At 62.2% G+C, this 56373-nt stretch carries 55 protein-coding genes and 1 tRNA gene (2 of these 56 only partly in view); 25 read left to right on the top strand and 31 right to left on the bottom strand.

Features of this window, described 5'->3' with window-relative positions:
* The 5 genes in view from AB8B20_RS20325 to tsaD are tightly spaced (at most 12 nt apart) and all read right to left on the bottom strand, a layout consistent with a single transcriptional unit that may run on beyond the window.
* On the bottom strand, positions 1-63 hold the start of the coding sequence (locus AB8B20_RS20325) for a class I SAM-dependent methyltransferase (RefSeq protein WP_439074170.1). 645 nt of this gene lie to the left of the window's left edge; 63 of the gene's 708 nt are visible here — the first part of the coding sequence; its start codon is at positions 61-63; the stop codon falls past the left edge of the window.
* Positions 30-446, bottom strand: a complete 417-nt coding sequence (locus tag AB8B20_RS20320) for an EVE domain-containing protein (RefSeq protein ID WP_439074171.1) — start codon at positions 444-446, stop codon at positions 30-32. Before AB8B20_RS20320 ends, AB8B20_RS20325 begins: the two co-directional genes overlap by 34 nt.
* Positions 447-458: 12 nt before the next feature.
* Positions 459-1010: a L,D-transpeptidase family protein gene (locus AB8B20_RS20315; RefSeq protein WP_439074172.1), complete on the bottom strand. Its 552-nt coding sequence runs from the start codon at positions 1008-1010 to the stop codon at positions 459-461.
* Complete coding sequence (locus AB8B20_RS20310) at positions 1007-1987, bottom strand: NAD(P)H-dependent glycerol-3-phosphate dehydrogenase (RefSeq protein ID WP_439074173.1); 981 nt, start codon at positions 1985-1987, stop codon at positions 1007-1009. Before AB8B20_RS20310 ends, AB8B20_RS20315 begins: the two co-directional genes overlap by 4 nt.
* 10 nt (positions 1988-1997) lie before the next feature.
* Positions 1998-3071 (bottom strand): tRNA (adenosine(37)-N6)-threonylcarbamoyltransferase complex transferase subunit TsaD, encoded by a 1074-nt coding sequence (gene tsaD, locus AB8B20_RS20305; RefSeq protein WP_439074984.1) that lies wholly within the window; start codon positions 3069-3071, stop codon positions 1998-2000.
* 145 nt (positions 3072-3216) lie between these two features.
* On the opposite strand from tsaD, the gene AB8B20_RS20300 reads away from it, so the two are divergent.
* The 4 genes from AB8B20_RS20300 (at position 3217) to AB8B20_RS20285 (ending at position 7134) form a co-directional block, all read left to right on the top strand.
* Positions 3217-3963, top strand: a complete 747-nt coding sequence (locus tag AB8B20_RS20300) for a uroporphyrinogen-III synthase (RefSeq protein ID WP_439074174.1) — start codon at positions 3217-3219, stop codon at positions 3961-3963.
* Positions 3964-4019: 56 nt separating this feature from the next.
* Entirely contained in the window at positions 4020-5183 is a 1164-nt protein-coding gene (locus AB8B20_RS20295) for a COG4223 family protein (protein WP_439074175.1), read from the top strand.
* Between the two features lie 7 nt (positions 5184-5190).
* On the top strand, positions 5191-6903 hold the full coding sequence (locus tag AB8B20_RS20290) for a heme biosynthesis protein HemY (protein ID WP_439074176.1): 1713 nt from the start codon (positions 5191-5193) through the stop codon (positions 6901-6903).
* Between the two features lie 155 nt (positions 6904-7058).
* Positions 7059-7134, top strand: a tRNA-Thr gene (locus AB8B20_RS20285).
* 56 nt (positions 7135-7190) lie between these two features.
* On the opposite strand, the gene AB8B20_RS20280 is transcribed toward AB8B20_RS20285, so the two are convergent.
* From AB8B20_RS20280 to AB8B20_RS20255, 6 genes are read right to left on the bottom strand one after another with little or no spacing between them, the layout of a single operon-like run.
* Positions 7191-8006, bottom strand: coding sequence for an ABC transporter ATP-binding protein (locus tag AB8B20_RS20280; protein ID WP_439074177.1), 816 nt, complete (start codon positions 8004-8006; stop codon positions 7191-7193).
* Entirely contained in the window at positions 8003-8803 is an 801-nt protein-coding gene (rutD, locus tag AB8B20_RS20275) for a pyrimidine utilization protein D (protein ID WP_439074178.1), read from the bottom strand. The genes AB8B20_RS20280 and rutD overlap by 4 nt, the downstream gene beginning before the upstream one ends.
* A 31-nt stretch (positions 8804-8834) precedes the next feature.
* The gene (locus tag AB8B20_RS20270) at positions 8835-9626 is read right to left on the bottom strand and encodes an ABC transporter permease (protein ID WP_089263216.1); all 792 of its coding nucleotides are present in this window, start codon (positions 9624-9626) and stop codon (positions 8835-8837) included.
* A gap of 1 nt (position 9627) precedes the next feature.
* A complete protein-coding gene (gene rutC / locus AB8B20_RS20265; protein ID WP_093757765.1) occupies positions 9628-10014 on the bottom strand; it encodes a pyrimidine utilization protein C in 387 nt (128 codons plus the stop codon).
* 7 nt (positions 10015-10021) lie between these two features.
* Positions 10022-10750, bottom strand: a complete 729-nt coding sequence (gene rutB, locus AB8B20_RS20260; RefSeq protein WP_089263220.1) for a pyrimidine utilization protein B — start codon at positions 10748-10750, stop codon at positions 10022-10024.
* A complete protein-coding gene (locus tag AB8B20_RS20255; protein ID WP_439074179.1) occupies positions 10750-11763 on the bottom strand; it encodes an ABC transporter substrate-binding protein in 1014 nt (337 codons plus the stop codon). The genes rutB and AB8B20_RS20255 overlap by 1 nt, the downstream gene beginning before the upstream one ends.
* Before the next feature lie 82 nt (positions 11764-11845).
* Between AB8B20_RS20255 and AB8B20_RS20250 the strand changes: the two genes are divergently transcribed.
* The 10 genes from AB8B20_RS20250 to AB8B20_RS20205 all read left to right on the top strand — a co-directional run bounded on the left by AB8B20_RS20250 (position 11846) and on the right by AB8B20_RS20205 (position 21368).
* Positions 11846-12820: a LysR family transcriptional regulator gene (locus AB8B20_RS20250; protein ID WP_175369300.1), complete on the top strand. Its 975-nt coding sequence runs from the start codon at positions 11846-11848 to the stop codon at positions 12818-12820.
* Between the two features lie 77 nt (positions 12821-12897).
* Positions 12898-14190 (top strand): glutamate-5-semialdehyde dehydrogenase, encoded by a 1293-nt coding sequence (locus AB8B20_RS20245; protein ID WP_439074180.1) that lies wholly within the window; start codon positions 12898-12900, stop codon positions 14188-14190.
* Positions 14191-14220: 30 nt separating this feature from the next.
* Entirely contained in the window at positions 14221-14850 is a 630-nt protein-coding gene (locus AB8B20_RS20240; protein ID WP_439074181.1) for a nicotinate-nucleotide adenylyltransferase, read from the top strand.
* A gap of 306 nt (positions 14851-15156) precedes the next feature.
* Positions 15157-15570: a ribosome silencing factor gene (rsfS, locus tag AB8B20_RS20235; protein WP_068730459.1), complete on the top strand. Its 414-nt coding sequence runs from the start codon at positions 15157-15159 to the stop codon at positions 15568-15570.
* 46 nt (positions 15571-15616) lie between these two features.
* Complete coding sequence (rlmH, locus tag AB8B20_RS20230) at positions 15617-16099, top strand: 23S rRNA (pseudouridine(1915)-N(3))-methyltransferase RlmH (protein WP_439074182.1); 483 nt, start codon at positions 15617-15619, stop codon at positions 16097-16099.
* 126 nt (positions 16100-16225) lie between these two features.
* A complete protein-coding gene (locus AB8B20_RS20225) occupies positions 16226-17530 on the top strand; it encodes a murein hydrolase activator EnvC family protein (RefSeq protein WP_439074183.1) in 1305 nt (434 codons plus the stop codon).
* A complete protein-coding gene (locus tag AB8B20_RS20220; RefSeq protein WP_120287632.1) occupies positions 17527-18903 on the top strand; it encodes a S41 family peptidase in 1377 nt (458 codons plus the stop codon). Before AB8B20_RS20225 ends, AB8B20_RS20220 begins: the two co-directional genes overlap by 4 nt.
* A 146-nt stretch (positions 18904-19049) precedes the next feature.
* On the top strand, positions 19050-20258 hold the full coding sequence (locus AB8B20_RS20215) for a divergent polysaccharide deacetylase family protein (protein WP_439074184.1): 1209 nt from the start codon (positions 19050-19052) through the stop codon (positions 20256-20258).
* 104 nt (positions 20259-20362) lie between these two features.
* Complete coding sequence (locus AB8B20_RS20210; RefSeq protein ID WP_439074185.1) at positions 20363-20866, top strand: RNA pyrophosphohydrolase; 504 nt, start codon at positions 20363-20365, stop codon at positions 20864-20866.
* A gap of 7 nt (positions 20867-20873) precedes the next feature.
* Positions 20874-21368 (top strand): RNA pyrophosphohydrolase, encoded by a 495-nt coding sequence (locus AB8B20_RS20205; protein WP_439074186.1) that lies wholly within the window; start codon positions 20874-20876, stop codon positions 21366-21368.
* A 43-nt stretch (positions 21369-21411) separates the two neighbouring features.
* Here AB8B20_RS20205 and AB8B20_RS20200 read toward each other — a convergent pair whose 3' ends face one another.
* The 5 genes from AB8B20_RS20200 to AB8B20_RS20180 form a co-directional block, all read right to left on the bottom strand.
* Positions 21412-21819, bottom strand: a complete 408-nt coding sequence (locus AB8B20_RS20200; RefSeq protein ID WP_093757757.1) for a F0F1 ATP synthase subunit epsilon — start codon at positions 21817-21819, stop codon at positions 21412-21414.
* A gap of 120 nt (positions 21820-21939) precedes the next feature.
* Positions 21940-23382 carry a F0F1 ATP synthase subunit beta gene (gene atpD, locus AB8B20_RS20195; protein ID WP_089263243.1) on the bottom strand — a complete coding sequence of 481 codons (1443 nt, stop codon included), beginning with the start codon at positions 23380-23382 and terminating at the stop codon, positions 21940-21942.
* A 76-nt stretch (positions 23383-23458) separates the two neighbouring features.
* Entirely contained in the window at positions 23459-24334 is an 876-nt protein-coding gene (locus tag AB8B20_RS20190; RefSeq protein WP_068730146.1) for a F0F1 ATP synthase subunit gamma, read from the bottom strand.
* A gap of 121 nt (positions 24335-24455) precedes the next feature.
* Positions 24456-25991: a F0F1 ATP synthase subunit alpha gene (gene atpA, locus AB8B20_RS20185; protein WP_068730144.1), complete on the bottom strand. Its 1536-nt coding sequence runs from the start codon at positions 25989-25991 to the stop codon at positions 24456-24458.
* Positions 25991-26551 (bottom strand): F0F1 ATP synthase subunit delta, encoded by a 561-nt coding sequence (locus AB8B20_RS20180; protein ID WP_089263247.1) that lies wholly within the window; start codon positions 26549-26551, stop codon positions 25991-25993. Before AB8B20_RS20180 ends, atpA begins: the two co-directional genes overlap by 1 nt.
* A gap of 694 nt (positions 26552-27245) precedes the next feature.
* Between AB8B20_RS20180 and AB8B20_RS20175 the strand changes: the two genes are divergently transcribed.
* Complete coding sequence (locus AB8B20_RS20175) at positions 27246-27737, top strand: septal ring lytic transglycosylase RlpA family protein (protein ID WP_175369293.1); 492 nt, start codon at positions 27246-27248, stop codon at positions 27735-27737.
* A gap of 192 nt (positions 27738-27929) precedes the next feature.
* Here the strand turns inward: AB8B20_RS20175 and AB8B20_RS20170 are convergent, their stop codons facing one another.
* Positions 27930-30128: a primosomal protein N' gene (locus tag AB8B20_RS20170; RefSeq protein WP_439074187.1), complete on the bottom strand. Its 2199-nt coding sequence runs from the start codon at positions 30126-30128 to the stop codon at positions 27930-27932.
* A gap of 144 nt (positions 30129-30272) precedes the next feature.
* Between AB8B20_RS20170 and AB8B20_RS20165 the strand changes: the two genes are divergently transcribed.
* The 3 genes from AB8B20_RS20165 (at position 30273) to AB8B20_RS20155 (ending at position 32681) form a co-directional block, all read left to right on the top strand.
* Positions 30273-30905 (top strand): carboxymuconolactone decarboxylase family protein, encoded by a 633-nt coding sequence (locus AB8B20_RS20165; protein WP_176454504.1) that lies wholly within the window; start codon positions 30273-30275, stop codon positions 30903-30905.
* Between the two features lie 84 nt (positions 30906-30989).
* Positions 30990-31988: a tyrosine recombinase XerC gene (locus AB8B20_RS20160; protein ID WP_439074188.1), complete on the top strand. Its 999-nt coding sequence runs from the start codon at positions 30990-30992 to the stop codon at positions 31986-31988.
* 102 nt (positions 31989-32090) lie between these two features.
* Positions 32091-32681 (top strand): DUF4337 domain-containing protein, encoded by a 591-nt coding sequence (locus tag AB8B20_RS20155; protein WP_068730131.1) that lies wholly within the window; start codon positions 32091-32093, stop codon positions 32679-32681.
* Positions 32682-32685: 4 nt separating this feature from the next.
* Here the strand turns inward: AB8B20_RS20155 and AB8B20_RS20150 are convergent, their stop codons facing one another.
* The 7 genes from AB8B20_RS20150 to AB8B20_RS20120 all read right to left on the bottom strand — a co-directional run bounded on the left by AB8B20_RS20150 (position 32686) and on the right by AB8B20_RS20120 (position 41667).
* Entirely contained in the window at positions 32686-33579 is an 894-nt protein-coding gene (locus AB8B20_RS20150) for an alpha/beta fold hydrolase (RefSeq protein WP_439074986.1), read from the bottom strand.
* 27 nt (positions 33580-33606) lie between these two features.
* Positions 33607-34137, bottom strand: a complete 531-nt coding sequence (locus AB8B20_RS20145; RefSeq protein ID WP_439074189.1) for a hypothetical protein — start codon at positions 34135-34137, stop codon at positions 33607-33609.
* 38 nt (positions 34138-34175) lie between these two features.
* Positions 34176-35579, bottom strand: coding sequence for a dihydrolipoyl dehydrogenase (gene lpdA, locus AB8B20_RS20140; protein ID WP_439065382.1), 1404 nt, complete (start codon positions 35577-35579; stop codon positions 34176-34178).
* A 45-nt stretch (positions 35580-35624) separates the two neighbouring features.
* Positions 35625-36371, bottom strand: a complete 747-nt coding sequence (locus tag AB8B20_RS20135) for an SDR family oxidoreductase (RefSeq protein WP_439074190.1) — start codon at positions 36369-36371, stop codon at positions 35625-35627.
* 122 nt (positions 36372-36493) lie between these two features.
* Positions 36494-37735, bottom strand: coding sequence for a 2-oxoglutarate dehydrogenase complex dihydrolipoyllysine-residue succinyltransferase (odhB, locus tag AB8B20_RS20130; protein WP_439074191.1), 1242 nt, complete (start codon positions 37733-37735; stop codon positions 36494-36496).
* A gap of 116 nt (positions 37736-37851) precedes the next feature.
* Positions 37852-40809: a 2-oxoglutarate dehydrogenase E1 component gene (locus AB8B20_RS20125; RefSeq protein ID WP_093757752.1), complete on the bottom strand. Its 2958-nt coding sequence runs from the start codon at positions 40807-40809 to the stop codon at positions 37852-37854.
* A gap of 174 nt (positions 40810-40983) precedes the next feature.
* Positions 40984-41667, bottom strand: coding sequence for a TetR/AcrR family transcriptional regulator (locus tag AB8B20_RS20120; protein WP_439074192.1), 684 nt, complete (start codon positions 41665-41667; stop codon positions 40984-40986).
* Positions 41668-41904: 237 nt separating this feature from the next.
* Between AB8B20_RS20120 and AB8B20_RS20115 the strand changes: the two genes are divergently transcribed.
* From AB8B20_RS20115 to AB8B20_RS20105, 3 genes are all read left to right on the top strand, one after another.
* Positions 41905-42447 carry an OsmC family protein gene (locus AB8B20_RS20115; RefSeq protein WP_184512455.1) on the top strand — a complete coding sequence of 181 codons (543 nt, stop codon included), beginning with the start codon at positions 41905-41907 and terminating at the stop codon, positions 42445-42447.
* Positions 42448-42514: 67 nt separating this feature from the next.
* Entirely contained in the window at positions 42515-43654 is a 1140-nt protein-coding gene (locus AB8B20_RS20110; RefSeq protein ID WP_439074193.1) for an acyl-CoA dehydrogenase family protein, read from the top strand.
* A gap of 125 nt (positions 43655-43779) precedes the next feature.
* The gene (locus AB8B20_RS20105) at positions 43780-44658 is read left to right on the top strand and encodes a sulfurtransferase (protein WP_439074194.1); all 879 of its coding nucleotides are present in this window, start codon (positions 43780-43782) and stop codon (positions 44656-44658) included.
* A gap of 130 nt (positions 44659-44788) precedes the next feature.
* Here the strand turns inward: AB8B20_RS20105 and sucD are convergent, their stop codons facing one another.
* The 6 genes from sucD to AB8B20_RS20075 all read right to left on the bottom strand — a co-directional run bounded on the left by sucD (position 44789) and on the right by AB8B20_RS20075 (position 50975).
* The gene (sucD, locus tag AB8B20_RS20100; protein ID WP_093757749.1) at positions 44789-45673 is read right to left on the bottom strand and encodes a succinate--CoA ligase subunit alpha; all 885 of its coding nucleotides are present in this window, start codon (positions 45671-45673) and stop codon (positions 44789-44791) included.
* A gap of 4 nt (positions 45674-45677) precedes the next feature.
* Positions 45678-46874 carry an ADP-forming succinate--CoA ligase subunit beta gene (gene sucC / locus AB8B20_RS20095; protein WP_184512451.1) on the bottom strand — a complete coding sequence of 399 codons (1197 nt, stop codon included), beginning with the start codon at positions 46872-46874 and terminating at the stop codon, positions 45678-45680.
* Between the two features lie 206 nt (positions 46875-47080).
* Positions 47081-48046, bottom strand: coding sequence for a malate dehydrogenase (gene mdh, locus AB8B20_RS20090; protein ID WP_093757748.1), 966 nt, complete (start codon positions 48044-48046; stop codon positions 47081-47083).
* 207 nt (positions 48047-48253) lie between these two features.
* Positions 48254-49438 (bottom strand): cell division protein ZapE, encoded by a 1185-nt coding sequence (gene zapE, locus AB8B20_RS20085; RefSeq protein WP_439074195.1) that lies wholly within the window; start codon positions 49436-49438, stop codon positions 48254-48256.
* A gap of 65 nt (positions 49439-49503) precedes the next feature.
* Positions 49504-50040, bottom strand: a complete 537-nt coding sequence (gene thpR / locus AB8B20_RS20080; RefSeq protein WP_231078692.1) for an RNA 2',3'-cyclic phosphodiesterase — start codon at positions 50038-50040, stop codon at positions 49504-49506.
* A 227-nt stretch (positions 50041-50267) separates the two neighbouring features.
* On the bottom strand, positions 50268-50975 hold the full coding sequence (locus tag AB8B20_RS20075; protein ID WP_439074196.1) for an arylesterase: 708 nt from the start codon (positions 50973-50975) through the stop codon (positions 50268-50270).
* Between AB8B20_RS20075 and AB8B20_RS20070 the strand changes: the two genes are divergently transcribed.
* The 4 genes from AB8B20_RS20070 to AB8B20_RS20055 all read left to right on the top strand — a co-directional run bounded on the left by AB8B20_RS20070 (position 50974) and on the right by AB8B20_RS20055 (position 55998).
* Positions 50974-51714, top strand: a complete 741-nt coding sequence (locus AB8B20_RS20070; protein ID WP_089263284.1) for an ABC transporter ATP-binding protein — start codon at positions 50974-50976, stop codon at positions 51712-51714. The two genes, AB8B20_RS20075 and AB8B20_RS20070, sit on opposite strands and share 2 nt — an antisense overlap.
* A gap of 4 nt (positions 51715-51718) precedes the next feature.
* Complete coding sequence (locus AB8B20_RS20065; protein ID WP_439074197.1) at positions 51719-54289, top strand: ABC transporter permease; 2571 nt, start codon at positions 51719-51721, stop codon at positions 54287-54289.
* A 312-nt stretch (positions 54290-54601) separates the two neighbouring features.
* Positions 54602-55390 carry a Bax inhibitor-1/YccA family protein gene (locus tag AB8B20_RS20060; RefSeq protein ID WP_089263288.1) on the top strand — a complete coding sequence of 263 codons (789 nt, stop codon included), beginning with the start codon at positions 54602-54604 and terminating at the stop codon, positions 55388-55390.
* An 83-nt stretch (positions 55391-55473) separates the two neighbouring features.
* The gene (locus tag AB8B20_RS20055) at positions 55474-55998 is read left to right on the top strand and encodes a GNAT family N-acetyltransferase (protein WP_439060169.1); all 525 of its coding nucleotides are present in this window, start codon (positions 55474-55476) and stop codon (positions 55996-55998) included.
* A gap of 15 nt (positions 55999-56013) precedes the next feature.
* Here the strand turns inward: AB8B20_RS20055 and AB8B20_RS20050 are convergent, their stop codons facing one another.
* On the bottom strand, positions 56014-56373 hold the 3' portion of the coding sequence (locus AB8B20_RS20050; RefSeq protein WP_089263291.1) for a DUF2794 domain-containing protein. It continues 3 nt past the right edge of the window; 360 of the gene's 363 nt are visible here — the last part of the coding sequence; the start codon falls outside the window, past its right edge; it ends in the stop codon at positions 56014-56016.

Here is a 56373-nt window from a genome sequence, read left to right as displayed (position 1 = left end):
GATTGCAAGATTGGCCGCGCCGTCGGCGCTCACAATCCGCCCATTTTGCAGAGCAGCTTCCATTCCTCGGCAGTGATCGGCGGCACCGACAGGCGGGACTGCTTCAGGATCGCGACGTCAGCAAGCTTCGGCTCAGCCTTGATTGCCGCTAGCGACACCGGCTTTGGCAGGTCTTGCACGGCCTTGACGTCGACGCAGACCCAGGGCGTTCCCGGCTCGGCGGTGGGATCGGGATGATGCTCCCTGATGACCTCGGCGATACCCACGATCTCCTTGCCGATATTCGAATGATAGAAGAAGGCGCGGTCGCCCTTCTTCATCTTCATCATGTTCAGCTTGGCGGTGTGGTTACGGATGCCGGTCCATTCGGTGCCCTTGGCACCGGCCTTTTTCTGCTCGTCCCACGACCAGGCGTCGGGCTCCGATTTGATCAGCCAATAGGCCATGCCTGCTATCCTTTATAGTCTGATATCGATGGGCGTCCCCGGTGCGACCCGTGCCCAGATGTCCTCAATTTCGCGATTTGTCACGGCGACGCAACCATCCGTCCAGTCGCGGAGTAGATGGAGCTTGCCGAGCCAGCTCATGCCGTTGCGCAGGCCGTGGATCATAATGTCGCCGCCCGGCGCCACGCCTTGCTGTCGCGCGCTCTCGCTGTCTTCAGTATTCGGATAGGAGACATGGAGCGCAAGGTGAAAGCGGCTGCGGCCGTTCTTGGAATCGATGACGTAGCGTCCTTGGGGCGTGCGCCCGTCCCCTTCACGCGTCTTGTGGCCGGCCGGCGTGGAGCCCAGCGACACCGGATAGGTCGCGAGCACGGTGCCGCCGCGCGATAGCGTCAGCGTACGGGCACTCTTGTCGACGGTGATGAGATCGGCTCGCTCTTCTGCCGCGACCAGTTCGGGAAGTCGGCGATTGAGCTGCAGGAAGTCCCAACCGACGAAAAATGCACCCGCTGACAGCAGGAGCATCGCAGCGGCCAGCACATAGTTCCGAACCGACAGACTCATCCTTCTGCCTTGAATGGCCGTGTCAGCAGGCCATAGATTGCCTGATCGATGGTTGCCTGGCCAGCCAGAATTGCCGCCACGGCTTTTGCCACCGGCATATCGACGCCCTTCGATGTCGCAAGCTCGATCAGCACCGGTGCCGTGAACTCACCTTCGGCAAGTTTGCCAGGCGCCGGCTGCTCACCGCGGCCGAGTGCCACGCCGAGTGAAAAATTGCGCGACTGCGCGCTCGAACAGCTCAGGATCAGGTCGCCCAATCCTGACAGGCCCGACAGCGTCTCGGTGCGCGCGCCGCATGCGATGCCTAGTCGCAGTAATTCGCTGAAGCCGCGCGTTGTGAGTGCTGCAAGGGCCGACGCGCCGAGCTGCTTGCCGGCGACGATACCCGCCGCAATCGCCAGCACGTTCTTCGCCGCGCCGCCGATCTCGACGCCGCGCACATCGGTGGAGTGATAGGGACGGAACGTCGCCGAACCCAGGGCCTGCACGAGTGCGACAGCGATATCCTCGTCGGTGCAAGCGAGCGTCACGGCCGTGGGCAAGCCAGCCGCGACATCGTCAGCGAAATTCGGTCCCGACAGAATGGCAGGGATCGCCTGCGGTGCGACGTCGGCGATGACTTCCGTCATGAATTTGTGGCTGCCGCGCTCGATGCCCTTGGCGCAGGCGACCACCGGAACGCCTGCCGGCAATTGCGGCGCGAGCGCCGTCAATGCCTCGCGCAACTGTTGCGACGGGACGGCGAGCAGAATGATATCGGCGCGTACCGCCAGCGAAAGATCGGCGGTGACGAAGACAGAGTCATCGATGGCAGCGCCGGGCAGTCGCGGATTGGCGCGCGACGACTGCATCAGTTCGGCCGCTATAGCCGAGCGTGCATAAAGCACGGTTTCGCGGCCGGCGCGCGCGGCGACATCGGCCAGCGCCGTGCCGTAAGCACCAGCGCCGATCACCGCCACAGAGTTGAAGTCGGTCATGGTATTTCCGTCAGTAAGCCGCGCGGGATTTGGAATGGCCCGCCGGCGCCTTGGCGTCAGCATCGAGCAGCCAGCGCGCGCGGGGCGGCGCTTCCATCGTGTCGGTGAGTCCCAGCGCAAGGCGCTCTGCGCCGGCCCAGGCGATCATCGCGCCGTTGTCGGTGCAGAGTGCCGGCGGCGGGATGATCAGCGTGGTCTGCGCTTTTGCGGCGACGGCCTGCAGCGCGCCGCGGATCGCCTGGTTGGAGGCGACACCCCCGGCCGCGACCAGCGCGTGCGGCGGGCCGAATTGGTCTTCGAACAATCTGAGGCCGACGCTCAATCGATCCGCCGTCGATTCCAGAGCCGCCGCCTGGAAGCTGGCGCAGAGATCCGCGATGTCCTGCTCTTCCAGCGGGATCAGCCGGCTGGCCTCGTTGCGTACCGCAGTCTTGAGACCGGAGAGCGAAAAATTCGCATCGGGCCGGCCAAGCATCGGCCGCGGAAAGGCAAAGCGCTTGGGATCGCCACCGGCAGCGGCCCGCTCCACTTGCGGCCCGCCGGGATACGGCAGGCCGAGCATCTTGGCGACCTTGTCGAAGGCTTCGCCCATGGCGTCATCGACGGTGGTCCCAAGCCGGACATAATGGCCGACGCCGAGCACCGCGACGATCTGGGTATGACCGCCGGAAACGAGAAACAGGCAATACGGAAACGCCAAGGCAGTGGTCAGCCGCGGCGTCAGCGCATGGGCTTCGAGATGATTCACGGCCACCAGCGGGGTGTCATGCACCATGGCTATGGCTTTTGCGGTGGTGAGACCAACAATGACGCCGCCAATCAGGCCGGGTCCGGCGGCTGCGGCCACACCGCTCAGTTGAGCGAAATTGACGTCGGCGTCCTTCATGGCGCGGCCGACGATGCCGTCAAGCAAGTCGATATGGGCGCGCGCGGCGATCTCGGGCACCACGCCGCCATAGGGCGCATGGTCGTTGATCTGCGAATGGACGATATTGGACAGGATCTTGCCGCTGCCGTCGGGCTGGCGTTCGATAACGGCGGCCGCGGTCTCATCGCAGGTCGTCTCGATTCCCAGCACCAGCATCGGTTGGTCGGTGGTCACTATCGGTCCTTGCTAAATCAGCCAAATCCGGGCTTTTCCTGTCCCCGGCGTAGCATTGCGGGGTTGCAAGGTGCAATCACTCGATGCCCTGCGTGGCATGCGAGACCCCCGAAACCGGACCTCAGATATGGCTATTCTCGTCACTCGCCCGCAGCCGGACACTACCAGCACCGCCGCCGCCTTGCGCGCGCGGGGCTTCGAGGTGCTGGTGGCGCCGATGCTGCGCTTCGAAAAGGTGATGCTGTCCATCGATTCGGATGCGGATTTCGGCGCGGTGATCGTGACGTCGTCCAATGCGCTACGCGCACTCGCCGATCAGCCGGTGCAAGCGACCCTGCTTCACCTGCCGCTGTTCGCGGTCGGTGACCGGACCGCAGAGGCCGCGCGCGATCTCGGCTTTGCCAAGGTCGTGTCCGCCGAAGGTGATGCTGCGGCGCTGCGGGACCTATTGACGGAGAGCAGCAAGAGCAAGCTGTTGAACAAGACCCGCCCGCTCCTTTATCTGGCCGGCGCCGATCTTGCGCGGGATCTCGCTGGCGAACTCGGTGCGCGTGGTTTCACGGTGGTGACACAAACCACCTACCGGATGATGCCGGTGGCCGATCTGCCGGATGATGTTGCTGCGGCCTTCGTGGCCGGCAGGATCGAGGCCGTGCTGCATTATTCGCGGCGGAGCGCGCGGGCATTCTTCCAGGCGGTGGGCTTATCGGGCGTCGAGATCGCTGCCCTCGCAGTTCCACACTATTGCCTTTCAGCTGCGGTCGGTACGATTGCGCATGATGCCGGAGCCAGCCAGGTCGTGGTGGCGCAGACTCCGGACGAAAATGCCCTGTTCGCGGCGCTGGACCGTGCCATCGCGCCATTATCGCGTTAAGACTGCTGTGACCAAATCCCGGTAGGGATCGGGCATGTCACGAGGGAACCGACGCCATGGCCGACGATAATGAGACGGGATCGTCTCCGGATGCCGGTCGGCCCAAGCGGCCGCCGCCAACCATCGAATTGACGGCTGCCGAGGTCACCGAGCGTCCGGCTGCAGCGGAGCCTGCGGTACCGGAAACAGCATCGGAGTCCGTCGATACCGCACCGTCGGACATGCCGCCGTCCGAGCCCGCCGCGGAGGCTGCGGTTGAAAAGCAGGCGCCCGTCTCGCCTGCGCGTGCACCTGTCCTGGTTCCCGCCGCCGTTGGCGCGGTTGCCGGTGCGCTTGTCGCCGGAATTGCATGGTTCGGCCTGAGCGGCATTGCATCGAGCGATAAGGCAGATGTCGATGCGCTGACCTCTCGCATTGCGCAGATCGAAGCGCGCCCGGTCGCTGCGCCGGATACGGGGCTGGCAATGCGGATCGATACGCTCGAGAAATCCATCGCGGGATTGCGCGGCGATCTCACTGCCGCGAAGACGCAATCGGATCGTGTCGTCGCCGACATCAATCAACTCAAATCCGCGCCGCGCACCGCGACTGGCGTGGTCGATCTAGGGCCGATCAACGAGCGGCTTGGGCAGATCGAACGTGCCGCCAGCGAGCTGAAGTCTTCGGCCGCGCAACAGAATGCCAAGCCCGTCGATGATACCGCCTTGCGCCGTGTCGTTGCGGCGTCGTTGCTCGATACGTCGGTGCGTCAAGGTGAGCCCTTTGCGACGGCGCTTGCGGCGGTCAAACCGCTTGCCGGCAATGCCAATCAGCTGAAGCCGCTCGATGCGTTTGCAACGACGGGCGTACCAAACACAGTCGCGCTCAGCCGTGAACTGCTTGCAGTGTTACCGAAGCTCACACCCGCTCCGGCGGACACGCCTGCGGTAGGCGCAGGTTTCATGGATCGTCTGCAGGCCGGTGCGGCCAAGCTGGTGCGCATCGAGCGCACCGATGCTGTCGGCGCAGGTAGCGACAGCGGCGCTGTGTCACGCGCGTCTGCGGCTGCGCGCAGCAACGATATCGCCACGGCCAGGCGTGAGTTGCTGACGCTGTCGCCAGCGGATCGTGCCGTGGTTCAGCCCTGGCTCGATAGAGTCGATATGCGCGATGCAGCGCTGGCGGCTTCACGTCAATTCGCAGCCGACGCGATGGCGGCGCTTTCCAAACCAGCGCCATAGGAATCCGATGTTCCGCATTATTCTGTTTCTTGTGTTGATAGCACTTGCGGCCGCTGGCGCCGCCTGGGTCGCCGATCAGCCCGGCGATGTCGTGATATCCTGGGGCGTCTGGCGCGCTTCGCCGTCGGTGCCGGTGTTTGTGCTGGTGCTCGGCCTGACAATCGTCGCGGTGGTGTTCGCCTGGTCGCTCCTGCGTGGTTTGTGGGGCGCGCCGAAGCGAATGCGCCGTCGCCGACATGAAAAGCGTCAGGCGCGCGGGCGTCAGGCCATCACCCATGGTCTGCTGGCGATCGGGCAGGGCGATGGCCACGCCGCGCGGCGTCATGCCGATATCGCCAAGCGTTTGACGGCTGACGATCCGCTCGCTCTGTTGCTGCATGCCCAGTCCGCCCAGCTCGATGGCGATCGCGCAGGTGCGCATCGTGCGTTTCAAGCGATGGCCGAGCGTGGCGATACGCGATTGTTGGGTCTGCGCGGTCTGTTCATCGAGGCGCAGCGCAGCGACGATCCCGTCGCCGCCGTGACGATTGCCGAAGAAGCGCTGAAACTGTCGCCGGCATCGACATGGGCGTCGCAAGCCGTTCTTGGCTTCCGCTGCGCGCAGAGCGATTGGACCGGCGCGCTGAAAATCCTCGACAACAATTTTGCCTCTGGCCTGATCGATCGCGCGGCGTTTCGTCGGCAGCGCGGCGTGCTGCTCACCGCGCGTGCGCTGGAGCTTGAGACACAAGATCGCGATCTGTCCCGCGACAGCGTGACCGAGGCGATCAAGCTTGCGCCAACTTTGGTGCCGGCCGCCGTTCTCGCCAGCCGATTTCAGAGCGAGGCGCATCAGACCCGTCGGGCAATGAAGATCATCGAGACGGCGTGGCTGGCGCAGCCGCATCCGGATCTCGCCGATGCCTATGCCCATGTGAAGCTCGGCGATTCTGCGCGGCAGCGGCTGGTGCGCGTCGAGACGCTGGCATCGAAGGCGCCAGGCCATATCGAAGGCGCGCTGGCGATCGCCCGCGCCGCCATCGACGCCGCCGAATTCACGCGCGCCCGTGAAGCACTGGCGCCGTTCACGACCGACTCCACCCAGCGCGTTGCGATGCTGATGGCGGAAATCGAACGTACCGAACATGGCGACAGCGGCCGTGCCCGCGCCTGGACATTGCGTGCCGTGCGCGCGTTGCATGATCCGGTCTGGACCGCCGACGGCTATGTGTCCGATCGCTGGCGGCCGGTATCGCCGGTCACCGGACGGATCGATGCGTTCCAGTGGCAGACGCCGTTGGCCGCGCTGCCGTCGGACAGGGCCTCGACGATCGAGACCGAGATTTTGCGCGAGACCGTCTTGGCCCCGCCGCCCGCGGTGCCCAAACCCGTGGTGCCCGTGCCGGTCGAAGTCACACCCTCCGCGCCGGCTCAGGATCTGGCGGCGGAACCTGAAGTATCAGCACAGCCCGAACCGGTGGCCGATGCCGCGCCCGAGCCCGCCGAGGCGCCGCCGCTCCCGAAACCGGCCCCTGCGCCGCCACCGCTGTTCCGCGACCGCAGCGATATCGCCAGCGCAGCGAAGCCCGCCGTGGCTATTCCGGCCGTCATTCCCATCGTCCGGCCCCCGGACGATCCCGGCGTGGACGAGGCCGACGATTATCGCGATGAATTCGCTGAACTGAATGCTGGCCAGCAACAGGGCGGTTGGCGTGGCTTTCTGCGCCGTTGGGGCGGCTAACACCCCTGATTCAGGCCGAAATGGCCGATTTCGGCGGGTGGGTTCGCTCAGCTTTTCGGTCGCCGGAAACGTCTCGGCTTCTTGCAAAGCGGAGCCCCGGGCGATATCAGATGCCCCAGCGTTTTCGGCCGAAAAGCCGAATCGCCGCTTGGTTCGCCGCAATAGCTCAGTTGGTAGAGCACGTCATTCGTAATGACGGGGTCACAGGTTCGAGTCCTGTTTGCGGCACCAATTGCGCTCCGGCGCGATCCGTTTCAGTCGCAACAGTCAGTCGCAGCTTTGGTGCCTTACGCGGCGGTGGCAGGCATTTCCAAGTCGGCCCAGATCTTGGCGAAATAGGCCTGGAAGGCAGCGTCGGTGCGCAGCGCTACGGGATCGCGGCCTGCTTTGGGCAGATCGATGACATGCAGCGCCCGCACGGTCGCCGGGCGTGCGCTGAGCACCAGAACGCGGTCGGCCATGGCGATGGCTTCGCCGATGTCATGGGTGACCAGAATGGCGCTCTTGCCGTTTTCGGCGATGATGCGTGATACGTCGGCCTGCAGCAGCAGCCGGGTCTGGAAATCCAGCGCCGAGAACGGCTCATCCAGCAGGATCACCTGCGGATCGAATGCCAGTGTGCGCATGATGGCCACGCGCTGGCGCATGCCGCCTGACAAGGTTGCGGGCTTGGCATGTTCGAAACCGGCCAGGCCGTAGGCGCGGATCAGTTTCATGGCGATGTCGCGCGACGTCTGCCGCGGCGCGCCGCGCACTTCCAAACCGAGCATCACATTGTCGATGACGGAACGCCACGGCAGCAACAGATCCTTCTGAAGCATGTAGCCGACATGCCCTGCAGCATCGTCGACGCGGATGCCTGCGACCTCCACATGGCCGCGGGTCGGTTTCAGCAAACCGGCGATGACATTGAACAATGTGGACTTGCCGCAGCCGGACGGGCCGACGATCGCCAGCGTCTCGCCCTGCCGCAGCTCGAAGCTGACGTCGCGGATGGCTTCGACATACTGCTTGCCGCTTCCGAATGATGCGCCGACCTGTTCGGCCTTGAGTACGGCGGATGTGGTCGAGGTCGGTGTTGCGAGTTGCGTCATAGCGTTCATGCGTCCACCTCGCTGCAGAAGCCGAGCAGCATGTCATTGAAAACATCGGGTATCACGGCGGTGAAGGCATGGGCGCCCCATTCCACTTCGCGAACGCGCGCGCCCGGAATGGCGGCAGCCAGTTGTTGCGAGAGATAGGCCGGCACCAAGCTGTCGTCCCGCGATGAGGCCAGCAGTGTCGGCGTTGCAATGGTCGCGAGAGCGTCGCCGGGGTCGAAGGCGAGAAACATATCAATGCGCGCGTTCATCGTCGCCGCTGTCGGGAAGTGCGCGAGGATGCGCTCTTCTTCCGCGTCGAGCTGCGCGGCATTGTCGGAAATCCATCGCGGCGGATAGAGAAACAGTGGCTGCGCACGCACATAGGCTTTCGGGCCGGACTGATTCAGGATCTGTTTGCGCACTTCGAAACAGCGCCGCAGGAACGGATCGGCGCGACCCCAGCCGTTCACCACTACCAGGCTGCGCAAGCGCGCGGGGTCGCGCAGGGCAAGTTCAATTCCGACGATGCCGCCGATGGCATGGCCCACCACATGTGCATTGCTGACACCGGCATGGTCGAGCACATGCGCGATGTCGTCGGCCATGCCCGAGATTGATCGTGGCGGCGCGGTGTTATCAGCGCTGCGGCCGGTGCCGACGTGGTCGTAGAGGATGACCTGGTGGCGCTGCGCGAGTGCTGCGACCTGCGGCGCCCAGAACGATCCGCTGCCGCCCATGCCGGCCGACATGAGGATCGCCGTTCCGTGTCCATGAGTTTCGTAATAGATGTCGGCGTCACCGCCGCTTGCATAGGGCATGGGTTGTCTTGCGGGTTCGAGCGATGGAAAGTCAGAAGCGCAGGCGGCGTTCGAGAATGTCGATCGCGCCGTACATCAGTAGCGCCACGGCCATGAGCGCGGCGATGCCGACCCACACGGCGTTCAAATCGTAGAGCACGCCGGCATAATAGATCATGTAGCCGAGGCCCTCTTTCGAGGCGATGTATTCGCCGACGACTGCGCCGATCAGCGCGAAGCCGACATTGAGACGGAAGGCGGACACGATCCACGGCATGGCGCCCGGAATGACGACAGTACGCCAGGTCTTCCATCGGCTGGCACCGAGCGAGCGCATCAACTTGATCAGGTCGCTATCGACTTCCTTGGCGCCCTGTTGCGCGGTGATCACCGCGACGATGAAGGTAATGATGGCGGCGATGGCGATCTTCGACGAGATGCCGATTCCGAACCACACGATAATCAAGGGTGCGAGTGCGATCTTCGGCAAGCCGTTGAGCGCGATGAGATAGGGGCGCAGCACCGCCGCGCTGGTGGGAAACAGCCAGAGCAGCAGCCCGACGGCGCTGCCGGCAATAGTGCCGATCAGGAATCCGGCGATGGCTTCCCAGGCAGTCAGCGCAGCATCGCGCAGGAGTTCTCCGTTGGCGATCAGAATAGAGGCCTTGGCGAAGATGCCGCTTGGCCGTCCGTAGAGATAGACCGCGATCCATTTGAAGCTGATCGCAATTTCCCAGGCAGCAAGTAACAGAGCTAGCAGTGCCACTTGCAGCAGCGCGATCCGCAGGACCGGCGGCATCAGCCGCCGCGCGACATTGGCTTGGGTGGCTTCGATGGTCGTCACATCAAGCTCGCTTGTGTGCGATCGACGCGATCTCGACGAGGCAATCCGGTTTCACCAGTCCGCACTGGATGCAGTAGCGAGCCGGCTTCTCGCCGGGGAAGTATTCGGCATAGACCTTATTGACGGCGCCGTAATTGGCCCAATCGGTTACGAAGATGGAGTTGAAGGTGACATCGGCCATCGTGGCGCCTGCGGCAGTCAGCACGCTCTTGATCGTCTCAAGGATGTGCCGGGTCTGCGCCGCCGCATCGCCGACATGAACGACGTCGTTGTTCTTGTCGAAGGCCAGCGTGCCGGACACATAGATCACGCCGTCGGCCATCATGCCGGGCGAGTAAGGTGCGAGCGGCGGATGAGTGCCGGGCGGAATAATCGCGCGATCTGTCATGGGATCCTCAGGCTTTCGTGGAGGTTTCAGTCTGCGCGAATGCGCGGCGGAAATCGGCCGTGCTGGAAACCCAGCCGAAGAAGGTTTCGATGTTGAAGACAGCCGCCTTCTGGACGTAGTCGGGGCCGGCCTGATGCGTCGCGTCTTCGAGCATCACGCCGAAATATTCGAGATGGAAGCCGTCGCGCAGAGTCGATTCCACGCAAACATTGGTGGCAACTCCGCAGAAGACGAGATTGCGGATGCCGCGCGCGCGCAGGATGCTGTCGAACTGGCTGTTGAAGAAGCCGCTGTAGCGCGGCTTCGGTACCACGATGTCGCCGGGCTGCGGCTGGAGTTCATCGACGAGCGCGTAGTCCCAGCCACCCTTGGCGAGCAGGCTGCCTTGCAATTCCGGGCGCGCGCGCATGGTCTTGAGTGCGTTCGATTTGTGCCAGTTCGGGGAGCCCGGACCGCCGGCCTCGACATAGTCGGCGTCCCAGCCGTTCTGGAAATAGATCACAGTGACGCCGGCCTCGCGCGCGACCTCCAGCGTCTCCTTGACGGCCACGATCGCTGCCTTGGCGCCGGTCACGTCGAAGCCCGCGAGATCCAGATAGCCGTTCGGCGACGCGTAGGCGTTCTGCATGTCGACCACGATGACTGCGGTCTCCTCGACCGCGAGCCGCAACGGCTCGGGGCGTGCGGGCAAGGTGACGTAGCGCCGTTCAGGCGGAAAGCTGGTTGAGACCGACATCACGCCAATCCGAATTCTTTGGTCGCTTTCTCGGCGAAGCGATTGTCGACCATTTGTGCATAGGGAAGCGTCGTTGAGACTGCGCCGCCGCCTTGTTCCAGCAACATCGCGCGATCCCATTCCTCGGCGGAGATGGTGGGGTTTTTCGGGATAGCCGTCTTGCTGCCAAAGAAGTTCTTCGTCGCATTTCCGACCACCGACGGCGAGACTTTCGGAAAGTACTTCTCTGCGACCTCGGTGAAGACAGCATTGTTCTCGTGCATCATCTTCTGCGCCTCGGCGATGGCGTTACAGAAGCCTTGCACCGCCTCCGGGTTGGAGGCGATCACGTCTTCGGTGGCCATGGCCGTCGTGAAACACAGCGGACCAAGCAGATCGGCGAATGATAGCGACGGTACGAGGCCAAACTGTTCGGCGCCGATGCTGATATCCCATTCGAATGCGGTGGCGATGTCGGCACGGCCATCCTTGACGGCTGCGGCCTGGGCGCCCGGTGGCAATTCCAGGAAGGTGACGCCCGCTTCCTTGGGGTCGAACTTGCCGACCGTCTTCATCGCGTAAGTCGGGACCTGGATCGTCGAGGACGGAAATTTCAGCGTCGCGATGGTCTTGCCGCGGAGATCATCGATGGTGGTGATCTTGGTGTCCGGGCGGGTCATTCCCCACATCGATACGCCGCCGACGATCTTGGCGATATTCTTGAGCTTGCCGCCTTCACGCGTGGCGTTGACGGACATGCCAGGGCTGGTGACGCCGATCTGGCCGCGGCCGGACAGCAGGATCGGCACCGGCAGGGCGATGCCGCCCGCGGTCGACAGATCGGTGTCGAGGCCATGTTTGGCGAACAGGCCCTTATCGGCGGCGACATAGAGCGAGGCATACATGCCGAGCCGGATGGCCTCGGACACCAGAACCTTGCGGCCGGCGGCAAAGGCCGGGCCTCCCAGGCCTGCGAACGGTGCCGTTGCGGCGCCGATGAGCGAATATTTGATTAGGTTGCGCCTGTCGATCATGCCTCTGTCCCTCGCCGCCATTGCCGATGTCAGATGGTACGCTGCATAGTTTTTAGCCGCAGCGCGTTTTCGCATAAAATTCTTGCACCCGTTAATTTCATTAACAAGTCGGGAAAAACAGATATATTTATCTGTAATGCTTATGAATATTGACCTCCGGCAACTCCGTGCCTTCGCCGAGGTGGTTCAGGCTGGCAGCTTCAGCCGGGCTGCGCGGAAACTTGGCGTTTCCCAGTCCGCCCTCAGCCAGGCCGTTCGCCAGCTCGAGGACGAGCTGCAGGTCCGGCTGCTGGACCGGACGACGCGCAGCGTTCAACTCAGCAAGGTCGGTGCCGAATTCCTGCCGGGGATCCAGCGCCTGCTGGCGGATCTCGATCACCAAATTCAGGATTTACGCGATCTGCGCGAGCATCGCCGCGGCCATGTTACGGTGGCCTGCGTGCCGTCGGTGGCGTTGCGTCTGATGCCGGTGGTGTTGGCGAACTTCCAGCGCGAATATCCCATGGTGAGCGTGACGCTCAAGGAAGTGTCACGGCATCAGATCATTGCCGGGCTGCGCAGCGGCGACGCCGAGCTCGGCATCGCCAATGTGCCGGGTGAGGATGCGGATCTTGACGCGACGAAGCTGCTGACGGATCGTTTTGCGCTGGTGATGCGGCGGGATCATCAGCTGGCGTCACAAAGCACCGTGAACTGGATGGACGGCGTCGCTGCAGGCATGATCGCAATGGCGACCGGCACCGGGATCCGGTTGGAAATGGAACGCGGTCTGCAGGAACTGGGGCGTAGCAACCCGCTGCATGAGGCCGAACACCCGGCGACCCTGCTCGCCATGGTCGAGGCCGGCGTCGGCGTGGCGCCATTGCCAGGTCTGGCGTTGCCGGCGACGGACCACCCCGTGCTGACCTTCCGCAGGCTGCTTGATCCGGTCATCGAGCGCGATCTGTATCTGATCCGTCGCGTCGGGCGTGACCTGTCGCCGGCCGGTCGCGCGCTTTACCGCGGTATCCAGCTCGTGGCGCAATCGATCCGCGAGCGCACAGCGGCAGGATGGTAGCGAACACGCTTTGACCTTGCTCCCGTGAGTCCCTATTTTGGGGTCGTGAATTCCCATTCCGCCCATTTGAGCCCGCCATGACCGCCTCGCTGAAAGCCATCGACGGATCGGCTGATCTGCCTGTCCTGATGAACGACCTCGCCCGGAGCGCCCGTGCGGCTGCGCGTGCGTTGGCGGTGGCCCCAACGGAACAGAAGAACCGGGCGCTTGCGGCCATGGAGCGCGCGATCCGTGCCGGTGTGCCTGCGATTCTGGCGGCCAATGCCGAGGATGTCGCCGAGGCGCGCGCCAATGGCGCCACATCGGCCTTTATCGATCGGCTGACCCTGACCGAGGCGCGCGTGCACGCGATGGCGGATGGCATCCGCGTCATCCATGACATCGCCGATCCCGTCGGCGCCGTCACCGAGAGCTGGCAGCGGCCGAATGGCATGACCATCGAGCGCGTGCGGGTGCCGCTCGGCGTCGTTGCGGTGATTTTCGAGAGCCGTCCGAATGTCGCGGCGGATGCCGGCGTGCTGTGTCTGAAGTCCGGAAATGCCGTGATCCTGCGCGGCGGCTCGGACAGTTTCCGCTCCTGTCGTGCAATTCATGAATGTCTGGTGCAGGGCCTGCGTGAAGTCGGTCTGCCTGAGGCCGCGATTACGCTTGTGCCGACGCGCGATCGTGCGGCGGTTGGCTTGCTGCTCACCGGCCTCAATGGCGGCGTCGATGTGATCGTGCCGCGCGGCGGCAAGAGCCTGGTCGCGCGTGTCGAGGCCGAAGCGCGGGTGCCGGTATTTGCGCATCTCGAAGGCGTCAATCACACCTATGTCGATCGTACCGCGAAGCTCGATATGGCGAAATCGATCGTGCTGAATGCGAAGATGCGCCGTCCCGGTGTCTGCGGCGCGACGGAAACGCTGCTGATCGACCGCGCGGTGGCAGGTACGCATCTCAAGCCGCTGGTGGAAATGCTGATCGATGCCGGCTGCGAGGTGCGCGGTGACGCTGCCGTGCAGCAGGCCGATGCGCGCGTCAAGCCTGCAACGGACGAGGACTGGGACACCGAATACGAAGATGCGATCATCTCGGCCAGGGTCGTCGATGGTGTCGATGATGCGCTCGCGCATATTCGCGATCACGGCTCGCATCACACCGATGCGATCGTCACCGAGGACGTCGCGGTGGCCACGAAGTTTCTCAACGAAGTGGATTCGGCGATTGTACTGCATAACGCCTCGACGCAGTTTGCCGATGGCGGTGAATTCGGCTTCGGTGCCGAAATCGGAATCGCCACCGGCAAATTCCATGCGCGCGGCCCGGTCGGCGCCGAGCAGCTCACCAGTTTCAAATATCGCATTCACGGCACCGGACAGACCCGGCCGTGATGATGTGCGTTTCGGCGCGTGGAGACTGAATTGGATTTGCATTCAGTCCCGCCGGCGCAGGGCATACCGCCACATAGTCCCGGGATGCGGATCGGTCTGCTTGGCGGATCGTTCAATCCGCCGCATGCCGCGCATCGGGCCATCAGCCTGTTCGCGATGAAACGGCTGCAGCTGGATCGCGTCTGGTGGCTGGTGTCGCCGGGCAATCCGCTGAAGGATCAACGCAATCTGCACGATCTCGCCGAGCGCGCGGCGGCTGCGAAAGCGATGGCCGATCACCCGCGCATCGATATCACCTGTCTCGAGAGTGTCATCGGTACGCGCTATACCGTCGACACCATCAGCTACCTCCGACGTCGATGTTCGCAAGCACGATTTGTCTGGATCATGGGTGCCGACAATCTCGCCCAGTTTCATCGCTGGGAGAGCTGGCAGGTGATTGCCGGAGAGGTTCCCTTTGCGGTCATGGACCGGCCGCCGCAGAGCTTTCAGGGACTGGCGTCGACCGCCGCCCAGGCCCTCGGCCGTTACCGGATACCGGAGCAGGACGCTGGGTCATTGGCCGACCTGAAGCCCCCCGCATGGGTATTTTTGACCGGTTTGAAGCTGAATCTGTCCTCCACCCGGCTGCGGAACCCGGATGGCAGCTGGAAGACGTAATTCCACAACACTCGCCCGATAAGTGCTATAGGGCGGGCGCTGGAATATTGAATCCGGCATTCCCACATGCATACTTGATCTCACCGGGCGTCGGATTCGGCGTCCCAATACAGTGAAAGGAATGGTCCTCTGGCCACTTCTGTATTGTCCAAGACGGGCGCCAAGAAAGCCCCGTCAAAGGTTGCCCCACCCAAGAAGTCCGCTTCGGTAAAGAAGGCTGCCGCGCCTAAAAAGGCTGCCGCAACCGCAAAGCCGAAGGCTGCAGCCAAGACACCCGCTGCTGCAAAAGCTGCACCGAAGGCTGTCATTCCGAAGAAGGTTGCTTCGCCCAAGGCAAAGAAATCAGCTGCGGCGGTGCGCGATAGCGCGACCGAAACGCTCAATCTCGTTCTCGCCCGGCTTGACGACATGAAGGCCGAGGAAACGGTGACCATCGACCTGCGCGGCAAGTCGGCTTTCTCCGATTACATGGTTGTGACCACCGGCCGGTCGAACCGCCATGTCGGCGCGGTGGCCGAAAATGTCGCCAAAGGTCTCAAGGAAGCCGGTCAGAAGAAGCTGCATGTCGAAGGCCTGTCCAATTGCGATTGGGTGCTGATCGATACCGGCGAAGTCATCCTGCATGTCTTCCGGCCTGAAGTTCGCGAATTCTACAATCTGGAACGTTTGTGGACGCAGAGCCCGTCGGATGAACCGCGGATCGATCTGAAGGCTGTTTGAGCCAGCGGGAATTCGGCAACGGCGCGACGCGTGCTAGTCTGCGCCGATGCATCTTCTTGTGATTTCCATCGGCAAGCTCAAGCAGGGTCCGGAACGCGAGCTCGCGGAACGGTACCGTGATCGTTTCGACGATATCGGCCGCAAGCTCGGTTTTCGCGGCCTTGCGATTCATGAAATTTCGGAAAGCCGCGCACGCGATGCGGCGACCCGGATCAATGAGGAAGCAGCGGCGATTTCGGCGCTGATTCCGGAAAAGGCTGTATTAGTAGCGCTCGACGAGCGTGGCAGCAGCGTGGACAGTGTCAGTTTCGCTCGCCATATCGGGAAGTGGCGGGACGAATCGGTGCCGCATAATGTTTTTGTCATCGGCGGGGCGGACGGACTTTCGCCCGAATTGCGGCGCAAAGCCAAACTGAGCATTGCATTCGGCTCGGCGACCTGGCCGCATCAAATGGTTCGCGTCATGCTTCTGGAACAGATTTACCGGGCCGCTACAATTTTAGCTGGCCACCCGTATCACCGCGTTTAGCTCGCTATATTGAGCGTATCGCGTTTGAAAGAAGGCGCTGTCGAAACCACGATGCTGTCACCGCGGTCCATTCCATCTGAACACGACGCCGTTCGCCGCGGGATGTCGAACGCATCGTCGTTATCCATGATGCTGGTATCAGCGACTCTTGCAGGTTTGACGACGACGTCGGTCTGGGCGCAAACCGCTACGCCGATCCAGCAGGTCAATGCGCCGTCGCCCGATATCATTCGCCAGCGCGAGCAGGAGCTTGAAGCGGTCCGCGCGCAGCAGAAGAGCGCTGCGGAGCTGCAGGCGAAATTGAAAGCCGATATCGCGGCGATCGGACAGGATCGCGGCAAGCTCAGTCAGCAGCTCATCGATATTGCCGCCCGCGTCCGCAGCGTCGAAACCCGGATCGACGATGCCGAAGTACGATTGCGGCCGCTGGATGCGCGCGAGCAGAAGATCCGCGGCACGCTGGAATCGCGCCGCGGCGAAATCGTCGAAGTGTTGTCCGCCTTGCAGCGCGCCGGCCGCCGTGCGCCGCCGGCCTTGCTGGTGCGTCCCGAAGACGCGCTGAAGTCGCTGCGCACCGCGATGCTGCTCGGCTCCGTTGTGCCCGAGATGCGCGCGCGCGCCGAGCAACTGGTGGCTGACCTCAGCGAACTCGTGAATTTGCGCAAGGCGATCTCGACCGAGCGCGATCAGCTTGCCGGCGATCGCGACAAGCTGAAGGAAGAACAGACACGCCTCGCGTCCTTTACCGAGGAGCGCCAGAAGCAGCAGTCGGCTGCGGAAAAGGACATGGAAGCGGAAGCCGCGCGCGCGCTGACGTTGTCCCGTCAGGTCGACAGTCTGCAGGGCCTGATCGCGAAGATGGAGCAGGATTCCAAGGCGGCAGCGAAGGCAGCAGCCACAGCCAGTCTGCAGGGCACGCCGGCGGCGCTCAGCAACGGCAAGCCGAATATCGGCGCCTTCAAGGACCCCGGCAGGCTCAGTCCGGCGATCGCCTTTGCGTCGGCAAAGGGCATGCTCGCACTTCCGGTCAACGGGGTTAAAATTCGCAATTTCGGCGGTTCCGACGGTGTGGGTGGCGTCGAAAAGGGCATGTCACTGGCCGCACGGGCGGGTGCGCAGGTCACAACACCGTGTGACGGCTGGGTTGTTTATTCCGGTCCGTTCCGTAGCTATGGACAACTCTTGATCCTCAATGCCGGGGGCGGGTATCATGTCTTGATCGCCGGGATGGAGCGTATTTCGGTGAACATTGGTCAGTTCGTCCTTACCGGGGAACCGATCGCTGTCATGGGATCAACATCCCGGGTAGCATCCGTCCTTGCGGCCAATGCCAGCCAGCCTGTGCTTTATATCGAGTTCCGGAAAGACGGGACTCCCATTGATCCAGGCCCATGGTGGGCCGCTAACGAAGGCGAAAAGGTTCGCGGATGATGCGCAAGACTTCCATAATTCTGCTGAGTGCTGCCACTGGCGCCGCCTTGACGCTCTTCGTGACTCAGCCACGCGCCGTGTTCATGGGCACCAGTGCCCGCGCAGCGACCTCGGATACCTACCGCCAGCTCAACCTGTTCGGCGACGTGTTTGAGCGCGTCCGCAGCGACTATGTCGAGAAGCCCGATGACAGCAAGCTGGTCGAATCGGCGATCTCCGGCATGCTCACCGGTCTCGATCCGCATTCCAGCTACATGGACGCCAAGAGTTTCCGCGACATGCAGGTGCAGACCCGCGGTGAGTTCGGCGGTCTCGGCATCGAAGTCACCATGGAAGACGGCCTGATCAAGGTGGTGTCACCGATCGACGATACCCCGGCATCGAAGGCCGGTATCATGGCCAACGACATCATCACCAGCCTCGATGAAGAAGCCGTGCAGGGTCTCACCCTGAACCAGGCCGTCGAGAAGATGCGTGGCCCGGTCAACACCAAGATCAAGCTGAAGATCATCCGCAAAGGTCAGGACAATCCGCTCGACGTCACCCTCGTACGCGACAACATCCGTGTTCGCTCGGTGCGTGCTCGCGTTGAAAGCGACGATATCGCTTACATCCGCATCACGACCTTCAACGAGCAGACTACCGAAGGCCTGAAGCGCGAGATCGCGGCTCAGACCGCGGCGATCGGTGCTGACAAGGTCAAGGGTTACATCATCGACCTCCGCAACAATCCCGGCGGTCTGCTTGAAGAAGCCGTCACCGTTTCCGACGCGTTCCTCGAGCGTGGCGAGATCGTCTCGACCCGCGGTCGTAACGCTGAAGAAACCCAGCGCCGCACGGCGCATGCTGGCGATCTGACCAAGGGCAAGCCGGTGGTCGTGCTGATCAATGGCGGTTCGGCTTCGGCATCGGAAATCGTCGCTGGCGCGCTGCAGGATCACAAGCGTGCGACCACGATCGGTACGCGCTCGTTTGGTAAGGGCTCGGTGCAGACCATCATCCCGCTCGGCTCCGGCAACGGTGCGCTGCGTCTGACCACGGCGCGTTACTTCACGCCGTCGGGTAAGTCGATCCAGGCCAAGGGTATCGTCCCGGACATCGAAATCGTGCAGGACGTGCCGGATGAGCTGAAGTCCCGCGACATCAAGGGCGAGGCTTCGCTCCGTGGCCATCTGAAGAACGATGGCGACGAGAAGACCGGTTCGCAGTCCTATGTGCCGCCGGATGCCAAGAATGACAAGGCGCTGAAGGCCGCTGCCGATTTGCTCCATGGCATCAAGGTGACGTCGAACGCAATCATCACGCCGCCGCCGGGAGCCGCTGCTGCTGCGGACAAGCCAGCAGACGATAAGGCGGCCGCCAAGCCGAACTGATCGGCGAATACGCATCAATTCTGCGGAAAGGGCGGCCTTCGGGTCGCCCTTTTTGTTGTAATCCTTCCAAAGGGATCCGATGTCCTTCCGGCTGCCGTGGCCACGACCGGGCGTGTTATTGTCCGGTCGGCTGATTCGGGAGATTCATGGCAGTGTCGGCGGACGATCTGAGCGCCCCGCTTGGACAAAAATCGACGCGTAAGCGGCGGTTCCGGCTGCCTTTTTCCGGGACGCAGGCGTTTGCCACGATCCTTGCCCTGCTGCTGCTCGGTTTTCTCGGTGTTGCCATCTTCAATAACAACCCGATGGGCGGCGAGCCGGTAGCGCGCGTAGCGATTAAGGCGCCTGCCGCGACCGATAATGAGAAGGTCGCCGCCAAACCGCCGGTCGAGGTCAAGCACGGTACGCCCGAGACGGCCAAGGCGCCTGAGGCTCCGGGCCAGAAGACCATTACCATCATCGACGGCTCCAGCGGCGCTCGTAAGGACGTCGTGGTGCCCAGCGAGGGCTCGGACAGCGCTGTGGCCGATGCGCCGCCGCCGGTCATGACGGGAATCGATCAGAAACTGTTGGAGAAATCTCGCCACGGTATGGTGCCGATCGCCATCGGCGCGCTGAAGCCCGTGACGGCCTATGCCGCCGGTTCCGAGGCCGAGCGCGCCAGGGCGATGAAGACGCCGAGCATTTCCATCGTCATTGGCGGCCTCGGCGTCGGTGCAGCCAAGACCACCGATGCCATCATGAAGCTGCCGCCGGCCGTGACGCTGGGCTTCACGCCCTATGGTTCGGATCCCGGCAAACTGGTCGAACGTGCCCGTGCGCAGCGCCACGAGGTGCTGCTGCAGCTGCCAATGGAGCCGTTCGACTATCCCGACAACGATCCCGGCCCGCAGACACTGTTGTCCTCGGCGACGGCCGAGCAGAACCTCGATCGCATGATGTGGCATATGAGCCGCTTCCAGGGCTATGTCGGCGTGGCCAATTTCATGGGCGCGCGCTTCATCGCCACGGATACGGCCATGCAGCCGATTGCACGCGAGGCCAGCAAGCGCGGGCTTGCGTTGTTCGACGATGGCTCGACGCCGCGCAGCGTTGCCGCCGCAGCCGCCGAAGGGCAGGGCATGCCCTTCGCACGCTCCGATGTTGCCATCGACGCGGTCCCGACCTCCGCAGACATCGACAAGGCGCTGGCGCGGCTCGAGGGGCTGGCCAAGGAGCGGGGTGTGGCTGTCGGCGTCGCTTCGGCGCTGCCGATCTCGATCGAACGTATCAGCGCCTGGGCGAAAACCCTTGAAAGCCGCGGGGTCATGCTGGTGCCATTGACAACCGCGATGCTGAAATCAAAATCAAGCTAGCGTCTTTGGGCTAGGGTGAATTCGGACGGCCGAATCGCTGCGATTCAGCAAGGTCGAATCGCTGCGTAAAGAGTGCTCGAACGGACGCGAGAGGCATTGACGGAATGGCGCGCTACGAAGACCTGCCCTATCGAACTTGCGTCGGAATGATGCTGATCAACCCGCGAGGGCTCGTCTTTATCGGCCGACGTGCCGGCGGTATCGAGCACGTCGATGACATGCATGTCTGGCAGATGCCGCAGGGCGGCGTCGATCCCGGTGAGGACACCTGGGAGGCCGCAAAGCGCGAGCTCTACGAAGAAACCAGCGTCCAATCGGTCGAGAAGCTCGGCGAAGTGCCGGACTGGTTGATCTATGACATTCCCCGCACGGTGGCCGGGCGGGCCTGGAAGGGTCGCTATCGTGGCCAGCGGCAGAAATGGTTCGCCGTACGCTTCACCGGCGATGACAAGGAAATCAACGTCACGCATCCACCTGGTGGCCACAAGGCCGAGTTCATCAATTGGCGCTGGGAGCCAATGAAGAACCTTCCGGGGCTGATCGTGCCGTTCAAGCGCCCCGTCTATGAGCGGGTGGTGAAGGAATTTGCCGGTCTGGCGGACGGCTAGTACTGGAATGACGGACAACCGGCCCTATCGCCCCAATGTGGGCGTCGCACTGTTCAATGCCGACGGCAAAGTTCTGATCGGCCGCCGTTTCAAGGATGACGGGCCAGAGATCATCCTGCCGGGCCTGGAATGGCAGATGCCTCAGGGTGGTATCGATCCCGACGAAGATCCTCGCGTCGCCGTGATGCGCGAATTATGGGAAGAGACTGGCGTCAGCCATGCCGACTATCTCGGCGAGACCGGCTGGATGACCTACGACTTCATCCCGTTCGAGAACCCCAGCCATCGCTTTGCGCAGTTCCGCGGGCAGCGGCAGAAGTGGTTTGCGCTGAAATTCACCGGGGATGATGCCGAAGTCGATCCGCTGACGCCGCGCAACGGTCAGCCGGCTGAATTCGACGCCTGGCGCTGGGAGCGGCTGGATCGCGTCGCGGATCTCGTGGTGCCGTTCCGGCGGGAGGTCTATCGCGCCGTGGCCGAGAGTTTTGCGAAATTTGTCTGAGGCGAAGCCCTGACGAAACGAAGCGCTACCCGGGCTATAGCGCTTAGTGCATCGCCGTCGAGGTGATGTGCTGCTGGATGACCTTGAAGTGGTCGAGGCGCTCGATGGCACGGTCCAGAGCGGAGCCTTCCTTCTCGGCCAGCTTCTCTTCCATCTCCGCGATGTCCTTGGCGAAAGCTTCGCGGTCCAGCTCGGCGATCGACGTCGCGACGTCAGCAAGAACCGTCAAGCCCTTGTCCGAGACTTCGGCAAGGCCGCCGAGCACAATGATCTTCTCATGCTTGCCACCGTTGGTGACAGTCATGATGCCCGGACGCAACGCAATCACCACAGGTGCGTGGCCGGCCATCACGCCGACATCACCCTCGGCGCCCGGGATATCGACCTGCTCGACTTCGCCTGTGAAAGCGAGCTTTTCCGGTGAGACGAGATCGAAGTGGAACGTGGCCATCGGTAGCTACTCTCTTGGCTGTCACCCGCGAACACGGTCCGCGGTCTATCAGTCAGAATCTGCAGTCGGAACAATTCAATCCGCTGCCGGGCAGAGCCCGACAGCGGCAATCTTCTTTGATCAAGCGGCTTCCGCAGCCAGCTTCTTGCCCTTCTCGACGGCTTCTTCGATCGCACCGACCATGTAGAAGGCGGCTTCCGGCAGATGATCGTACTTGCCTTCGCAGATCGCGCGGAAACCCTTGATGGTGTCGGCGAGCTCGACGAACTTGCCCGGCGAACCCGTGAAGATTTCAGCGACGAAGAACGGCTGCGACAGGAAGCGCTCGATCTTGCGGGCGCGGGCCACGGCCAGCTTGTCCTCTTCCGACAGTTCGTCCATGCCGAGAATGGCGATGATGTCCTGCAGCGACTTGTACTTCTGCAGCACCTGCTGAACCATACGCGCTGTCTCGTAGTGCTCCTGGCCGACGATCAGCGGGGACAGCATGCGCGAGGTGGAGTCGAGCGGATCCACTGCGGGGTAGATGCCCTTTTCCGAAATCGCACGGTTGAGCACGGTCGTCGCGTCCAAATGGGCGAACGAGGTAGCAGGCGCCGGATCGGTCAAGTCGTCGGCCGGAACGTAGATGGCCTGCACCGAGGTGATCGAACCCTTATGCGTGGTGGTGATACGCTCCTGCAGCGCGCCCATGTCAGTCGCGAGCGTTGGCTGATAACCCACCGCCGAAGGAATACGGCCGAGCAGCGCCGACACTTCCGAACCTGCCTGGGTGAAGCGGAAGATGTTGTCGATAAAGAACAGCACGTCCTGGCCCTGATCGCGGAAGTGCTCGGCGACGGTCAGACCGGACAGAGCAACGCGCATGCGGGCGCCCGGAGGCTCGTTCATCTGGCCGAACACGAGAGCGCACTTCGACTTCACGGCCGGATCCGGATTGTGCGGATCGGCGTTCACCTTGGACTCGATGAACTCGTGATAGAGATCGTTACCTTCGCGGGTACGCTCGCCGACGCCGGCGAACACCGAGTTGCCGCCGTGCGCCTTCGCGACGTTGTTGATCAGTTCCTGAATGAGAACCGTCTTGCCGACGCCGGCGCCGCCGAACAGGCCGATCTTGCCGCCCTTGGCGTAAGGCGCAAGCAGATCGACGACCTTGATGCCCGTGACGAGAATTTCAGCCTCGGTGGACTGCTCAGTATACATCGGCGCTTCCTGATGGATAGCGCGGTTACCTTCCGAAGCGATCGGACCGCCTTCATCGATCGGCTCCCCGATCACGTTCATGATACGGCCGAGGGTGCCGACGCCAACTGGAACCTGGATCGGCGAGCCAGTGTCGGTGACTTCCTGACCGCGGACCAGACCTTCGGTGGTGTCCATCGCGATGGTGCGGACGGTCGATTCGCCGAGATGCTGGGCGACTTCGAGAACCAGGCGGTTGCCACCGTTCTTGGTTTCGATCGCGTTCAGAATTGCGGGCAGGTAGCCTTCGAACTGCACGTCGACGACGGCGCCGATGACCTGGGTGATACGTCCGGTCTGGTTGGCGGATGCGGCCATGAAAACTTCTCCATAAACTTCAAGGACTCGGAAGTCCGAAACTTGAACGGCGGCCCATGAGGCCGGAAGGTTGTTGTTAGATCGCCTCGGCGCCGGAGATGATTTCGATCAGCTCCTTCGTAATCATCGCCTGGCGGGTGCGGTTGTAGATCAATGTCTGCTTGCGGATCATGTCGCCGGCGTTGCGCGTAGCGTTGTCCATCGAGCTCATCTGCGCGCCGTAGAACGAAGCGTTGTTCTCCAGCAGAGCGCGGAAGATCTGCACCGCAAGATTGCGCGGCAGCAGGCCGTCGAGGATCTCATCTTCGGCAGGCTCGTAGTCGTAGCTCGGCGTTGGGCCGGCATCGGCTTTAGGCGCCTCGACCACCAGGGGAATGATCTGCTGGGCGGTCGGGATTTGCGCGATCACCGACTTGAAGCGGGAATAGAACAGCGTGCAGACGTCGAATTCGCCAGTGTTGAAGAGTTCGAGAACCTTCTTGGCGATGTCGTTGGCATTGACGAAGCCAAGCTGACGCACCGAACGCAATTCGAGATGACCGACGATCTGCTTGTCGAAATTACGGCGCAGTTGCTCGTAGCCCTTGCGACCAACGCAGAAGAATTTGACCGTCTTGCCCTGGTTCATCAGCGCCAGTGCGCGTTCGCGCGCCAGACGGACGATCGAGGAATTGAAAGCGCCGCACAGGCCACGCTCGCCGGTGCAGACCAGCAGCAGATGAACCTGATCCTTGCCGGTGCCGACGAGCAGCGCCGGGCCGGAGCCTGCCGTTGTAGCGCCGGCAATGCTGGCGATCACGGTATCCATCTTCTCGGCGTAAGGACGTGCAGCTTCGGCAGCGGTCTGCGCACGACGCAGCTTCGACGCTGCGACCATCTGCATCGCCTTGGTGATCTTCTGCGTCGCCTTGGTCGAGGCGATGCGGACGCGCATGTCTTTAAGTGAGGCCATTCTCAGTCCACCCCGGCGATCTGGCCGTTTGGCCGATCGCGAACCTCTCGTTCGAAACGCCCGACCTCGTGCCGGACATCAACGCGAATGGCTGGCAGGAGCCGGCCATTCATTGACAGTATTAAGCAGCGTAGGTCTTCGCGAAGCCTTCGACGACGGCCTTGAGCTGGGCGGCGACGTCATCCTTGAGATCGCGGCTGTCGCGGATCGCGTTGAGGATCTCAACGTTCTTGCCGCGCAGCAGCGACAGAAGACCGTCTTCGAAGCCCCGAACCTTGGCGATCGGCAGAGTGTCAAGATAGCCGTTGGTGCCGGCCCAGATCACGCAAACCTGCTCTTCCATCTTCAGCGGCGAGAACTGCGGCTGCTTCAGGAGTTCGGTCAGACGCGCGCCGCGGTTCAGCAGACGCTGGGTCGACGCGTCGAGGTCGGAGCCGAACTGCGCAAAGGCCGCCATTTCGCGGTACTGCGCGAGCTCACCCTTGATCTTGCCGGCGACCTTCTTCATCGCCTTGGTCTGCGCGGCGGAGCCGACGCGCGACACGGACAGACCGACGTTCACGGCAGGACGGATGCCCTGGAAGAACAGGTCGGTTTCAAGGAAGATCTGACCGTCAGTGATCGAAATCACGTTGGTCGGAATGTAGGCGGACACGTCGTTGGCCTGGGTTTCGATGACCGGCAGCGCCGTCAGCGAACCATTGCCCTGGGAATCATTGAGCTTCGCAGCGCGTTCGAGCAGACGCGAGTGAAGATAGAACACGTCGCCCGGATAGGCTTCGCGGCCTGGCGGACGGCGCAGCAGCAGCGACATCTGGCGGTAAGCAACGGCCTGCTTCGAAAGATCGTCATAGATGATGACGGCGTGCATGCCGTTGTCGCGGAAGAATTCGCCGATCGTGCAGCCGGTGAACGGCGCGATGTACTGCATCGGAGCCGGATCTGAAGCGGTCGCGGCGACGACGACGGAGTATTCCATCGCGCCCTGCTCTTCGAGCACCTTCACGAATTGGGCGACGGTCGAACGCTTCTGACCAACGGCGACGTACACGCAGTACAGCTTCTGGCTCTCGGGAGCGCCAGCAACGTTCAGCGACTTCTGGTTCAGAATGGTGTCGAGCGCGATTGCGGTCTTGCCGGTCTGACGGTCACCGATGATCAGCTCGCGCTGGCCACGGCCGACCGGGATCAGAGCGTCGACCGACTTCAGGCCGGTTGCCATCGGCTCGTTGACCGACTTGCGCGGAATGATGCCCGGTGCCTTGACGTCGACGCGCATACGCTTGTCGGCCTGGATCGGACCCTTGCCATCGATCGGATTGCCGAGCGCGTCGACCACGCGGCCGAGCAGACCCTTGCCAACCGGCGCGTCCACGATCGAACGGGTGCGCTTAACAGTCTGGCCTTCCTTAATTTCGCGGTCAGCGCCGAAAATAACGACACCGACGTTGTCGGTTTCGAGGTTCAGCGCCATACCGCGGGTGCCGTTCTCGAATTCGACCATTTCACCAGCCTGAACATTGTCGAGGCCGTAGACGCGGGCAATGCCGTCGCCGACGGACAACACCTGTCCGACTTCAGAAACTTCAGCTTCCTGGCCGAAATTCTTGATCTGGTCTTTGAGGATCGCGGAAATTTCTGCGGCGCGGATGTCCATCAGCCTGCCTCTTTCATCGAGTGCTTGATCGAGTTGAGTTTGGTGCGAAGCGAGCTGTCCACCATGCGGCTGCCGAGCTTGACGACAAGCCCGCCGATGATGGACGGATCGACTTTCACGTTGAGCGCGACGTCCTTGCCCGTCACTGACTTCAGCGCGGTCTTGAGAGCGTCGAGATTCTTGTCACTGAGCGGCTCGGCGACGGTGACGTCAGCCGTAGCTTCGCCCTTAAACTTGGCGACCAGCGCATTGAAGCCGCGCGCCACGTCACCAATGGCGAAAAGGCGGCGGTTGGCGGTGAGGACCTTGAGGAAGTTGGCGGTGATGCCAGTAATTCCGGCTTTCTCCAGAACCGAAGCGAGGGCCTTGCCCTGAATCTCGGCAGAGAACACCGGGCTGCGAACCAGTCGCGCCAGGTCGGCGCTGTCGGCCAGCATCGCTGCGAATTTGTCGAGATCGGCCTTCACCGCATCGACGGACTTTTCGTCACGCGCCAGCTCAAACAGAGCCGTTGCATAACGACCGGACATTCCCGAAACCGACGGATCTTGTGTTGCCACGAATTGCGCTCTTCAGGCTGTCAAACTCGCAAGGGAATAACTATCGCCTGAATGTGGCGCCTAGCGATCCAAGTCCTTGGAATTCAAGCGGGACTTCGATTTTTAGGTCACAACAAAATGTCGTGACCCGTTCAAATCGCGGCTTTGCTAACATAGCCCGCGCGCTGGTGCAACGCGACGAAAGCGTTTGATGATGCCTTGTCGCAGGCCCTCGCAAAGAATCATTTCAGGGAGATGTGACGCGCCAATCGGGTCGCTGACGGAGTGTTTCATCGTCCATCTCCGAGGCGGAATTTCTTATTCCGCATGACGGTACGCCGTGCCGATTCTTTTGAATCACGCAACGTCGAGTACGGTGAGTCGGCAATTGAAATCGCGGCGGGCAGCGCGGCGTGCGCGTTTCATGTCACCGTTTCGGACTGCCTAACATTTACTTATCGAATGCTATCCATGCACGGCGATCACTTAGCTATTCAGTATAGTTATGTAATATGCAGTATATTTAATAGTTAAAAATTCATTAAAGCGGCTCATCAGGCATGTTCTGTTCCATCACAAGATATTTCATCTGGTCATGGAACGATTGCGTTGCCTATTTTACGCCTCATTACGTCGGCAAACGCTCAGTCAGTGAAATTGGGACGGGGGTCCACTTGCCACATTTGTGGCAATACTGTCTGAGGGACAACAACTTATGCTGCGTTACGGAAAATCGACGCTGGGCGCTATCGCCCGGCCGCGTACGGCAATCGCTGTCATGACTGCCGCTCTTGTTCTCGGGGGAACGGTTTCTGAGGCTTCGGCCAAATCCCGGCACCATCGCCATCACCACAAGCACCATCACGTCGCCAAGGCTTCGCCGTCGCTGTTCGATGCCAATGCGTCGATCGCGCCGACCACCGGCGGCCGCAGCTTCTCGGGTGTTGCGTCCTATTACGGCAATGAGTCCGGCAGCCGCACTGCGTCGGGTCAGCGCTTCAATCAGAATGCGATGACCGCCGCGCATCGTTCGCTGCCGTTCGGCACCAAGCTGCGCGTTACCCATGGCGGTCGCAGCGTTGTCGTCACCGTCAACGATCGCGGCCCGTTCATCCGTGGCCGGGTGCTCGACCTGTCCAAGGGCGCAGCGAGCGCGATCGGTCTGACCGGCCGTGGTGTCGGCCGTGTCGTTGCGGAAGTCATGTAAGCAAGACAAACGCGTCGCGTCCCTGATCTTCCAAGTTCAGTAGCGTTGTGTGTGTATTGAGTAGAGTAAGCGTTGAGTAAAAGAGCCTGCTGTCATTAAAAGACAGCAGGCTTTTTTGTTTGCGTTGTCAGTTCACGCTGTCGTTCATTACGGCTTCGCCCGCAAGAGCAAGCGCCCCCGGAATGACGACGCTCAAAGAAAGCTCTGCGGATCGACATCGACTTCGAGCTTTAGATTGCCTGTAGGCTTTGGGCCGTGCGCCAGCCAGTCGCGGAGATAGTGCGACAGGTCGACATTGCGCGCCGACTTCACCAGCAGTCGAAAGCGATAGCGACCTTTGATCACGGCGAGCGGTGCTTCGGCGGGGCCGAGCACCATGATGCGCTCGTCGATCGGCGCTACGGCGGCGAGCTTGCGCGCATAGCCCTCCGTGGTTGGCCGGTCGCCGCCTGAGATGATCAGGCTCGCCAGTCGGCCGAAGGGTGGATAGCCCGCGCGCTCGCGGGCCTCGATCTCGCTGGCGTAAAACGCTTCGCGGTCGTTTGCGATCAGCGCCTTCATCACCGGATGCTCCGGCTGATGGGTCTGCAGATAGCCGACGCCGCGTCCCTGTTCACGTCCAGCGCGGCCGATGACTTGATTGAGCATCTGATAGGTGCGCTCCGCGGCGCGCGGATCGCCATTGCCGAGGCCCAGATCGGCGTCGATGACGCCAACCAGATTGAGCCGCGGGAAGTTATGGCCCTTAGCCACGAGTTGCGTGCCGATGATGACATCGACACGGCCCTCTGCGATCTCGGCCAGCTCCGTGCGCATCGCATCGATCGACGTAATAAGATCGCTCGACAGCACCATGGTGCGCGCGTCCGGGAACAGGCTCGCCGCTTCCTCCTGCAAGCGCTCGACGCCCGGGCCAACGGCGACCAGCGATTCTTCGGCCTGGCAATGCGGGCATTGATGCGGGCGATGCATCGAGAAACCGCAGTGGTGGCACACCAACCGCTGCCGAAAGCGATGATCGACCAGCCAGGCATCGCAGATCGTGCAGGCAAACCGGTGTCCGCAGCCGCGGCACAGCGTCAGCGGCGCATAGCCGCGGCGATTGAGGAACAGCAGCGCCTGTTCCTTGCGCTCGATGGCGATCTGGATCTTTTCGGCGAGGCGCGGCGCAATGAAGCGGCCGCGCATCGGCCCTTCGCGCCGCAGGTCGATGGCCTCGATATGCGGCATGTGCTGACCGCCGAAGCGTGAGGGCAACGCGATGCGCTGATAGCGCCCCTTGCGCGCGTTGACCTCGGACTCGACCGATGGCGTGGCAGAAGCGAGCACGATGGGGATCTTCGCAATCGATGCGCGCACCACCGCCATGTCACGGGCGTGGTAATGCGCGCCTTCGTCCTGCTTGTAGGCTTGGTCATGTTCCTCATCGACGATGATCAGGCCGAGTTTCGCATAGGGCAGAAACAGCGCCGAGCGGGCGCCGACGATGACATGGGCCTCGCCATTGGCGATCGACGCCCAGTTGCGCGCGCGGGTGCGCGGTGTCAGTTCGGAATGCCACTCCAGCGGTCGCACGCCGAAGCGTTTTGAGAAGCGCTCGAGGAATTGCCCCGTCAGCGCTATTTCGGGCATCAGGATCAGCACCTGTTCGCCGCGCTTGATCACCTCGGCAACCGCCTCGAAATACACCTCGGTCTTGCCGGAGCCGGTGACACCGTCGAGCAGGGCGGCGTGAAAATCTCTCTTGGCGGCGAAGGTCCGCATCGCTTCGGCCGCGACGGCCTGGTCATCTGAAAAGTCCGGTTCGGCGAAGGTGGGATCAGGCGCTGGCGGCGGCAGCGCGCGGGGCATGGCTTCAATAGCAAGCGTGCCTTCATCGACGAGGCCGTCGATTACGCCTGCGCTGACGCCGGCCTCCTTGGCTGCCTCAGACTTCGCGTGCAGCAACCCGTCCGACAGGATCTCGATCAGCCGTGCGCGTGCCGAGGTCATGCGCTTGGGCACTTCGCCGACCAGGCGGACGCCCATGCGCACTCGCTCCGGGCCGAGATGCTCGCCCATCCGCAGCGTCATCTTCATGACCATGCCGCGTGCGGACAGAGTGTAATTCGCCACCCAGTCGACCAGGCTGCGCAATTCCTGCTTCAGCGGGGGGACATCGAATTTCTCGCCAACCTCTTTCAGGCGATTGTGCAGGCGGGGGTCGGGATTGGCATTTTCTGCCCAGACCACGCCGATCACCTCGCGGGCGCCGAGCGGTACGCTGACGACATCGCCGGGCTGCAGGTCGAGGCCACGGGGCACGCGATAGGAATAAGCCTGGTTCAGCGCGACCGGCACCAGCACGTCAACGACGCCAGACGATGTTTTGGTGCGCGCAGCTTCGTCCATCGGCGGAATCAGACTCGAATTGGGGTATCCGCTAACCTAAGCTCGCGGTGCGGTCCGGACCAGTTTCCGCCGGATGGCCGGTCTTATGACCGATCGGCCGCCACGACAATGAAACAAGAACAAGAACCCGCAGGGAGAAACATCATGCGCCACAAGCTCGCCGGGACTCTAGCCTCACTTCTCGTGCTGTCAGTTACCGCCATCCCCGCACGGGCACAGGACCGGATGCCGCCGATCCCGGCCGACAAATACACCGACGCGCAGAAGAAAGCCGCCGAAGAATTCGCCGGCGGCCGTGGCTACGAGGTGCGGGGTCCCTTCGTGCCACTGATTCGGAGTCCGGAAGTGATGCTCCGCGCCAAGGCGATGGGCGATCATCTCAGGTTCAAGAGCGCGCTGGCGCCGCGGCTCAGCGAAATGATCATCCTGATCACCGCACGCGAATGGACCCAGCAATATGAGTGGGTTGCGCATCATGACATCGCGATCAAAGCTGGCCTGCGCAACGACATCGCCGATGCGATTGCCGATGGCCGGCGTCCTGTTGGCATGGCCGAGGACGAAGAGGCCGCCTACGACATGTCGATCGAAATCCAGCGCACCAAACGCGTGAGTGATCCGACCTGGAACAAGGCCGTCGCCAAATTCGGCGAGCAGGGCGTCATCGATCTGCTCGGGATCAATGGCTATTACACCTTCCTGGCCATGGCCATGAATGCAGCGCGAACAGGCCTCCCGGCCGGTGTCGCGGAGCCCCTGAAGCGGTTCCCGGATTGACGATGCCGGCGGTTCACCAAAGTGAAACGAGCAGGGTGTGATAATCTCCGCCCGTTCGCGTACCGCGAACTGCAAGGCATCCCGATGGCCAAGCTTTCCGACAAGAAACCAGCCGAAGCCAAATCAGGTGGGCCGGCGCCGATCGACCTCATCTGTGCGGATGCCGACGTCTCGCTGCAGATGACGCGGTGGCTGTCACATCTCCGCGCCGAGCGGCGGCTGTCGCCAAAGACGCTCGAAGCCTATGCGCGCGACGTCCGGCAGTTTCTGACATTTCTCGCCGAACACTGGGGCGCGCTCGTCTCGCTGCCGCGTTTCGCCAAGCTGGAGACCAGCGATGTCCGTGCCTTCATGGCGGCGCGGCGCGGCGATGATATCGGCGGCCGCTCGCTGATGCGCGCGCTGGCTGGTCTGCGGTCGTTCGGGCGATTTCTGGAGCGTGAAGGCAAAGGCAATGTCGGTGCGCTGTCAGCGATACGCGCGCCCAAAATCGGCAAGAGCCTGCCGAAGCCGTTGCAGATGGTCTCGGCCAAACGCCTGGCCGATGCGGATGAACGGGCCGGCGAAAACCGCGATCCGTGGATCTGGGCGCGCGACGCCGCGGTGATGGCGCTGCTCTACGGGTCCGGCTTGCGTATCTCCGAAGCACTTGGCCTGAAGCGCCGCGACGTGCCGGCAGCCGGCGCGGGCGATGTGCTGATCGTCAACGGCAAGGGTAACAAAACCCGTATGGTGCCGGTGCTGCATAATGTGCTGGAGCTCATCGCCGACTACGCCGCGCAGTGTCCGCATCCGCTCCCTGCCGATGGCCCGATGTTCGTCGGCGCGCGCGGCGGGCCGCTTAGCCCTCGGATCATCCAGCTGACCATGGAGCGGATGCGCGGCGCGCTCGGCCTGCCCGACAGCGCCACGCCGCACGCGCTGCGCCATTCCTTTGCCACCCATCTGCTGACCCGCGGTGGTGACCTGCGCGCGATCCAGGAATTGCTCGGTCATGCCTCGCTGTCGACCACACAGATCTATACCGGCATCGACACCGAGCGGCTGTTCGAGGTCTACAAGACCGCACACCCGCGAGCGTAGGCCAGGCAAGCCCCAGCTGTAGTAGAAGTGTCATGAGCTGCCCCTTGCGAAGTCGCCGCGGTTCGGTCAAATCGACACATCGACCAACCGGAGGGGATTACGATGGGTGCGCACGAAAGTATGGAGCACGCGGAGCATGCCGAGCATGCGTCCGGCTCGAACAAGAATATTGCACTGCTGATTGCCGTGATCGCGCTGTTTCTGGCGTTCTCGGAAACCCTCGGCAAGGGTGCGCAAACCGAATCTATCAGCAAGAACGTCGAGGCATCCAACCTCTGGGCGTTCTTCCAGGCCAAAAGCATCCGCCGCACCGTCGTTCAGGCGACGTCGGACCAGGCCAGGCTCAGCCTCGGCCTGATGGGTGACGATGCCGCCAAGGCCGCACTCTCCAAGCAGATCGACGACTGGAAGAAGACCGCGGATCGTTACCGCTCCGAGCCGGAGACTGGTGAAGGCTCCGAACAACTCGCCGCCCGTGCCAAGGAAGCCGAGCATGCGCGCGACCTAGCAATGGCCCGTTATCATCACTATGAAGTGGCCTCCGCCGCATTCCAGATTGGCATCGTGTTGGCATCGGCCACGATCATCACCGGCATGATCGCGCTGGCCTGGGTATCAGGTGCACTGGCGATTGCCGGCGTCGCCTTCACGGCGATCGGCCTGTTCGCGCCGCATGCGGTTCACCTCATGTAACGACTTAAGCCGAAGCGGTCCGGCATAGCTGCAGGACCGCTTCGGCAAACGCGCGCGGCGCCTCTTGGGGTACATTGTGGCCAACGCCCGCGATGACGCGGCGCTCATAAGGGCCCGTAAAATACTGGCCGTGATTCTCGGAATTCTTTACGGGTCCAATGCCATCGTCAGCCCCGTGCAGAACGATAGTCGGGACATCGATCTTCGGCTGCGCCGCAAGCTGGGTCTCCAGAAAAGCATAATTCGGATCGCCGGCGACGCTGCCGGTACGGTGCATATAAGAGTGCACGACCACATCGACGAAGTCATCGTTGTCGAAGGCCGACGCCGAGCGCTCGAATGTGGCGTCATCGAATGCCCAGCTGGGCGACCACATCTTCCAGAGCAGTTTGGCTAGTGCGTCGCGGTTCTGGATCAGGCCGTTGCGGCCACGTTCGGTATGGAAATAATACTGATACCACTGTCGCGCTTCCTGCTCGGGAGCGGATGGTCGCGCCGCATTCGTCAGGTCCTGGATGTTGTAGCCGGTGCAACTGACGAGGCCGTGCACGCGTTCGGGCCATAGCGCCGAGACGACACAGGCCGCGCGGCCGCCCCAGTCATAGCCTGCGACAACAGCCTTGCCGATACGCAGCGCGTCCATCAGCTCCAGCAGATCCTGTCCGAGCGCAGCCTGTTGCCCCGAGCGGATGGTCGCGCTGGAAAGAAACCGCGTCGGCCCATAGCCGCGCAGATAGGGCACGATGGTGCGGAAGCCGGCGGTGTTGATGATGTCGACCGCGTCGTCATAGCCTCTGATGTCATAGGGAAAACCATGCATCAGCAGGACGGGTAGGCCGTCATTCGGTCCGCTATGTTCATAAGCAATATCGAGAAGGGGAGTTTGGATGCGTGCCAGTTCAGCCAAGTTGCTCTCCCGTTCGGTCTACCGCGCCGAATGCGCCCGATGGCGCAGCCGTTGTACCAGCCGCATCCAACGCGACGATGAATTGGAGCGGAACATCGCTATCGTCGCCTTGATTCTTGCAGTCACAGGCGCGACCAATTCGCCGGCCCGGCGGCGGATGTCGAGAACGAATTCGTAGAGCTTCCGAAACCAGTTCATCTGCAACAGCTTCGGCCGTGTCACATCGAAGATGAACGCGGCGACGCCGACGCCGAGAAACTTGCTGAATACGATAAGCGCGAAAGCGCTGATCCAATACTGATGCATAAGCAGCCAGGCGCCGGCCAGTTTCAACGGAAACAGCAGGATCGCCGGAATAACAAACACGACCAGCGTCAACATTGGCGACAGCCGCGCGATTCTCGCGGCCAGCCATTCCTTGAATGCGCGCAGCGGTATCGCTGCAACGATGCGCGCGACGACCGGTTCGAGATGATCCCACAACCACGCTTCGATCAGGAAGATCAAGGCGAGGAAGAACCATAGCGGCTGCAGCACGCGTCGCATCATGGTGTTCGTCTCCCAGCCGGCGTCGTGCCGGCCGTGACTCACATATGGATAGCGCGCTTGGCTACTGCAAATGCAGCTTCCTTCACCGCCTCGGAGCGGGTCGGATGGGCATGGCAGGTGCGGGCCAGATCTTCGGCGGAACCGCCGAATTCCATCAACACGCAGGCTTCATGGATCATTTCGCCGACTTCGCGGCCGATCATATGCACGCCGAGCACGCGATCGGTCTTCGCATCTGCGAGAATCTTCACGAAACCATCGGTGGTCTGGTTGACCTTGGAGCGGCCATTGGCAGTGAACGGGAACTTGCCGACATTGTAAGCGATACCGGCAGCCTTGAGCTCTTCCTCGGTCTTGCCGACGGCGGCGACTTCCGGCGTGGTGTAGACCACGCCCGGGATCACGTCATAGTTCACATGACCGGCTTGGCCTGCAAGAATCTCGGCGCAGGCAACGCCTTCGTCTTCCGCCTTGTGCGCCAGCATCGGGCCCGCGACGACGTCGCCGATAGCGTAGACGCCCTTCACGTTGCTCGAGAAGTGATGGTCGATCTTGACGCGGCCGCGCTCGTCGAGTTCGACGCCAGCTTCCTTGAGGCCAAGCGCTTCGGTGTAAGCCACGCGGCCGATCGCCACGAGAATCACGTCGGCTTCGATGGATTCGGCAGCGCCGCCCGCGGCTGGCTCGATCTGCGCCTTCAGTTTCTTGCCCGACGTATCGACGCCAGTGACCTTGGCGCCGAGCTTGAAGGTCATGCCCTGCTTCTCAAGCATGCGCTGGAACTGCTTGGCGACTTCGCCATCCATGCCGGGCAGGATACGGTCGAGGAATTCCACGACGGTGACTTCGGCGCCGAGGCGGCGCCACACCGAGCCGAGTTCGAGGCCGATCACGCCGGCGCCGACCACGATCATCTTCTCCGGCACCTTGTCGAGGGACAGCGCGCCGGTCGACGACACGATGCGCTTCTCGTCGATCTCGATGCCCTTCAGTTTGGCGACGTCAGAACCGGTAGCGATGACGATGTTCTTCGTCTCCAGCGTCTGGGCCTTGCCGTCAGCGCCGGTGACTTCGACCTTGCCGGTGCCGAGCACACGGCCGGTGCCCATCACGACGTCGATCTTGTTCTTCTTCATCAGGAATTCGACACCCTTGACGTTGCCGTCGATGCCTTGCTGCTTGAAGTTCATCAGCGCTGGAAGATCGAGTGTCGGGGCGGACACCTTGATGCCCATCTTGGCGAAGGAGTGGCCGGCTTCCTCAAAAAGCTCTGACGAATAGAGCAAAGCCTTCGAGGGCATGCAGCCGATGTTCAGGCAGGTGCCGCCCAGCGTGCTGTTCTTCTCGACGACGGCGACCTTCATGCCGAGCTGCGCCGCGCGAATCGCGCAGACATAACCGCCGGGTCCGGTGCCGATAACAACGAGGTCGTAAGAAGCCATGATGCAGTCCTGTATTGTCTTCAGATGATATGGGGCGTCAGGGCCTCAGCGGCCACCGGACACGTCGAGAATGGTGGATGTAACGTAAGAAGCCTCGTCCGACAGCAACCAGACGATGGCATTGGCAACTTCATCCGCAGTGCCGACGCGCTTCATCGGCACGTTGACGGAAAGACGATGCGCGCGGTCCGGCTCGCCGCCTGAGGCGTGAATATCGGTATCGATCAAACCCGGCCGAATGCCGGCAACGCGAATGCCCTCGGCTGCGACTTCGTGTCCCAATCCGATGGTGAAGGAATCGATCGCGCCTTTCGAGGCGGCATAGTCGACATAAGTGTTCGGCGCCCCCAGTTTGGCGGCTACCGATGACAGATTGACGATGACGCCACCCTTGCCGCCGTGTTTGGTCGACATGCGCTTAACGGCCTCGCGGGCGCAAAGAATGCTGCCGGTGACATTCACCGTCATCATGTTGGCGATGCGTTCGGCAGTCATCTGATCGACGCGGATGGAAGGGCCGACAATGCCAGCATTGTTGACCAGCGCGCCGAGTGGCCCGAACGCGTCAGCCGCCTTGAACAGCGCGAGAATGTCCGCCTCGGAACCGACATCGCATTTTACGGCGACGGCCTTGCCGTTTGTCGCTTCGATCTTCGTAACAACTTCATTCGCAGCGGCTTCGTTGCTGGCATAGCCGATCACGACCTTGAACCCGCGTGCCGCCGCCTTTAGCGCCGTTGCGCGGCCGATACCCCGGCTACCACCAGTGATGATGACGACGCTATCGGTCATGTCCTGCTCCAGCTTCGCTGAGGTGCCAAGACTTCAGGTATCGAGGCTTCGGATATCAAGGCTTCTTGGCCATCAACCGGCAGCGTCGCCGCTACCGGTTGATAATAGTGAATAAGGAGAGGTCAGAGATCCAGAACGAGACGGGCCGGATCTTCCAGGCTTTCCTTGACGCGGACGAGGAAGGTCACGGCTTCCTTGCCGTCGATCACGCGGTGATCGTAGGACACCGCCAGATACATCATCGGGCGGATCTCGATCTTGCCGCCGACCACGACCGGACGTTCCTGGATCTTGTGCATGCCGAGGATGGCCGACTGCGGTGCGTTCAGGATCGGCGTCGACATCAGCGAACCGTAGATGCCGCCATTGGTGATGGTGAATGTGCCGCCCTGCATTTCGTCGATCTTGAGCTGGCCGTCACGGGCGCGCTTGCCGAAATCCGCAATGGTTTTTTCGATGTCGGAGATCGACTTGGTATCGCAGTCGCGCACTACGGGAACGACGAGGCCCTTGTCAGTGCCGACGGCAACGCCGACGTGATAATAGTTCTTGTAGATCAGGTCGGAGCCATCGATCTCGGCGTTCACGGCCGGAATATCCTTCAATGCCTGCACGCAGGCCTTGGTGAAGAAGCCCATGAAGCCGAGCTTGGTGCCGTGCTTCTTCTCGAACACATCTTTGTACTGCGAGCGCAGTGCCATCACGTTGGTCATGTCGACCTCGTTGAAGGTCGTCAGCATCGCTGCGGTGTTCTGCACGTCCTTGAGGCGACGCGCGATGGTCTGACGCAGGCGCGTCATTTTCACGCGCTCTTCGCGGGCAGCATCGTCAGCGGGTGACGGCGCACGTACCTGCACGGCGGCGGCAGACTGATTGATCGGCGTGGGTGCCGACGCAGCCTTTTCGATCGCAGCGAGCATGTCGCCCTTGGTCACGCGGCCATCCTTGCCCGAGCCGGGGACGGTGGCGGCATCGATGCCGCTCTCGGCCGAGATCTTGCGGACCGACGGCGCCAGCGGCGCATCGACGGGTGCAGACTTTTGAGCGGGAGCAGGCGTAGCAGCGGCGGGTGCGGCGGCCGGAGCCGGGGCAGCGGGCTTCGCGGGAGCTGCAGCCGGCTTGGCGCCGGCACCATCGGTGATCTGGCCGAGCAGTGCGCCGACGGCCACGGTCTCGCCGTCCTTGGCAACGATCTCGCCGAGCACGCCGGCGGACGGCGCGGGCACTTCGATTGTGACCTTGTCGGTCTCGAGTTCGACCAACGGCTCGTCAACGGCGACGGCATCGCCGGCCTTCTTGAACCAGCGGCCGATGGTGGCTTCCGTCACGGATTCGCCGAGCGTGGGAACGCGAATTTCAGTCATTGTCTATTTCCTCTTGTGGCGTGGCGACCCGCTCGGTCATTCCTGCCTGAACTTGAAATCGATGGGGATATGCGAACGCCCCGCGGGTGCGGGGCATTCGCCAATAGAATGGAGGCTTAGCCGAGCGCTTCGTCGAGGAAGGCCTTGAGCTGGGCGAGATGCTTGGACATCAGGCCGGTGGCGGTCGCTGCAGATGCGGCGCGGCCGGCGTAACGCGGACGCTTGTGGGTGGCGTTGATCTGGTTGAGCACCCATTCGAGATACGGTTCGATGAAGTGCCAGCCGCCCATGTTGCGCGGCTCTTCCTGACACCAGACGAATTCCGCACCCTTGAAGCGGGTCAACTCCTGCACGAGCGTCTTCAGCGGCACCGGATAGAGCTGCTCGATACGCATCAGGTAGACGTCGTCGATGCCACGCTTCTCGCGCTCCTCGTAGAGGTCGTAATAGACCTTGCCGGAGCACAGAACGACGCGACGGATCTTGTTGTCGGCGGTGAGCTTGATCTTCTCGTCCGGCAGCTTCTCCGCATCGTCGAACAACACGCGATGGAACGAGGTGTCGGCACCGAGTTCGCTCAGCTTCGACACCGCACGCTTGTGGCGCAGCAGCGACTTCGGCGTCATGACGATCAGCGGCTTGCGAATCTCACGCTTCAACTGACGACGCAGCATGTGGAAGTAGTTGGCCGGAGTAGTCGGATAGACCACCTGCATGTTGTCTTCCGCGCACATCTGCAGGAAACGCTCAAGGCGTGCGGAGGAATGCTCCGGGCCCTGGCCTTCATAGCCATGCGGCAGCAGGCAGACGAGGCCCGACATACGCAGCCACTTGCGTTCACCCGAGGAGATGAACTGGTCGAACAGCACCTGTGCGCCGTTGGCGAAGTCGCCGAACTGCGCTTCCCAGATGGTCAGCGCCTTCGGCTCGGCCAGCGAGTAACCGTATTCGAATCCGAGCACGGCTTCTTCGGACAGCAGCGAGTTGATGACCTCGTAGTGACCCTGGTCGGGCTTGAGGTGGTTGAACGGCGTGTAGCGGCTTTCGTCTTCCTGGTCGAACAGCACCGAATGGCGCTGCGAGAAGGTGCCGCGCTCCGAGTCCTGGCCGGACAGCCGGACATGGTGGCCTTCTTCCATCAGAGTACAGAATGCCAGCGCCTCGCCGGTCGCCCAGTCGATGCCTTCGCCACTGTCGATCGCCTTGGCGCGGGTGTCGAGGAAACGCTGCACCGTGCGGTGAACGCGGAAACCATCGGGCACCTTGGTGATCTTGGCGCCGATCTCCTTCAGCGTCTTGACGTCGACGCCGGTCACGCCGCGACGGGGATCTTCCTCCTGGTCGGCATATTTGAAGCCGGCCCACTTGCCGTCGAGCCAGTCAGCCTTGTTCGGCTTGTAGCCGGCGCCGGCTTCGAGCTCGGCATCAAGACGGGCGCGCCAGTCGGCCTTCGCCTTGTCGACTTCGCCTTCGGTCATCACGCCATCGGCGATGATGCGCTTGGCATAGATATCCAGCGTCGACTGATGCGCGCCGATCTTCTTGTACATCACCGGCTGGGTGAACGCCGGCTCGTCGCCTTCGTTATGGCCGTGGCGGCGATAGCAGAACATGTCGATGACGACAGGCTTGTGGAACTTCTGCCGGAACTCGATCGCGATCTTGGCGGCGAACACCACCGCTTCCGGATCGTCGCCGTTCACGTGGAAGATCGGAGCATCGATCATCTTCGCAACGTCGGACGGATAGGGCGACGAACGGGAGTAGCGCGGATAGGTGGTGAAGCCGATCTGGTTGTTGACGATGAAGTGGATCGAACCGCCGGTGCGATAGCCCTTCAGGTCCGACAGCGCGAAGCATTCCGCGACCACGCCCTGACCTGCGAAGGCCGCATCGCCATGCATCAGCAGCGGCAGCACGGAAATACGCTGGTCCGGCGGATCACCATTCTGGTCCTGCTTGGCGCGGACCTTTCCGAGCACCACGGGATCGACGATTTCAAGATGCGACGGGTTCGCCGTCAGCGACAGATGGATATTGTTGTTGTCGAACTCGCGATCCGACGAGGCGCCGAGGTGATACTTGACGTCACCCGAGCCTTCGACCTCGTCCGGATTGGCCGAGCCGCCCTTGAATTCATGGAACAGCGCGCGGTGCGGCTTGCCCATCACCTGGGTCAACACATTCAGGCGACCGCGATGTGGCATGCCGACGACGATGTCACGGACACCGAGGCTGCCGCCGCGCTTGATAATCTGTTCCAGCGCCGGGATCAGTGATTCGCCGCCGTCGAGGCCGAAGCGCTTGGTACCGGTGAACTTGACGTCGCAAAACTTCTCGAAGCCGTCGGCCTCGACCAGCTTCTGGAGGATGGCGCGGCGGCCTTCCGGCGTGAAGCTGATTTCCTTGTCCGGGCCTTCGATGCGTTCCTGGATCCACGCCTTCTGCGCGCGGTTGGAAATGTGCATGAACTCGACGCCGAGGGTCTGGCAGTAGGTGCGCTGCAGGATCGCAACGATCTCACGAAGCGTGCCGTATTCGAGGCCGATGACGTTATCGAGGAAGATCTTGCGGTCGTAGTCGGCATCGGTGAAGCCGTAGGAGCGCGGATCGAGCTCCTCGTGATCCTTCTGGCCTTCGATGCCCAGCGGATCGAGATTGGCGTGGAAATGGCCGCGCATGCGGAAGGCGCGGATCAGCATCAAGGCGCGCACCGAATCGCGGGTCGCCTGATTGATGTCGCCGGTCGGGGCGGCAGCACCGGGCTGCGCGGTCTTGGCGGCGAGCTTGGCACCCATCACCTTCTCGACCTGGGCCCAGTTGCCGTCCATGGCGGAGGTCAGGTCGTCCTTGGGCGTCAGCGGCCAGTTGGCCTTCTCCCAGGAGGGGCCTTCGGCGTTCTTCTGAACGTCGGCGGGCGAGTCCTTCAGGCTCTTGAAGAACTCCTGCCACTCGGCATCGACCGAGGAGGGGTCCTTTTCGTAACGGGCATAGAGTTCGTCGATGTAAGTGGCGTTTGCGCCTTGCAGAAATGAGGAGAGTGCAAAGGCGGCGTTCGCGTCCTGGCGAGACATGATGGCGTCCTGATTTGGTATCGCGCGGAAATTTTAACGAGGGCTGATCCGGTTGCCGGACCATCCTAAAGTCGAGCGAGCTTCTACCCTATTTAATCCGAATGTGCGCCCTGAAAAGCACGAAGAACTGAATATTTCGTCAATTCTTTGTGCGCGAGATTTTGTCCGCTGATTTCAGTCGACGACACTGAGGTCTTCCTTAGCCAAAGCGGCAGCGCCGCCCTGCAGTCCGGCGCGCCGGGTGCGGCGGATTTTGGGCGGTCCGCAGGCCTCGTCGAGCAGGGCATTGGCGGCCATACCGGCGGCGTCCGCGACAGTCGGATCGCGGGTCACCATGGCGGCGACAATGGCGCCGTCCATCAAGAGGCCGATCTGGTGCGCGAGAAAGTCCGGCTTCTTGGCGCCGGCAGCCTCGGCCAGTCCGGAGATGTGCTTGAGAATGACCGATTTGTGCCGGATCGTGATGTCGCGCAGCCGGGTCTCGTCCTTGGAGTGCTCGCCGACTGCATTGATGAAAACACAGCCATAATAGGTCTCTTCGGCAAACCAGCTCTTCAGCGCGGGGAAGATCGAATCCAGTTTTTCACGCGGGGTTTTGGCGCGTTCCACGGCTGCAATGAACCAGCCGCGCCAAGCCTCGCTTTCCGCCTTGAGCACGGCGTCGACGAGATCGTCCTTCGATTTGAAGTTTTTGTAGAGGGTGGTTTTGGCCGTGCCAGCCTCACTGACGATGGCGTCGATGCCAGTGGCATTGATGCCATTCTTGCAGAACAGCCTTGTTGCCGCGTCCATCAGCCGCTCCCGCGGCGTTACCTGCGGAACATTGCTTTCGACAGCCTGCGGCATCGCATCAGTCATGCCCTGTCATATGTCATGGCGCGCGCGCGGCGCAAGCGATCATCGGTTCCTGACCAATATTCGAGCGGGTAAATACGCATTTGCCGCGCTAAGCGGCAGTCTAGCCTCTGCCCTATTTCGCGTCAATTGCGCAACTCGCTGATCCCACGACGATTTTCGCATCGGCTGGCGCTGGCACAGTTTCTGCAAAGCTACAGAACGTTCTGTATCTTTCCATCTTTCCAAGGGAGAAAACCAATGACTGCTGTTGCCGCCAAAACCGCCCTGACCGGCTGCCTCGCGCCGATCGACAAAGGCGGGCTCGAACAGCTGATCGCCAACGGCAAAGCCAATCCCAATGTCATCAAGACGCTGAAGTGCAAGACGGTGGCCGAGGGCAAGTTCCGCCACGCCAACTACATCCGCAATCTGCCGCCCTATATCGTCGATGAGCCACCAGCCCTGCTCGGCGACGACACCGCGCCGAATCCGTCAGAGGCGTCATTGGCGGCGCTTGGCTCCTGCATCGCCGTCGGCCTGCACGCAAATGCCGTGCATCGTGGTTGGACCGTCAACAAACTCGAACTGCAGCTCGAAGGCGATCTCAACATCACTGCCGTCTGGGGCACCGGCGACATTAGCGAGAAGCCGGTCGGTTTCACCGATGTGCGCATCAAGGTCGATATGGAATGCGAAGGCATCGCACAGGCCGAGATCGATGCGCTGATCACCCACGTCAAGAAGTGGTCGCCCGTCGCCAACACGTTTACGCGCCCGGTCAATCTCGAAGTCTCTGCCTGAATGTGAGTTAGCGCGGCCGCAGCGATGCGGCCGCGGTCTCTCTTCCTTGCGCGTGATGGAGATCGACATGACCACGACGGCAGTGCTGCGGAAATCTGACGATATTGAAGGGGCCGGCGACACACCGTCGCTCGTCGAACGAATAGCTGCCGTCGCGCGCACCGATCTTTCACCGATCGCTTTGGAGATAGATGAAGGCACGATCTATCCGGATCGGGCGCTACGTCATCTCGGCGATGTTGGTGCCTGGTCGGCACACGCGGATCTCGGCGAGACGATCGCGGGCATCACCACCATCGGCGAGACCTGCGGCTCCACGGCCTTCATGGCGTGGTGCCAGAACACGTTGGTTTGGTACATCCTCAACTCCGACAACGCCGCACTGAAGGCGAAGTATCTGAGCGATGCCGCGAGCGGCAAGCTGCTCGGCGGCACCGGCCTGTCCAATCCGATGAAGAGCTTCTTTGGCATCGAGAAGCTCAAGCTGAAAGGTCGCCGCACCAACGGCGGTTACATCGTGCGCGGTGCTCTGCCATGGGTATCGAATCTTGGCCCCGACCATTTGTTCGGCACCATCTTTGAACTCGATGACGGCTCCGGCGAGAAGGTGATGTTCCTCGCCGACTGCGCCGACGAGAATCTCTCGCTGACGCCGTGCAAGCCGTTCCTCGCGATGGACGGCACCGGCACCTACGCCGTGCAATTTCGCGACGTCTTCATTCCAGACGATCAGGTGCTCGCGGCACCGGCGATGCCCTTCGTGAAGAGAATTCGCGCGGGATTCATCTTGATGCAGATGGGCATGGGCCTCGGACTGGTGCGCGATTGCGTGGCTATCATGGAGAGCGTCAAGCCGTCGCTCGCCCACGTCAATTGCTTCCTCCCGCAGCAGCCCGAGGATTTCGCGGGTCTGCTGGCGAAAATGGAAGCCGAGACGATGATGCTCGCGGCCACACCCTTTGACATGAGCAATGCCTATTGGCGCAGCGTCGTCGAACTGCGTTTGCGCGCCGGTGACGCCGCGGTCGCTGCTGCGCATGCGGCGATGCTGCATTGTGGCGCGCGCGGCTATCTCAAATCGCACCGCGCCCAGCGCCGACTGCGCGAAGCCTATTTCGTGGCGATCGTTACCCCCGCCACCAAGCAGCTCAGAAAAATGCTCGCAGACAATGCGCGCGAATATCAGGGAGACCAGGGTGGGGCGTGATCCCGATCATGCGAATGATCCCGATCGCGCGAACGGACAGCGAACTGACTTAAGTCACGGCGAAACGACAGGCGATCCAGCACAAACGAATCAACAACGACGGTTCAACACAGAGGAGGCTTTCAATGGCTGAAGTTCTCATTTCCGCAGACGACCTCGTCACGTTCATGAAGTCAGAACCTTGTGTCATCATCGACACGCGCAATCCCGACGCCTATGCGGCCGGGCATATCCCCGGCGCCGTCAATCTCCATGAGATCTTTACGTTCCTCGCCACCTCGACGGCGGAAGGCATGGACGAGCTGAAGAAGAAGTTCGCGGCGGCCTTCGGCGGTGCCGGCCTGTCCGGCAGCGAGACTGCGGTGATCTACGAACAGTCGATGAATTCGGGCTTCGGCCAGTCCTGCCGCGGCTACTTCCTGCTGGAGTTTCTCGGCTATCCCAGGATCAAAGTTCTGCATGGCGGCTTTGAAGCCTGGACCATGAAGGGCCTGCCGACCACCACGGATGTTCCGACGCCGACAGCAGCATCCTTCGCGATCAAGTCGGAAGCCGGTTCGATCCTGATCGACGCGGCCACCATGCAGGCCGCACTCGACAATCCGTCGATCGCGATCCTCGACGTGCGCGATGTCGATGAATGGATCGGCGAAAGCTCGTCGCCCTATGGCAAGGATTTCTGCCCGCGTATGGGCCGCATTCCCGGCGCGGTCTGGATCGAGTGGTACCGCATGATGAAACCGACGTCGGAAGGTCCGCGCTTCAAGTCGAAGAACGAGATTCTCGCCGAATGCGCCACTGTCGGCATCACGCCGTCGACCACTGTCTATCTTTACTGCTTCAAGGGCGCACGCGCGTCGAACACGTTTCTCGCGCTAAAGAACGCCGGCGTGGCTGATGTCCGGATGTATTTTGGTTCGTGGAACGAATGGTCGCGCGATACGAAGTATCCAATCGAGGAAGGTTTGCCGCTGGTTGGCGAGAAGCAGGCGCAGGCGGCGTAGAACTCCAGTGTCCTCGCCCGGCCGGGCGCGCAATTGCGCGCTTTGACCGGGCGATCCAGTCAGCGTGTCAAAACAAAAGGCCCGCTCTCACGAGCGGGCCTTTCTTATTCTCAGCGCTTTTGAGCTCAGCTTAGCCCTTCAGCACATCCACCAGCGTGGTGCCGAGGCGGGCCGGTGACGGCGAGACGCGGATGCCGGCGGCTTCCATGGCTGCGATCTTCGACTGGGCGTCGCCCTTGCCGCCCGACACGATGGCGCCGGCATGGCCCATGCGACGGCCGGGAGGTGCGGTGACGCCGCCGATGAAGCCGACCATCGGCTTCTTGCGGCCGCGCTTGGCTTCGTCCTTGATGAACTGCGCCGCGTCTTCTTCCGCCGAACCACCGATTTCACCAATCATGATGATCGAGGTGGTCTTGGGGTCGGCCAGGAACATCTCGAGCACGTCGATGAATTCGGTGCCCTTGACCGGATCGCCGCCGATGCCAACCGCCGAGCTCTGGCCGAGGCCGGCCTGGGTGGTCTGGAACACGGCTTCATAGGTCAGCGTGCCGGAGCGCGACAGGATGCCGACGCTGCCGGGCTTGAAGATGTTGGCCGGCATGATGCCGATCTTCGACTCGCCGGCGGTGACGACGCCCGGGCAGTTCGGCCCGATCAGGCGCGACTTGGAGCCGGACAGAGAACGCTTGACGCGCACCATGTCGAGCACCGGAATGCCTTCGGTGATGCAGACGATCAGCGGAATCTCCGCGTCGATGGCTTCGCAGATCGCGTCTGCTGCGCCCGGCGGCGGCACATAGATCACCGACGCATCGGCGCCGGTCTTGTCGCGGGCTTCAGCCACGGTGTCGAACACCGGCAGGCCGATATGCGTCGAGCCGCCTTTGCCCGGCGAAGTGCCGCCGACCATCTTGGTGCCGTAGGCAATCGCCTGTTCGGAGTGGAAGGTGCCGTTCTTGCCGGTAAAGCCCTGGCAGATGACCTTGGTGTTCTTGTCGATCAGGACGGACATCGGCTTACTTTCCCTTCACGGCGTTGACGATCTTCTGAGCGGCGTCGTCGAGATCGTCGGCGGGCAGAACGTTGAGACCGGATTCACGGATGATCTTCTTGCCTTCCTCGACATTGGTACCTTCGAGGCGGACAACCAGTGGCACCTGGAGGCCGACAGCCTTCACTGCGGCGACAACGCCGGCAGCGATGACGTCGCATTTCATGATGCCGCCGAAGATGTTGACCAGGATGCCCTTCACGTTCGGATCGGCAGTGATGATCTTGAACGCTGCAGTCACCTTCTCCTCGGAAGCGCCGCCACCGACGTCGAGGAAGTTGGCCGGGCTTTCGCCATAGAGCTTGATGATGTCGAGCGTAGCCATTGCGAGGCCGGCGCCGTTGACCATGCAGCCGATGGTGCCGTCGAGCGCGATGTAAGCGAGGTCATATTTCGATGCCTCGATTTCCTTCGCGTCCTCTTCCGTGGTGTCGCGCAGCGCGACGATTTCCGGGTGACGATACAGGGCGTTCGAGTCGAACGACATCTTGGCATCGAGGCACTTCAGCTCGCCCTGCTTGGAGATGATCAGCGGATTGATCTCCAGCATGTCCATGTCCTTGGCGATGAACGCAGTGTAGAGCTGCGACACCAGTTTTTCGGCCTGCTTGGCGAGATCGCCCTTGAGGCCCAGCGCCTGCGCAACGGTGCGGCCATGGTGGCTCATCACGCCGGTGGCCGGATCGACCGAGAAGGTCACGATCTTGTCCGGGGTGTTGTGCGCGACTTCCTCGATGTTCATGCCACCTTCGGTCGAGACGACGAAAGCAACGCGCGAGGTCTCACGGTCGACGAGCAGCGAGAGGTAGAATTCCTTCTCGATGTCCGAGCCGTCTTCCAGATAGATCCGGTTGACCTGCTTGCCCGCGGGGCCGGTCTGTTCGGTCACGAGGGTCGCGCCGAGCATTTCCTTGACGAACTGCTTGGTCTCGTCGATCGACTTGGCGAGGCGGACGCCGCCCTTGTCGCCGGCCGATGCTTCCTTGAACTTGCCCTTGCCGCGGCCGCCGGCGTGGATCTGGCTCTTCACCACCCACAACGGACCGCCGAGCTGCTTGGCGGCAGCTTCCGCTTCCTCGGCCTTGAGGATTGGCACGCCCTTGGAAACGGGCACGCCGAATTCCTTCAGCACGGCCTTCGCCTGATATTCATGGATATTCATAAGTTGCTCCCGAACCCCGGATGGTGAACTTGGAATTCACGTCATTTTCTTTGAACTGGCATACCGTATACCAAGCATGCTGCAAGTCAAAGCCGACGATAATTCCGCGTGACGGACGAATTGGCTGAGGGGTTCGTTGCAGTGTTTGCCAATGTCGTCAAATGCAAAACCGGCACCCAGAGGGTGCCGGTGAAGTGAGCTTGATCTTAGCCGAGCAGGTCGGGTGCGATCTTCTTGCAGGCGTCCATCAGGCCGACCACCGAAGCTACCGACTTGTCGAAGCCTTCCTTGTCCTTGCCGAGGAGTTCGATCTCGACGATGCGCTCGACACCCTTGGCGCCGATCACGACGGGAACGCCGACATACATGTCCTTGACGCCGTATTCACCGTTCAGGTGAACGGCGCAGGGCAGAACGCGCTTCTTGTCCTTGAGATAGCTCTCAGCCATCGCGATGGCCGACGCGGCCGGAGCGTAGAAGGCCGAACCGGTCTTGAGCAGGTTGACGATCTCGGCGCCGCCGTTGCGGGTGCGGTCGACGATTTCGTCGATGCGGGCCTGCGAGGTCCAGCCCATCTTCACGAGGTCGGGCAGCGGGATGCCGGCAACGGTCGAATACTTGACCAGCGGAACCATGGTGTCGCCGTGGCCACCGAGCACGAAAGCGGTGACGTCTTCGACCGACACATTGAATTCATCGGCCAGGAAGTAGCGAAAGCGCGCAGAGTCCAGCACGCCCGCCATCCCCACCACCTTGTTTGCCGGCAGGCCGCAAGCCTTCTGCAGCGCCCAGACCATCGCGTCGAGCGGGTTGGTGATGCAGATGACGAAGGCGTTCGGGGCGTACTTCTTGATGCCTGCGCCAACCTGCTCCATCACCTTGAGGTTGATCGAGAGCAAGTCGTCGCGGCTCATGCCCGGCTTGCGCGGCACGCCAGCGGTGACGATGATGACGTCCGAACCTTCGATCGCCTCATAGGAGTTGGCGCCGGTCAGCTTGGCGTCGAAGCCGTCGACCGGTGAGGACTGCGCGAGATCGAGCGATTTGCCCTGCGGCACACCTTCCGCAATGTCGAACATCACGACGTCGCCGAGTTCTTTCAGGCCGACGAGGTGAGCAAGTGTTCCGCCGATCTGACCAGAACCAATCAATGCGATTTTGTTACGCGCCATGGGAAATCTATCCTTTAAGCCCGAAGGGGTAGGGAGGGAGCAGGAAATGCTGACAGGCTGGTTATCCCTTTCGCGGACACCGTTCAAGTCGGAGCCTGCCCAATTGTCGAGCGCCGGCCTGCAATGCAAATTATTATGAGTGAACTGGAAATTGGAATCGCTCGCGAAAGTACCGATTCCGCTTTGATATCGATCTGATCGCGCGCGTCAGGTTTCGACCAGGCCGGTGGTGGCGCCTGACGCGGTGGAATCGCTGCGGCCATGGGGCAGGGCCAGATATGTTTCTGAACCCATCTCGAACAGCCGCGACGCGGTCCGCGCGAATTCCATTGCCTCGAAACCTTCGCTGGCCTGATACAGCGCGTGCGGTTCGCCGGCCGCCGAGGCCATCAGCTTCACGGCATTGTCATAGAGCGTGTCGATGAGTGCGATGAAGCGTTTGGCGGCGTTGCGGTCGCCGTAGTCCATCATCGGAATATGTTCGATGAACAGCGTGTGATAGTCGTGCGCCAGTTTCAGGTAGTCTGACGCGCCAAGCGGCTTCTCGCAGAGGTCGCCAAATGAAAACCGGGCCACGCCCTGCGCTTCCAGGGGAACGCGCAGCGTGCGGCCCTTGATCGAGATTTCACGCGACTTTGCCGGTGCGCCGCCCGTGAGCTTTGCCCAGGCCTTGTCGAGCGCAGCCTTTGCCGCATCATCGTCCGGCACCAGCCAGCTCTTTACGCCGGCCAGTTTTTCCAATCGATAGTCGGTGCGCGAATCCAGTTTGCGCACCTCCATATGATCTTCGATCTGTTTGATGAACGGCAGAAACAGTGCGCGGTTGAGGCCGCCTTTGTAGAGATTGACCGGTTCGACATTGGACGTCGCGAAGACGACGGTGCCGAGTTCGAACAGCCGTGCGAACAGTCGGCCGAGGATCATCGCGTCGGCGATATCGGTGACGTGAAATTCGTCGAAGCAGAGGAGCCAGGCTTCGTCGAAGATCGAATTCGCTGTCAGCGCGATGACGTCGCCGTCGGGGAGCTCGCCGCTCGCGATTTTCTGGCGAAAATTATAGATGCGCTCATGGGTGTCGGCCATGAACTCATGGAAATGGGCGCGACGCTTGTGCGTGACCGCGCTGGCTTCGAAGAACAGGTCCATCAGCATGGTCTTGCCGCGGCCGACCTCGCCATGGACGTAAAGACCGCGCGGCGGTTGCATATCCTTGTCGCCGAACAGGCGACCGAAAAAGCCTTGCTTGCGCGGTGGCTTATAGGTCGACAGCGCAACATCGAGCGCCGCGATGGCCTCGACGGCGCCGGCCTGCGCCGGGTCAGCCTCGATGGCGCCGGAGGCTACGAGGGCTTGATATTGTTCGCGGAAGGATTGCGGAGGGCTGGACGACATGGGGCCCTAACGGCCCCATGCGCCCGGAAAATGCAAGATGCGAATTGGTCGAAGCGGATATGCGCTCATGCGCAAAGCGCGTAGGAATCCTCGACCAGATAAGGGCCGCCGCCCGTGGATGCCCGCGAGGAGAACAGTACGAAGCGCGAGGCGGTGAAGATCTTCGTCGGGAAGTAGCCCCGCACCGAAAGATAGTCGGCGACGTCACGGTCGCAGGAATCGCGCAGCCGGGCCAGCGTGACATGCGGCGTGAACTTGCGGCCCTCGGGCTCGAGCCCACAGCGGCGCACCAGCCGTTCCAGTTCGGATTGCAGTTCAAGCAGCGGACGACTCGGATCCACCGAGGCGACGACAGCGCGGGGCTTCTTGCCGCCGAAGCTCGACAGGCCGCGCACCGCGACCTCGAAGGGTCTGCGCTCCACGCGTGACATCAGATCGGCGATTTCGTTGGCGGAAACGCCATCGATGTCGCCGATGAAGCGAAGCGTGACATGATAATTTTCGGGATCGATCCAGCGTGCGCCTGGCAGGCCGCCACGCAAATTGGCCAATGTCTGGCCGATCTCGGCTGGTATCTCCAGTCCGGCGAACAAACGCGGCATAGTCAGCTCCTCTTTGCCGGGGCGCGATTTTCGCCGAAAGGTGCTGACTACGGTGTGCTTACGCACGCCCGCACCCCTCGGCGAAAATCATGCCCGAACAAACGAGCCGGTGACGAATCACCGATGTCTTTTTTTACCCGACTTCTGTGACTCTGCGAAGCAGATGCCGCGCTCGGTGCATGAAGGTTCCGTGAAAAACCGTCATGAAGGTTGAGGCTGTCTGTTTCTCAACTGCGTTGCCCAGCGATAGTGCCGACAAATGCCTCGACGCTGGGCAGGATGTTTTTCACGACGATGTCCACGCCCTCCGCTGTCGGATGCATCGCGTCGGCCTGGTTGAGCTTGCTGTCCCCGGCGACGCCTTCGAGAAAGAACGAATAGAGCGGCACGCCAAATTGCTTGGCGAGATCCGGATAGATCGAATTGAACTTTTCCGCATAGTCGGCGCCGTAGTTCGGCGGTGCCACCATGCCGCAGAGAAGCACGGCGATGTTGCGGGCCTTCAGCTGCGTCAGAATCTCGGTGAGTGCCGTACGCGGGACCTTCGGATCGGTGCCGCGCAGCGCGTCGTTGGCGCCGAGTTCGACGATCACGCCCTGCGTCCCCTCGGGCACCGACCAGTCGAGCCGCCCGAGGCCGCCCGAAGTGGTATCCCCCGATACACCGGCATTGATCATCTCGACCTCTATCCCCTTGTCCTTCAGGGCCTTTTGTAGCCGGGCCGGAAACGCGGCTGCCGCCGGCAGGCCATAACCTGCACTCAGGGAGTCCCCGAGCACGACCAGTTTGATGGGCTTGGCCGTGCCGGTGGCGGCCGTCTGCGCCGTAGCGGTGGGGATCGGAAGTGCGACCGTCAGCCCGGCGACGACCAGCCACATAAACGTGCGCAGCAGCCCCTCGACCGCCGCAAACGAAGTGCCATATGAAGCTCGCATGGATACTTTCATTGAAGCCTCATCATCGGCCGGCGTTTCGCCGGACACCATTTCAATCTCGAACATCAACCTCTCGCTCGGCACCGGCGCTGCGCGGGTGCATATCCTCAAGGATATCAGCCTGCGCGTCGGATCGGGTGAAGCGATCGGGCTGATTGGCCCGTCGGGCTCCGGCAAGTCCACGCTGCTGATGGTGATGGCGGGGCTGGAGCGTCCTGACTCCGGTCAGGTGGTGGTCAATGGCACCTCTTTCAATGATCTCGATGAGGACGGATTGGCGCGGTTTCGTGGCCGTCATGTCGGCATCGTCTTCCAGTCCTTTCACCTGATCCCGACCATGACGGCGCTGGAGAATGTCGCGGTACCGCTGGAGCTGGCAGGTCATCCCGACCCAGCCGGCCGTGCGGCGCGCGAGCTGGAAGCGGTCGGTCTCGGTGCCCGTCTGCATCACTATCCGACCCAGCTTTCCGGTGGCGAGCAGCAGCGCGTCGCGCTGGCGCGCGCATTGGCGCCGGATCCTGCGATCCTGGTCGCCGACGAGCCGACCGGCAATCTCGACGAATCCACCGGCGGCCAGATCGTCGATCTCTTGTTCGCGCAGCACGCGCAGCGCGGCATGACGCTGGTGCTGGTGACTCACGACAATACGCTGGCGCATCGCTGCGACCGCGTGGTGCGACTACGTTCCGGCCGGATCGATGGTCCCGCCACCGAGCGCAACTGGGTCGAGACGGCCTGATCCGATGATCACCATCACCGAGACCATTCCTAACAGCCGAGGCCCGTCGCTGGCGCTGCGTTACGCTTTCCGCGAGATGCGCAGCGGCCTCCGTGGCTTCTACGTTTTCATCGCCTGCATCGCGCTGGGCGTCATGGCCATCGCCGGCGTCGGTTCGGTCGCGGCAAGTCTCGGCGAGGGCGTGGCGCGTGAAGGCCGTACGCTGCTCGGCGGCGACGTGGCATTCTCGCTGATGCAGCGTGAGGCCAAGCCGGAAGAACTCGCCTTCTTGCGCGCACGCGGTGCAGTGTCGGTTGCCGCAACGCTGCGCGGCATGGCGCGCGCGCCGGACGGCAATCTTGCGCTTGTTGAGATCAAGGCCGTCGATGGCAGCTATCCCTTGCTCGGCAAGGCGACCTTGGCGCCGGACATGCCGATGAGCGATCTGCTCGCCGAACGTGACGGGGCCTATGGCGCCGCGACGGATACGACATTGATGGCCCGGCTAGGCCTCAAGGTTGGTGACCGCCTCACGGTCGGTAATGCGACGTTCGAGCTTCGCAGCGAAATTTCAGCGGAGCCCGACAAGCTCGCCGGCGGTGTCGGTTTCGCGCCGCGTTTCCTCACCAGTGAGGACGCTCTGCGCGCCACCAAGCTTCTGCAGCCCGGCAGTCTGGTGCGCTGGATCTACCGTGTTCGCCTGCCGGACACCGTTTCCGGCGATCGCGCTGCCAAGGCGCTGGCCGACGATGCACGTGTCCAATTGCCGCAAGCCGGCTGGGAAATCCGTTCGCGCGACAACGCGTCGCCGCAGCTTGAGCGTACCATCACGCGATTCACCCAGTTCCTGACGTTGGTCGGCCTCGCGTCCCTGCTGGTCGGCGGCGTCGGCGTCGCGAATGCCGTGAAGAGCCATATCGATCGCCGCCGCGATGTCATCGCGTCGTTGAAAGCGCTTGGCGCGACCGGCCGCGACGTATTCGCGATCTACCTCACCCAGGTAATGGTGCTGGCGGTGATCGGCTCGCTGATCGGCATGGTGGTCGGTGCGTCCCTTCCGTTCGCTATTGTGGGCCTTTTTGGCAAGCTGCTGCCGCTGCCTGTGGTGCCGGCGCTTCATCTCGGCGAACTGGCGCTGTCGTTGCTGTACGGGCTCCTGACGGCGCTGGCTTTTGGGCTGTGGCCCCTGGCGCGCGTACACGACGTGCCGGTTGCGGCGCTGTTTCGTGATGCGGCACTGACGGAATCGCACCGGCCGAAGCTGCGCTACATGCTCTGGATGGCACTCGTGGTCGGGCTGCTAATCGCGGTGGTGGTCGGACTCGCTTACGACAAACGCGTCGCTGCCGTATTTGTGGTGTCGTCGATGGTCGTGTTCGCCTTGCTGCGCGGTATCGCCGGCGCATTGATGGCTTTTGCGCGCAAATTACCGCGGCCGAGCATGACCATGCTGCGGCTGGCTATTGCCAATATCTACCGGCCGGGCGCGCTGACGCCGTCGGTGGTGATGTCGCTCGGACTTGGCCTGACGGTGCTGGTGACCGTCACCCAGATCGACGGCAATCTGCGGCGGCAGTTCATGGCAGCGCTGCCGGAGAAGGCGCCGTCGTTCTATTTCATCGACATTCCCTCAACCGATGCCGACCGCTTCAGCGCTTTTCTCAAGGAGAAGCAGCCGCAGTCGACCATCGAGGATGTGCCGATGTTGCGCGGCCGGATCGTTGCCGCGCGCGGCGTCAAGGCGGAAGACCTCAAACCGTCATCCGATGCCGAATGGGTGCTGCAGAGCGACCGCGGCCTCAGTTACACCAACGAGGTTCCGCGTGGCTCCAAGCTGGTCGAGGGCGAATGGTGGGCGCCCGACTATAGCGGCCCGCCACTGGTGTCGTTCGAGAAGAAGCTGGCCGACGGGCTCGGGCTCAAACTCGGCGACGAGGTCACCGTCAACGTGCTCGGCCGCGATATCACCGCCAGGATCGGCAATATGCGGTCCGTCGACTGGCAGAGCCTCGGCATCAATTTCGTGCTGGTGTTCTCGCCCAATACCTTCCGCGGTGCGCCGCATACACATATTGCCACGCTGACCGAACCGAAGTCCGATCCGTCCCAGGACGCCGGTCTGGTCAAGGCGGTGGCCGACGCATTCCCGATGATCACCACCGTCCGGGTCCGGGAAGCGCTCGACACTGTGGGATCGGTTGTCACAAATCTCGTGCTGGCGATCCGCGGTACCAGCGCGGTGACGCTGCTCTCGGCCATCCTCGTGCTCGGTGGCGCGCTGGCCGCCGGCCACCGGCATCGCGTCTATGACGCCGTGATCCTCAAGACCCTCGGCGCCACGCGTGCGCGGCTTCTGGGTGCCTATGCACTCGAATATCTGATGATCGGCCTGGCCACGGCGGTGTTTGGGGTCATCGCCGGCTCGGTGGCGGCGTGGCTGATCGTCACGCGCCTGATGACGCTGAGCTTCGTCTGGCAGGCTGGCAGCGCGGCTGGCGTCGTGCTGGCGGCGCTAATTGTCACAGTGGGCCTGGGCCTGGTGGGTACGTTGGTAGCCTTGAACCAGAAGCCTGCCACCGTGTTACGGAATTTGTGACCTGTTTTGACACGAAGCAGCCTTTGCGCGGGCTGATTCGTGCAAAATGACTGAGAAATCGCCAAGCTTGCGTCAGGCTGAAAGTTTACCAGGATGCCTGAATACAAATCGGAGCGACATTCCGCCACGCGTGGAAGCTTGCAGCGAATGTGTTAGTTTACCACATACCCTCTGGGTCAGACATCGAGCGCAGATGACATCGATTTTTTATGAAATCGAGTTTAGTGTCAGGAAGCGCAGATATCTGGGATATAATTCGAACCGGCGACGCGAACCCTTTGCGATCAGCCGGACAACATCGAGGTTTCGACCATGTCGGATCTAGACCGTAACTATGCTTCCCCCTTCGGCCGGGCCGGCGCGCGCGATGCCGCTGCCGTAGACGCCGGACTGCGCTCCTACATGCTGCGCATCTACAACTACATGACGATCGGTCTGGCCATCACCGGCCTCGCTGCTCTCGGCGTGTACATGGCGGCTGTCACGACCGATCCGTCGGGCGCTGCTGCCCGGATCGGTAGCTCCTACCTGACGCCGTTCGGCTATGCGATGTTCGTGAGCCCGCTGAAGTGGGTGTTCATCCTGGCGCCTCTGGTCATGGTGTTTGCCATCTCGTTCGGCATCAACCGGCTGAAGCCGGCTACTGCGCAGTTGCTGTTCTGGGCCTTCGCGGCTCTGATGGGCATCTCGCTGTCGTCGATCTTCCTGGTGTACACGCACACATCGATCGTGCGGGTGTTCTTCATCACCGCTGCCTCGTTCGGTGCGCTGAGCCTTTACGGCTACACCACCAAGCGTGACATGACGGGCATGGGCTCGTTCTTGCTGATGGGCCTGTTCGGTATCATCATCGCGAGCGTCGTGAACATCTTCGTGGCGTCGTCGATGCTGCAGTTCATCGTGTCGGTTGTCGGCGTGCTGATCTTCGCAGGCCTCACAGCCTACGATACCCAGCGGTTGAAGAACGACTACATCTACGGTTACGCCTCGCAGGGCGGCGATATCGCCGAGCGCGCGGCGATCACCGGTGCCCTGTCGCTCTACTTGAACTTCATCAACCTGTTCACGCTGCTGCTGCAGCTGCTCGGACAGCGCGAATAAGCTTCAGAACATCAAGAAGATCTTAGCCCCGGCCGAAAGGCCGGGGCTTTTCTTTTGGGTGGAGCAAAAATAGTCTCAGCGCCATGTCCGATATTGAAATCAGGCCCGCCACGGCGGCAGATCTGCCCGCGATCACCGCGATCTATGCCGAGGCGGTGCAGTTCGGCACGGCCACGTTCGAACTGATCCCGCCAGATTTGGCCGAGATGACGCGGCGTTTCGAGGGGATGGTGAGCGGGGGCTATCCGTATCTCGCGGCTGTGCTGGAAGGCCGGGTTGTCGGCTATGCCTATGCCAGCGCGCATCGCCCGCGACCGGCCTATCGCTTTACCGTCGAGAATTCGATTTATCTCGATCCGAAAGCCCAACGGCGAGGCGTTGGCGGCAAACTTCTCGCGCGGCTGATCGCCGAATGCGAGAACCGCGGCTACCGCCAGATGGTTGCCGTGATCGGTGACAGCGCCAATGCCGGCTCCATCGCGGTTCATCGCAATGCCGGGTTTCAGATGGTTGGGGTGCATCCCGATGTCGGGTTCAAGTTCGATCGCTGGCTTGATACCGTTTCGATGCAGCTCGCACTTGGCGACGGCGCCCGCACACTGCCCTGACGCTCTGCGAATCGATTACACTACCGCCAGCTTGCGATCGATCACCAGGAGCACGCGGTCGAGTTCTTGGCCGCGGCGCAGAATCATGCCGCTGGCCGAAATCACGCTATACATGCCCTGCTTGCGCGCCAGTCGCGGATCTTTCTCGATGCGATAGAGCGGTACTTCCGACGAGCGGCGGAACACCGAGAACACCGCGCGGTCGCGCAGAAAGTCGATGGCGTAATCGCGCCACTCGCCGTCGGAGACCATACGGCCGTACAGATTGAGGATGCGGCTGAGCTCAAGGCGGTTGAAGCTGACGACGGGCGCGGCGGCGGCAGAGCCCGTCGCCGCGCGATTCTCGGTGGGCTCAGTATCTCCCGGAATCACATT

This window comes from Tardiphaga sp. 866_E4_N1_4 (assembly GCF_052076075.1).
In the GTDB taxonomy this organism is placed as follows: domain Bacteria; phylum Pseudomonadota; class Alphaproteobacteria; order Rhizobiales; family Xanthobacteraceae; genus Tardiphaga; species Tardiphaga robiniae.
This window is presented reverse-complemented; position numbering and strand designations above follow the sequence as displayed.

Coding starts and splice junctions, on each gene's coding strand:
- AB8B20_RS20320 (WP_439074171.1), bottom strand. CDS start 446: ATGGCCTATTGGCTGATCAAATCGGAGCCCGACGCCTGGTCGTGGGAC.
- AB8B20_RS20315 (WP_439074172.1), bottom strand. CDS start 1,010: ATGAGTCTGTCGGTTCGGAACTATGTGCTGGCCGCTGCGATGCTCCTG.
- AB8B20_RS20310 (WP_439074173.1), bottom strand. CDS start 1,987: ATGACCGACTTCAACTCTGTGGCGGTGATCGGCGCTGGTGCTTACGGC.
- tsaD (WP_439074984.1), bottom strand. CDS start 3,071: ATGCTGGTGCTGGGAATCGAGACGACCTGCGATGAGACCGCGGCCGCC.
- AB8B20_RS20300 (WP_439074174.1), top strand. CDS start 3,217: ATGGCTATTCTCGTCACTCGCCCGCAGCCGGACACTACCAGCACCGCC.
- AB8B20_RS20295 (WP_439074175.1), top strand. CDS start 4,020: ATGGCCGACGATAATGAGACGGGATCGTCTCCGGATGCCGGTCGGCCC.
- AB8B20_RS20290 (WP_439074176.1), top strand. CDS start 5,191: ATGTTCCGCATTATTCTGTTTCTTGTGTTGATAGCACTTGCGGCCGCT.
- AB8B20_RS20280 (WP_439074177.1), bottom strand. CDS start 8,006: ATGAACGCTATGACGCAACTCGCAACACCGACCTCGACCACATCCGCC.
- rutD (WP_439074178.1), bottom strand. CDS start 8,803: ATGCCCTATGCAAGCGGCGGTGACGCCGACATCTATTACGAAACTCAT.
- rutC (WP_093757765.1), bottom strand. CDS start 10,014: ATGACAGATCGCGCGATTATTCCGCCCGGCACTCATCCGCCGCTCGCA.
- rutB (WP_089263220.1), bottom strand. CDS start 10,750: ATGTCGGTCTCAACCAGCTTTCCGCCTGAACGGCGCTACGTCACCTTG.
- AB8B20_RS20255 (WP_439074179.1), bottom strand. CDS start 11,763: ATGATCGACAGGCGCAACCTAATCAAATATTCGCTCATCGGCGCCGCA.
- AB8B20_RS20245 (WP_439074180.1), top strand. CDS start 12,898: ATGACCGCCTCGCTGAAAGCCATCGACGGATCGGCTGATCTGCCTGTC.
- rlmH (WP_439074182.1), top strand. CDS start 15,617: ATGCATCTTCTTGTGATTTCCATCGGCAAGCTCAAGCAGGGTCCGGAA.
- AB8B20_RS20225 (WP_439074183.1), top strand. CDS start 16,226: ATGATGCTGGTATCAGCGACTCTTGCAGGTTTGACGACGACGTCGGTC.
- AB8B20_RS20220 (WP_120287632.1), top strand. CDS start 17,527: ATGATGCGCAAGACTTCCATAATTCTGCTGAGTGCTGCCACTGGCGCC.
- AB8B20_RS20215 (WP_439074184.1), top strand. CDS start 19,050: ATGGCAGTGTCGGCGGACGATCTGAGCGCCCCGCTTGGACAAAAATCG.
- AB8B20_RS20210 (WP_439074185.1), top strand. CDS start 20,363: ATGGCGCGCTACGAAGACCTGCCCTATCGAACTTGCGTCGGAATGATG.
- AB8B20_RS20205 (WP_439074186.1), top strand. CDS start 20,874: ATGACGGACAACCGGCCCTATCGCCCCAATGTGGGCGTCGCACTGTTC.
- AB8B20_RS20200 (WP_093757757.1), bottom strand. CDS start 21,819: ATGGCCACGTTCCACTTCGATCTCGTCTCACCGGAAAAGCTCGCTTTC.
- atpD (WP_089263243.1), bottom strand. CDS start 23,382: ATGGCCGCATCCGCCAACCAGACCGGACGTATCACCCAGGTCATCGGC.
- AB8B20_RS20190 (WP_068730146.1), bottom strand. CDS start 24,334: ATGGCCTCACTTAAAGACATGCGCGTCCGCATCGCCTCGACCAAGGCG.
- atpA (WP_068730144.1), bottom strand. CDS start 25,991: ATGGACATCCGCGCCGCAGAAATTTCCGCGATCCTCAAAGACCAGATC.
- AB8B20_RS20175 (WP_175369293.1), top strand. CDS start 27,246: ATGCTGCGTTACGGAAAATCGACGCTGGGCGCTATCGCCCGGCCGCGT.
- AB8B20_RS20170 (WP_439074187.1), bottom strand. CDS start 30,128: ATGGACGAAGCTGCGCGCACCAAAACATCGTCTGGCGTCGTTGACGTG.
- AB8B20_RS20165 (WP_176454504.1), top strand. CDS start 30,273: ATGCGCCACAAGCTCGCCGGGACTCTAGCCTCACTTCTCGTGCTGTCA.
- AB8B20_RS20160 (WP_439074188.1), top strand. CDS start 30,990: ATGGCCAAGCTTTCCGACAAGAAACCAGCCGAAGCCAAATCAGGTGGG.
- AB8B20_RS20155 (WP_068730131.1), top strand. CDS start 32,091: ATGGGTGCGCACGAAAGTATGGAGCACGCGGAGCATGCCGAGCATGCG.
- AB8B20_RS20145 (WP_439074189.1), bottom strand. CDS start 34,137: ATGATGCGACGCGTGCTGCAGCCGCTATGGTTCTTCCTCGCCTTGATC.
- lpdA (WP_439065382.1), bottom strand. CDS start 35,579: ATGGCTTCTTACGACCTCGTTGTTATCGGCACCGGACCCGGCGGTTAT.
- AB8B20_RS20135 (WP_439074190.1), bottom strand. CDS start 36,371: ATGACCGATAGCGTCGTCATCATCACTGGTGGTAGCCGGGGTATCGGC.
- odhB (WP_439074191.1), bottom strand. CDS start 37,735: ATGACTGAAATTCGCGTTCCCACGCTCGGCGAATCCGTGACGGAAGCC.
- AB8B20_RS20125 (WP_093757752.1), bottom strand. CDS start 40,809: ATGTCTCGCCAGGACGCGAACGCCGCCTTTGCACTCTCCTCATTTCTG.
- AB8B20_RS20120 (WP_439074192.1), bottom strand. CDS start 41,667: ATGACTGATGCGATGCCGCAGGCTGTCGAAAGCAATGTTCCGCAGGTA.
- AB8B20_RS20115 (WP_184512455.1), top strand. CDS start 41,905: ATGACTGCTGTTGCCGCCAAAACCGCCCTGACCGGCTGCCTCGCGCCG.
- AB8B20_RS20110 (WP_439074193.1), top strand. CDS start 42,515: ATGACCACGACGGCAGTGCTGCGGAAATCTGACGATATTGAAGGGGCC.
- AB8B20_RS20105 (WP_439074194.1), top strand. CDS start 43,780: ATGGCTGAAGTTCTCATTTCCGCAGACGACCTCGTCACGTTCATGAAG.
- sucD (WP_093757749.1), bottom strand. CDS start 45,673: ATGTCCGTCCTGATCGACAAGAACACCAAGGTCATCTGCCAGGGCTTT.
- sucC (WP_184512451.1), bottom strand. CDS start 46,874: ATGAATATCCATGAATATCAGGCGAAGGCCGTGCTGAAGGAATTCGGC.
- mdh (WP_093757748.1), bottom strand. CDS start 48,046: ATGGCGCGTAACAAAATCGCATTGATTGGTTCTGGTCAGATCGGCGGA.
- zapE (WP_439074195.1), bottom strand. CDS start 49,438: ATGTCGTCCAGCCCTCCGCAATCCTTCCGCGAACAATATCAAGCCCTC.
- thpR (WP_231078692.1), bottom strand. CDS start 50,040: ATGCCGCGTTTGTTCGCCGGACTGGAGATACCAGCCGAGATCGGCCAG.
- AB8B20_RS20070 (WP_089263284.1), top strand. CDS start 50,974: ATGGATACTTTCATTGAAGCCTCATCATCGGCCGGCGTTTCGCCGGAC.
- AB8B20_RS20075 (WP_439074196.1), bottom strand. CDS start 50,975: ATGCGAGCTTCATATGGCACTTCGTTTGCGGCGGTCGAGGGGCTGCTG.
- AB8B20_RS20065 (WP_439074197.1), top strand. CDS start 51,719: ATGATCACCATCACCGAGACCATTCCTAACAGCCGAGGCCCGTCGCTG.
- AB8B20_RS20060 (WP_089263288.1), top strand. CDS start 54,602: ATGTCGGATCTAGACCGTAACTATGCTTCCCCCTTCGGCCGGGCCGGC.
- AB8B20_RS20055 (WP_439060169.1), top strand. CDS start 55,474: ATGTCCGATATTGAAATCAGGCCCGCCACGGCGGCAGATCTGCCCGCG.